Raw genomic sequence first — 57,671 nt, 5'->3', positions numbered from 1 at the left:
CTTACTTTTACTGCTTTTAAATTAGATGTATTAGAGGATATAACAATGACAACGAATGAAGAAGACAACACCCCCCGAATCTTGATTGTTGAGGATGACGAGCGTCTGGCCATGTTGACCCAAGATTATTTGGTCAAAAACGGTTTAGAAGTGGCAATTGAAACTGATGGTAATCGCGCCATTCGTCGTATTGTCAACGAACAACCAGATTTGGTCGTGCTTGATGTCATGCTTCCTGGTAGTGATGGCTTAACCGTATGCCGTGAGGTACGTCCACACTATCAGAACCCAATTTTGATGCTGACCGCGCGCACAGAAGATATGGATCAGGTATTGGGTCTTGAAATGGGCGCTGACGACTATGTTGCCAAACCTGCGCAGCCACGTGTATTGCTCGCGCGTATTCGTGCGTTATTACGTCGCTCAGAAAACGCGCCATCAGAAGATGTGCCACAGCGTTTAGAGTTTGGTGAATTGGTCATCGATAACGGTGGTCGTTCAGTGAATCTAGGTGATGAGCTGGTTGATTTCACCAGTGCAGAATATGACCTATTATGGTTATTGGCTTCTAATGCCGGTCGTATCTTGTCACGTGAAGATATCTTTGAGCGCCTACGCGGTATCGAATATGACGGTCAAGATCGCTCAATTGACGTGCGTATCTCGCGTATCCGTCCAAAAATCGGTGACGATCCAGAAAATCCTAAACGTATCAAAACCGTCCGTAGTAAAGGGTATTTGTTCGTTAAAGAAGGCAATTAATACGTTATCTTTGATATAAGTATTTAGACTGCATCACCTTTTAATAAAAAACCAGCATCATGCTGGTTTTTTATGGTCTAAATTTTAATTTTTAAACTTAAATGCTGTGTTATGTGCTTTAATTGAGCGATAATTATCGATGCTAGATATCTAGTATCAGGTAAAAAATGCCATAATCATTTATTATCTATTAATAATTTTTCTAAATTAGGTTGGTCACGGCACGTATGTCATTAGTTTCTTCTCTTAAACATAGTATTTTTGTTCGTATCTATGCCGGACTATTGATAGTCTGCTTGTGTGTGGCATTGTTCGCCCAATTATTGATGGACACCATCAATAAAGAGCGCGTGCAGTCTTACCGTGAAAACATGGCGACGGGTGCCTTTCATATTGTCAGTGAAGGGATTGCGCATCAAGAGAGTGACTCTCAGCGCGAATATTGGTTGTCTGATGCGAGTAGCTTATTTGGCGCAGAATTTAGTATTTTGCCGATTAATGAGGTCGATTTTAATGCCAGTGAGCTGCGGCGCTTTGAGAAAGGCAATACTGTCGTTCGCTATGTCAGCCAGCCTGTTTATGCCGATGTCTATTATCGTTTGCCAGACAATCGAAATGTTTTAACGGCGCGCATATCGCAAGTGACTGAACAACAAGTACGTGCCATCGCTGTATTTTTGCTCGATGACTTATCGTACCATGCCACCTTGTCTGATAAGCGGGCGCGCTTGGCTGAGCTAGAGAAAAAGTTTGCTTTTCCCTTAGAATTTAAAGCGGTCACTACGCTCAATTTAGATCCTGATCAGATGGCACGTTTGCGCCGTGATGAGGTGGTCATTTTATTACAAGATACCAATACCAGTAAAAGTAACTCCTCAATCAAAGTCGTTGTACCGTCTGAAATCAATGATATGGCGATTTTAATTGGTCCGGTGCCTTTATTTAATTGGTTCCCGCTCAATCTGATTGTTAGTATGATTTTGATTAGTATGTTTTTAATCAGCTTGGGCGTATATGCGCTTATTTTCCCGCTCGAGCGCAAATTGCAATTGATTCAAGTTGGTGTCAACGAAGTCAGTAAAGGCAATCTTGATATTAAAGTACAGGTTATCGGTCAAGATGAAATTGCGCGCTTATCCGCGACCTTTAATGCGATGACGGCGCATATTAAGCGCTTAATTGAATCGCAGCGTGAGCTGACGCGTGCGGTATCGCATGAACTGCGTACACCCGTTGCCCGTATTCGTTTTGCCGTCGATATGCTGGCAGATACCGATGATGAAGATTCACGCTTTATGCAGCGTGATTTTATTGATGAGGATATCGAAGCGCTTAACGGCTTGATTGATGAGATTTTAACTTACGCCAAGCTTGAAGAGGGCTCACCGAAACTAGATTTAGAGCCGGTCAATTTGCGAGAGTTGCTCGAGCAAATTGAGCGTGAAACCAATGCTTTAGGTAAGCCTATCAAAATAGTGACCAACCTGCCCAATGCTAAAGTAACGGCGGTTGCCGATAGACGTTATCTACATCGGGTAATTCAGAATCTAGCCGGTAACGCGCTACGTTATGCAGAGACGACCATTATCATTAGTGCTGGGGTCAAAAAAGGCAATGCTTTTGTCAGTGTGGAAGATGACGGTCACGGTATTCCAGAAGAAGACCGTGAAAAAGTCTTTATTCCGTTTTCACGCCTGGACGATAGCCGTACACGAGCGTCTGGTGGCTATGGTTTAGGTCTGTCTATTGTGTCGCGTATCGCCTTTTGGTTTAATGGCAATATGAAAGTCGGCGAGAGCCGTGAGCTTGGCGGCGCCCGCTTTGTCATGACTTGGCCTATCAAACCATTGACCCAAGTGCTTGCCGCCGATGAGCTTACCCAAGAAAAAAGCAACCGCGATTTCGATGCTTAATTAAGTCTATTTGAAGGGCAATAATTACTAGGCATTAAAAGTGCTTAAACTTGTTTTGGTAGTGTGACTGGTAGAAGCTGATACATCATTGGCTAAAACAGCCGTGATTAATGATTGATTAACAACTGATGGTTTATGACAGCTTTTAAAGCAGATTAAAAATAGAGGAGGGCAAAGGATGCCGTATTTATTTGGTGGTTTAGTGGTATTGAACGCAGCAGCACTCGGTTATTATTTATTCCTGCAACAGCCAACCAGCACTGAGACGCTAAAGGCTGCGCAGAATGAAATAACCCAGCCTTTAGCCTTTACCAATAGTGCGGAGTATATTCCGCCTATCATTGGTACTAGAGAGTAGTACGGCTCGTTTGGCTAACAACTAATAATTCACAATGAATAGCTATTAACCAAATATTGGCTGTGATGTCATTATTGTTTATCTACAGATCATTTATCTACAGATTATTTATATTATCATCAGGGACAGATGATTTGTCGTTTTCAACATCTAATGGCGGCTCACCTGCCACTTTAGAGATGAGTGGGATACGCACACAAACTTGTAGCCCGCCGTCTGGATGATTAATCGCCTCAACCGTTCCATGATGCAAGCGCGCAATACGGTCGACAATCGCCAGACCAAGCCCGCTACCTTGCGTGGTACGCGCTGATTCCCCGCGCTCAAACGGTTGCATGACACGCTCTAACTGGTCTTCTGCGACCCCATCGCCACAGTCGCGCACACATATCACCAATTGCTCTTTTGCTTCTTTATTGACCTCGTTTTCAGTCACCACATCGCTGTCCTCTATCTCAGCCGTCTCTATAAAGGTCGGTACGACGGTCGCTGATAAATAAATCGGTGCTTTGCCGTAACGCTTGGCATTATTGACCAGATTGATAACCAAGCGTTTAATTGACATCGGCCGTATAGGAACCACTTTGTGACATTCAGACTGGTAAATGAATTCCAGCGGCGCAAATTGCACCATAATCTCATTAAAGATGGTATCTAAATTGGTCAAACGTACCGGCTCATCGGAACCGTCTTTCATAAAGGAGATAAACTGCTCTAAAATCGCATCCATATCCTCAATATCGTAAATCAAACCTTCACGGAAAAAATCATCAGGCAGCATCTCAGCGGTCAAGCGCATACGCGTTAGCGGTGTGCGCAAATCGTGCGAGATACCGGCCAGCATAATCGTCCGCTCTTTTTGCGCTTGATTTAGAGTGGTAAATAAACGGTTAAATGCCATATTAACTTGGCGTATTTCAGTCGGTCCGTTATGGGTCGGTAACGTAGTGGCATGACCCAAGCGAATATAGTTGGTTGCTGCGCGCTGTAAATACCGTAGCGGACGATTTAATTGCCGTGCCAATAAAATAATGGTCAACAAGGTCAAAATAGGTAGGCCTACTAAGAATAACCATAGTAGCGCAGGGCTATATTGTGAGTAATATACCACTGGTTCGCGAATCCAAAAGCTGGTATCACGGCTGTCTTGTACCCACAGCTGCGGCGTTGGTTTAAACTTAAAATATACCTCAACTGGACGCCCCAACTGCGCGCCAATTTCGCGTTGCAGCACATCGGTGAACACGCCAACAAAGGCTTTATCTTCTATCGTTGGAAAGTCGCTAGGATTATTGACCACCACCACGTGCGAGTGCTGATAAATCCATTGCCGCACGGCAGGGTTATGTTTCCAGTCTTGGTTAACGCTGTTCATTAAGCGTAATTCGCTGGTCAGATAACGAGCATGGTTTTTAAGCTCGGGTAAATAGAGACTACGCCAAAAAAACGAAATCGATACCCCAACACTGATAATGACAATAAACGCCACCATTAAGGTGGTCAGCCAAGTGTTAGAGTAGGAGCGGGCAAGCCGACCTTTGCGCCGTGGTTGCGTGCGCCGTGGTTGCGATTTTGGTGTGGTCATAAGAGTCCAAGTTGTGCGGTTTGATAGTAGGGTTTGGTCTTAGCGTTCGCTTGTAGGATAGCATAATCAAATAATGCGGTTGTTGGCTTTACCGATAGAATTAGTAGCCAATTTAATAGGGTCAAGCCCAATAAATAGACCACGAATTATGAATTATGTTTTACATGCATTGCTATTTAAGCTATTGTTAATAAATAATTAAATAAGCACAGTTTATGTTTTCAATAAAACAAGACTGTGATATAATTATGCCCTTTTTGGTATACCTGCGAAAGAGAGAATTCACATGGTTGTTATTCGTTTAGCACGGGGCGGTGCCAAGAAACGCCCATTTTATCAAGTAGTTGTTGCTGATCAACGCCGCGCGCGTGACGGTCGCTACATTGAAAACATCGGCTTTTTTAACCCACTCGCTAAAGAGTCTGAAGAAGCAGTACGCCTAAACATGGAAGCGTACAATGCGTGGATCGCTAAAGGTGCACAACCTTCAGATCGCGTTGCTTCATTAGCAAAAGCTTATAACAAGTCTGTAGCTCAAACTGAAGCAACTGCTTAAGTTTTGGCTACTAAGTACTGATAGCGTGATGTTTGCGTTTATTAGTCGACTTTAGAAAACATAGCGTAACTGGTCTGACCAGGGTGCGCCATTAACTGTTTATTACTTTTGATTGCGTTTATCGCTTTTGATTGAACTGTATTCAGCATTGCTGTTTTAATCATCGTTAGGTTAGCCGTTATGTCATCTGTTCCAAACGCTAGTGCACTTATGAAAATCGGTCAGCTAAAAAAGCCTTATGGCATTAAAGGCTGGCTGTGGGTATTTAGCGATACGGATGATCGTACGGCAATATTTGACATGCAGCCTTGGTGGATGAAAACTGCTACTGGCATGAAGCCTTTGACCGTAAAGGCTTGGCGTGAGCAAGGGACAGGTATTGTCGCTCAATTTGAGCAAATCCCTGACCGTAACCTTGCTGAGACCATGAATGGGGTAACCCTTTGGGTCGAACAAAACGTTTTGCCAGAAACAGCGGAAGACGAATATTATTGGTCGGATTTGGTCAGCTTGCGCGTGATAAACGAGCAAGATGAGTATCTAGGCAATATCACTGAAATGTTTGAAACCGGTGCCCATGACATCATGCGCGTAACGGCAAATTCAGACAGTTTAGATAAAGAAGAGCGTCTGATACCTTGGCATAAGCAAACAGTGATTGAAGTCAATATGACCGAGAAAACGGTGCTTGTGGCATGGCCAAGTGATTATTAATAATAAGTGATTATTAATCAGTAATGGTTAATAAGGTCTTATTAAAACAAGCTTTGGTGAGATAAGTTTCGGCTTTATCATTAAAGATTGTTGATAGTCACACCGATTTATTTAGCCACTGTTATCCATTGTGCAAGTAGACATCAGATGTATTTTGCCGTGATTAGTATTTTCCCTGAAATGTTTGCCACGATTCGTGAGTTTGGAATCACGGGTCGGGCAGTCATTCAGGAGCAAGTCACGATTGAATGCATCAACCCGCGTGATTATACCACTGATAATTATCGCCGTATTGATGAGCGCCCGTATGGCGGCGGTCCTGGCATGGTGATGATGGCTGAGCCATTATCCCAAGCCATTGAGGATGCCCGCCTACGAGCCAGTCAACATGGCTGCCGTGTCGATAGTGAGCATTGTCCGGTGATATATATGTCACCACAAGGCAAAACGCTCAGCGAGAGTAGTGTGGTCAGTATGACTGAGTATGACGGCATGATTTTATTATGCGGTCGTTACGAAGGTATTGATGAGCGCTTACTGTCGCAGTATGTCGACATGGAGATATCGCTCGGTGATTATGTCTTAACGGGTGGTGAGCTACCAGCCATGGTGTTGATGGATAGTGTGATACGTCGTCTGCCTGATATCATGGGTGATGATAAGTCAGCTGAGCAAGACTCGTTCGTCGATGGCTTGCTTGATTGTCCACATTATACTAAGCCGCATGAGTTTGCTGGTATGGCGGTTCCTGAAGTATTGCTTTCAGGACATCATGCCAATATCGCTAAGTGGCGCTTTAGCCAACAGGTCAGTCGCACGCAAGCGCGGCGTCCCGATTTGTGGCAAGCGTTTACCCCAACGGTAGAGCAAGCAAAGTGGCTCAAAGCATTGGCTAAAGCAGATAAAAAGCCACGTTAATAGCGGTTAAAAACATAAACAGTTAAGCAATAAAATTTTGAGCAGTAATAAAACGAGTCATAGCATAATGGCCGTTTGTCATAACCCATTTACGTTGTAGCTATTATTAATCCAAGATATTAATAACAGCTATGATTAATTATTACAAACAGGTGATATGCGTCAAGCCTCTATTATCTAATGTGAGGAGATAACTCTCATGAGCAACAAGCATCCATTGGTTCAGGTCATCGAAAATGCTCAATTGATTGAGCGCCCAAGCTTTGCACCCGGCGATACCGTTGTGGTTCAAGTAAAAGTACGTGAAGGTGAGCGTGAGCGTTTACAGGCTTTTGAAGGCGTTGTAATTGCTAAGCGTAATCGCGGTCTAAACTCAGCATTTACCGTTCGTAAAATTTCAAGCGGTGTTGGTGTTGAGCGTGCATTCCAATTGCATTCACCAATCATTGATAGCATTGAAGTGAAACGCCGTGGCGCAGTTCGCCGTGCGAAACTATACTACTTACGTGAGCGCTCTGGTAAATCAGCACGTATCCGCGAAAAGTTGGTTGCTCGTGCTCCTAAAGCGGCTCAGAAAAAAACTGACGCTTAGACTGTACCGAGTATCTGATTTTAAGCATCGCGCTTAAAATTACTTATATGATTCAGCCGTCTATTGTACGGCTGCATTGTGAAGTAAAAGTAGATACAAGCCCTTATTCATAGGTTTATTTATAAATAAGCGGGCCATACCAAAAAAGACAAAACCCCAATCTGTGCGCATGCCAGATTGGGGTTTTTGTATGTGGGGCTTTATTTTAATTGAACGCCTTAAACTTAACGTTAGCTCTCGAGGTTGTCTATACGGTTGGTTTGGTCTTTAGATTTGCTGTACTTACGCAGTCGAATATAAAGGGTCTTAGTCACAGTCGCGATGACTTTTTGTTGTTCATCGACGATATCGACTTTATATTCACGAAATACCGGCTCACCTTCTTTCGCCAATTCTTGAATAGTAATAATCTCGGCGCTAGGGATTTTCATGCGCGCGGTGACTTTGCTATTACCTGGGGCGATAAATTCAATGTTCGAGCTTTTATCCCAAACCACGTAGCTGCTACCGAGTTGGTGCATCAGCATCAGCATATAAAATGGATCAACCATCGAATATAGACTGCCACCAAACTGGGTGCCAACGATATTCTTATTTAAGCTATTTAGCCCCATGTTGACCACGCATAAACCTTGGTCTAGGTTGATATGCTCAATCTTGATACCGGCACCGATGTAGGGCGCATAAGTGTTGATACGCAATTTAAGCAAATAAGGGGTGAGTAATGGCATGATGTTTTTTTTGGCATTACGTTTCAGCGTTTCAAGATTTTTAGGCAGTAAACTCATCAATATTTCCTATTGGCTTTTCCGGTTTTGCTAATCTTATCGTATGGATTTTTTTATCGTATGGAGTATTTTTATTGTATGCAGTCAACCTTGACGGCCGTGCTTGTTGCTTTTCAATGCGAGCTACTAAGCAATGAGCGATAAAAAGATATTTATCATAGTGAAAAACACCTAAGCTCACCAGCTTTAAAGCGTAACAAGCGCAAAATGACCATGATACCGCTTATCGTTTCCTTGGATTCATTACATTTTTATAAGTGTTACCTGCTAAGCCATAATAAATACTTTCCATAACGATACGTATGGTATCTTTTCATCTATAAAACCTCGCATTATCCTTGCCGATGCCTTACAATAGCCGCAATTTTGTTTTGGGCAGCATCATATTTACCCGCTCTTAGGGTAGTAGCGCCGCTCAAACCTCAGTCGACATAAGGAAATGTGATGAGTGGTACACAGCTTCCCGCCTCAGGGTCCAACCCGCAGCAACCAACCCCTTCTGATAGTGATTTGCAAGACAGCTATGTAGACTTACATAAGCCCAATTCTAGTTTTAAAAATCGTAACGCCTATCTCAACCATGAATTGCAAATTATGCAGCCGAAACGCTGGCGGCCCAATCTGCCATTCCGTGATTATCGTTTTGAATATGAAGATACGATTCCGGCGATGGCCGCGACCATTGGTAAAGTCGTGATGGTGGGCGCCATTGCGGCAACCTTTGCAGGTCCTCTCGGTTTGAGCGATGCTTTTGTCCTAGAAAACGTCCGTTATGAGCTGCTCATCGTGGCGTTTTTTGTCATTTTATTCTCAGGCTTTTTGCTACCGACCGCCAACCTTGCTGGTACGCATGGTCCACTGATTCCGCTGATTCCTATCGTTGTTGCTGCGGGTGGACACCCGATGGCCTTTGGTTTGCTTATCGGTGCTTTTGGCTTGTTACTGGCCATCAGTAAAGGGGGCAGTCTGCTGGCAAACTTGACCAGTAAAGGCGTGTGCGGTGGCTTGCTCCTGTATCTGGGCTTTATTGGTACCATCTCGCAAGTCAAAAACCTATTTGCGTGGGCAGAAGGTATCGGCATGGCGCATATTGCCTTTGTGGTCATTTTACTGACGATTATATTGTATGCGGTGTTAGAAAACTTCCAAAAGCGCTGGCTTGCAGTGCCGCTAAGCTGTCTGTTAGGTGGCGGGGTTGCCTTTGCGATGGGCGCGCCCTTTGTTTTTGAAACGGCACCGGGTTTACCGCACATGAACCCTATGTATTGGTGGGGTGAAGATACCGGTTGGATGCTCGGATTGCCAACCATTGAAAGCTTCGTTGTGGTGTTACCCTTTGCGGTGTTGGCCGTCGCCATGTGGTCGCCAGACTTTTTAGGTCATCAAGTCTTTCAAAAAATTAGCTATCCAAAACGTACTGAGCGTGTGCTTATGGATATCGATGATACCATGACCAGTGCTTCTATTCGTCAGGTCGCAGGCTCTTTACTAGGCGGTGCAAACTTTGCATCGTCATGGGGCACGTATATTGTACCGGCAGCCATTGCCAAACGTCCTATTCCAGCCGGTGCAATTTTAACGGCGCTGTTTTGTATTATTGCCGGTATTTGGGGTTATCCAATGGATTTGGCCATTTGGGAACCGGTGATGTGTGTGGCGCTGATTGTTGGTGTCTTTATCCCATTGCTTGAAGCTGGGATGGAGATGACACGCGAGGGTAAAACCACTCAGTCTGCTGCTATTGTTGTCTTTGCATCAGCCTTGGTCAATCCAGCTTTTGGTTGGTCAATTACCCTAGTACTGGATAATTTAGGCTTAATTGGCTCGAAAGAGCGTAGTGCCAATCTGACTAAAATGAGCCGCTGGATTATTCCTGTAGTCACGTTTGTGATATTAACAGGGGTTATGGCAATCGTCGGTATGTTGCCAGGTATCCCAGCATTATTACCAAATTTCCGTCACTAGTCGCACTGTAGGGTTATTTTTCTGCAAAAAGTCAGCCTTGGTGCTGGCTTTTTTTATGGTTGTTGCTAAGCTGATAAAGGTTCTTGTAAAACGCTCACTATCGCCCCATAAATAGCTATATATCAGTATCTTGAGAGCAGTAAATTCTATGGTTAATGTCTCAGCATCGAGTCCCGTCGACGATAAAAAAGCCCGTCTTAAGCATTTGATTCAGCGCCTGCCAAATTTGCCAGGGGTATATAAAATGCTCGGTAAAAATGGCGATATTCTTTATGTCGGCAAAGCCAAGTCGCTTAAAAGTCGCGTCAATAGCTACTTTGCTAAGACTATTGACCATCCAAAGACGCGAGCGTTAGTCGCGCGGATTCATAATATCGAAACCATTATTACCCGTAGTGAAACCGAAGCGCTGCTGCTCGAGCAAAATCTGATTAAAGAACATCGTCCGCCTTATAACGTGCTACTACGTGATGATAAATCTTACCTTTATGTGTTTATCTCAGCGGATAAACCTTATCCCAGATTGGCTTATGGGCGCGGTAAGGGCAATCACCAAAAAGGACGGTTTTTTGGTCCTTTCCCTTCTGCGCATGCGGCAAAAGAGACGCTGGTGCTCATGCAAAAAATGTTTCAGATGCGCCAATGTACCAATACCTTTTTTAAACAGCGTAAGCGCCCATGCCTTGAGTATCAAATTAAGCGTTGCCGTGCGCCCTGTGTTGGTTTGGTGTCACCAGAAGAGTATAGCGAGGACGTCAATAATACCATTCGTTTCCTAAAAGGTGATTCTAGCGATATCCATAGTACGCTGATTGAAAAAATGGAAGGCGCGGCTGAAGTGTTAGATTTTGAAAAGGCGGTCTTTTATCGTGATCAGCTGTCTATGCTGCGTGAAGTACAAGCAAAGCAAGCCGTTTATACCGTACAAGGCGAGGCCGACGTAATAGCTATTGCCAGTCAAGCAGGCATGACCTGTGTCAACGTATTGACGGTGCGTGGCGGGCGCGTGCTCGGTGGTAAGAACTATTTCCCTGATGTTGATAGCAGTGAGCCGCTTGCTGATAATTTATCAGCGTTTATTACTTCATTCTATTTTCAGGTGACCGATGACTTGCCAGCAGAGATTATACTCAGTCATGAGCTACCCGATCAGACGGCAGTTAGTGAAGCACTGGCAACGCATTTTGGCAGCAAGGTTGTTATTAAAACCAATGTCCGTGAGCACCGCGCTGAGTGGTTAGATTTGGCAAAACTTAATACCAACAATGCGCTAAAGACCAAGCTTGGCGATTATTTAGAATTGCATGCCCGCTTTGGCGCGCTTAAAGAGGTGCTAGCAGAGGTTACTGATCGAACCATCGACCGTATCGAGTGTTTTGATATCTCGCATACCATGGGCGAGGCGACCATCGGTAGCTGTGTGGTCTTTGACCAAGGTGGCTCGCGCCGCCGTGATTATCGCCAATATGCGATTCATGATATTGTCGGCGGTGATGACTATGCGGCGATGAAGCAAGTGCTAACGCGTCGTTATAAGAAGCAGCCATTGCCTGATTTATTGCTGATTGATGGTGGTAAAGGTCAGCTCAGTATGGCAAAAGAGGTGCTGGTAGAGTTGGGCATTTTAGGCGATACCTTACTTATCGGTGTGGCAAAGGGCGAGGGGCGTAAGGCTGGGCTTGAGGTATTGCATTTCCTTGACCATGAGCCGCTTGATTTGCCGATGGATAGTAAGGCGCTGCATTTATTGATGCATATTCGCGATGAAGCGCATCGTTTTGCCATTACTGCGCACCGTAAAAAGCGTGATAAGCGCCGTTCGTCATCAGTGCTAGAGGTTATACCGGGGCTGGGTGAAAAGCGTCGTCGTGACTTGCTTAATCACTTTGGTGGTATGCAGCAATTGCTTGGCGCGTCACAGCAAGAGCTGGCTGGCGTGCAGGGAATTGGTCCGATATTGGCGAAAACTGTTTATAAAGTGCTGCATGAATAGTTTAGGCGATATGGGCTAAATTTAAGTTTCTGCTAATAAAATCCAATAACAAAAAGAGGCTGTCTTAGAATTATCTAGGACAGCCTCTTTTTCTTAATCTTTTAAATACATGAACTGCTATTATTTAGTAACTTCTCTTTTATAAGTCACAAACTTAAAATCTAGCCCACTTTTCTCATCGTTCATTTGCTCAGATTCTGCTGCGACTACAAACTCATTTGGCAGCTCAGGATAAAAGGCATCGCCATCCGTAATGTCAGTATCGACATGCGTCAGCTCGACACGGTCGGTATACATCATCGCTTCTTTAAACACGCGCTCGCCGCCGATTACCCAAATGGTATCAAGGTGCGCACCATGAGCCAAACTTGCCGCTTGGGTGAGTGCATCGTCTAAATTATGCATCACATAAGCTTTTTCACTACCGACCAAGCCACTTTGCTCAGCATAATCTAATTGGCTGGTGATGATAAAGCTGATACGTTTTGGCAGTGGTCTGCTGCCCATTGACTCAAAAGTCTTACGACCCATGATGACGATACCTTGTATTGCGCCATCGCTTTGCTTGGTCGTCATGCTTTTAAAATGCAGCAAGTCAGCTGAGATATGCCAGGGCAGCTCATTTCCTTTGCCGATACAGCGATTGCTACTGATAGCCGCAATCTGGGCAACTTCGGTATTGGCATAACTCATAACCTATCCTTTTTATTGTTTTTTAACATTCAAGCGATAAAAACTTAGACGGCAACTTTGGCTTTAATGGCAGGATGCGACTCATAACCATCGACGCTGATATCATCATAGTTAAAGGCAAAAATATCGGTCACATCAGGATTCAGGGTCAAAGTTGGCAAGCTATAAAGCTCACGTGTCAGTTGCAGCTCAACTTGCTCGCGATGGTTTTGGTAAATATGACAATCGCCACCCGTCCAAACAAATTCACCAACTTCTAAACCACACACTTGCGCCACCATATGGGTAAGCAAGGCGTAGCTGGCGATATTAAATGGCACACCTAGGAATAAATCCGCTGAGCGTTGATAGAGCTGGCATGACAGTTTATTGTCCGCGACAAAAAACTGAAATAAAGTATGACAAGGCGGCAACGCAACTTGCTCCGCTTCAGCGGGGTTCCAACCAGAAACGATTAAGCGGCGCGAGTTGGGGTTGTTCTTTATTTGCTCAATAACTTGGGTGATTTGATCGACGCCATCGTTCTCATAGCTGCCATCTTCACGCTTGGTCGCGCCATAATTGCGCCATTGATGACCATAAATAGGGCCGAGGTCGCCCGCTGGACGGTTAAAGCGCGCGGTTTGTTCAGCAGTCGCCCATTCGTTCCAGATGCGCACGTTATTTTCTTGTAAATAATCGACGTGGGTGCTGCCACTTAAAAACCAAAATAGCTCATAAACAATAGATTTAAAGTGGACTTTTTTGGTGGTTAATAAGGGAAATCCATCGGCTAAGTCAAAACGTAGCTGCGCACCAAAGTGACTCAGCGTACCGGTGCCAGTACGATCGCCTTTTTCAGTGCCATGAGTAAGGACGTGTTGTAGCAAGTCTAAATAGGCTTGCTCATTTTTACTGTTATGGTAATGACTGCTCATAAAATTGCTCTTTTACGCTGTGAAAACGTCTCTTTAATTTATTTCTCAAGAATATGGTTCTTAAAAACAAAGTTCTTAAAAACATAGACTTTAAAATATAGTTCTTAAAATCATGCTTAATATAGCTTTTAATAGGGTAGTTGTTGCTAAATAGGGCTTAATAAGCTGACTGTTTACCCCAATCATAAATACCGCGTTTATAAGCGTAAATCAGCATGATTAAGCCTGCGATAATCATCGGTGCGCTTAAGAGCTGCCCTTTGGTCATCCAGCCTAATAAGATAAAGCCTTGGTCAGCGTCTGGCTGACGGAAGAACTCGATGATAAAGCGGCTGATACCGTAGCCCAATAAGAAGACCGCGGATGCTGCCATCCGTGGACGCGGCTTTGATGAATACCACCATAAAAAGATAAATAGTAGCAGACCCTCAGCAAAGGCTTCGTATAGCTGCGATGGATGACGCGGTAGTAAATACTGTCCATTTACCTCAAGCATCAATTCTTGTAGCTCAGGATTGCTCTGTAATTGCTCCATATCAAAGGCAGCGGCTTGCGGGAAATAAGTCAGCCAGTTGTAACCACCGTCTGAGACGCGCCCCCATAGCTCACCATTGATATAGTTACCGATGCGACCGAATAATAAGCCCGTCGGCACGCAAGGCACGATAAAATCGAACACTTGAAAGGCAGTCTTTTTATACTTACGAGCAAAGAACCACATGCCTAGCATGACGCCGATAAAACCACCGTGGAAAGACATACCGCCTTCCCAAACTCGTAACAGATACGCAGGGTTTTGCAAAAGCTCGCCGAATTGATAAAACAGCACATAGCCGATACGACCGCCTAAAATGACGCCAAGCGCCCCATAAAAGACCAAATCAGAGACCATATCGGTGGTCCAATTGTCGCGTTTGGTGCTGCGATACCACGCCAGACCATAAGCGGCAGCAAAGGCCAACAGATACATTAAGCCATACCAGTGCACTTCTACTGGTCCCAAAGATAGCGCTACGGGATCATACTGAGGGTGAATCATCATAAGAGCATCATATTATTGATAATGGAATGTAGCTCATAATAGCAAAATTCATCCGTTGCGAATACTGTGATAAGTGAATGGTTAATTGAATGGATAGCAAAGCGTTGCAAAAACCGATAAGATGAAAAAAAGCGCTTCAATTTCTAAGGAACCCTTATGCAGCCATATTTATCGAAACTATCCTTGCTAGGCGTAGTAGCATCAGGCCTAGCGCTGTGGGTTCCTATGAATGCACAAGCAGCGATGAGCAATATTGATAACATTACCATTTATCAAGGCTTAGCCAGCGTGACGCGTTCCTTGCCCATTAATGGTAGCGGCGAGCAGACGCTGGTTTTTTCTTGCTTATCGCCGACTATTGACCCAGAAAGTATCAGCGTTCAAGCACTAGGTAATGTCAATGTTGGCGAAGTCAGTATCGAAACCTTGAGCGCTGAGCAAGCGGCACAATGTCAATATGGCCAATATCAAGGCGACACTAAAATACAGAGCCAAAAAAACAATCTCACCGATATCAGCGCTGAATTAGAAGCGGCACGTTTAACCAAAGCCTATTTGCAAAACCTTACTAAAGTGACGCAAATCAATACGGCTGGTACTCTTGCGAATAATGCCCGCGATTTAGAAGCGCAAGCGGCAAGTATTAATAAAAGGATAGTCGAGCTACAGCAGCGAGAAGCGCAAGCGAAAGATGCGCTCAATCAGCTGCTGGCGGGCAGTACCACCTCGAAACAGAATAGTGTGACCCAAATCAGTGTACGCACTGCCAGTCGCACGCCAAGCACCGTTAAACTGCACTATCAAGTGCGCGGTGCCAGTTGGGAGCCGACTTATCAAGCGCGCTTAAATACCGACAGTAAGCAGCTGAATATTACCGCCTCCGCCATTATCGCCCAACAAACCGGCGAGAACTGGAACAATGTGCCGGTTATCCTAAGCACCGTTAATCCCAATCAAACGACGACCAGTCAGTTGCCAAGAGTTGAGCGCTTGTCGTTATATGAGGAAGAGCAGGCTAAGTTAAGCCGTTATGCACAACCAATGATGGAAGCGGCGCCAGTGGTCGTGTCTGCAAGAGACAATTACGGTGGAGCAGGGGCTGCAGAGATGCCACCGCTACCGAGCTTTAGCGTCAGCAGTCAAAATAAAAATGGCATCACCGAATATAGACTGCCGCAGCGGGTCAGTATTCCCAGTGACGGCAGGCGCGTACGCACGGTCATTGATGAGCAATCTGGCACCAGTAAGCTTTGGCTACGTAGCACGCCAAGTGCCGAGACCGCCGCTTATTGGTATGCATCCGCGCCGTTTTTGACACCTGCTTGGGCGGACGGCTCATTGCAGTTATACCGCGATGATAACTATGTTGGACAGTCGCGCTATAATTATCAAAACCTAAAAGAGCAGGGTATCGGTTTTGGTATTGACCCAAGTTTACTGGTGAAGCAGCTGACCGATGAAAATAAGCAAGGCGATAAGGGTGTATTTAACCGTCAGCAAACCAAAACCATCACCCAAGCTTATCAGTTTACCAATCAGCACAATCGTAGCGTGCGCTTGCAAGTGTTAAGCGCTGAGCCGGTTAGTAGTGATGACAGCATTAAAGTCACTGCGGCGCACACGCCAGCTATTAGCCAAAAAGACTGGAATGATAATAAAGGCATGGTCGCTTGGGAGTTTGATTTGCCAAGTAAACAAGCGCAAGTCGTGCAATCGACGTATCAAATCAGCTACCCTGCCGATAAAAAATTAAGCACCAATTAATGTTAAACCAGAACCATATAATTGACTCAATTTAAAAAGAATACAGTGCTGCTGGGATAAATTTTGTGAAGCCTCTGGAGTGCGAAGCGCACAGCAAGCGAGAAAATTTTATCCCAGCAGAACGCTATTTTGAACGACCCTCTTTTATGTTGAAACACCACCTAATAATCTTATAAAAGGAAAACTATGTGTATCGTCGCCATTGCTTGGCAGTTATTTGATGAGCTACCTTTGGTCTTATTGTCCAATCGTGATGAGTTTTTGCAGCGTCCGACAGAGCCGCTCCATCAGTGGGCGGATAAGCCTATTTATGCAGGGCGTGATAAGCAAAGTGGCGGCACATGGCTTGGTATACATCAAGAGCAATATGGCAATTTTTACGAGCAAAATGGTCGCTGGGCGGCGGTATTAAACTTTCGAGATGGTGTGCAGGCAAGTAATGACGAACGCTCGCGCGGTGAGTTGGTCACCGATTTCTTGACCAGTACTGTAAGCCCGATGAATTTTGCTCGGCAAATTAGCTTACAGGATTATGCGGGTTTTAATCTTATTATTGGTGATGCGGCGCAAGCGGTGATTGTCAATAACCGTGGTCATGCGCCAACCGCTTTACACTCGGGGCTGCATGTATTCTCAAACGGTCAGCCTGAGGAAGAGTGGTTTAAGACTGAGAAGTTACGTGGCCGTTTAAGACAGGAAGTACTGCCTTTGATTGCTGAAAATAGCGCTCCTGAGTATTGGCAAGAAGCGGCGTTTGCAGTGATGTCTGATAAAACGCCAGCGCCAGAAAATAAATTACCCGAAACGGGTGTTGCTAAGCAGATTGAGCGAGCACTATCTTCTATTTATATTGAGCCCATTGCTTTGTTTAGCATGGATGCTACCGTCCCGACATACGGTACTCGCACCCAAAGTATTCTGACTTTAAATCAATCTCCTAGTCCTATCGATGCTGAACCTATCTTACGTGCTCAAATACAGAGTCGAGAATATGAGTAATTTATCTATGGTCATTTTACTATGACTGATGGCTAGGCTTTTCTAGTTATTATTTAAGCCTTATTGCAGAGGTAATTGTAAATCCCCAATATATTTAGGGATTTACCTGTTAATAGTGACTCTGATGACATAAACTGGATATATAGGTCATTTAAGCGCCATTAATAATGCCTACTACCCTCTAATCAGAGGTCAGTTTAACAAGGAGTACGATATGACTATGATGAAATCATTAATATTCGTTGAGCCAGGTAAAATTGAAATTGTTGATAAGAAAATTCCTGATGTCGGCCCGAACGATGCTTTATTAAAAATTACCACTACGACGATTTGTGGTACCGATATTCATATTTTTAAAGGTGAGTATGCTGTTGCAAAAGGATTGACAATTGGGCATGAACCGGTAGGGATTATTGAAAAGCTAGGTAGTGCAGTGATGGGTTATAAAGAAGGGCAACGAGTCATCGCTGGCGCGATTTGTCCAACATTTACCTCTTATGCTAGCCAAGATGGCTTCCCCTCACAAGATGGTGGCTATCTTGATGCCGATGGCAAATGCTCTTGTCATGGTTATAAAGCGACCGGCGGTTGGCGCTTTGGTAATCACATTGATGGTACGCAAGCAGAGTATGTGCTAGTGCCTGATGCACAGGCCAATCTATGTCCAGTGCCAGATGGATTGACGGATGAGCAAGTGCTGATGTGTCCTGACATTATGTCAACAGGCTTCAAGGGGGCAGAAAACGCTAATATTCAGATCGGTGATGTTGTCGCTATCTTTGCACAGGGGCCTATTGGCTTATGTGCTACTGCTGGGGCAAGGCTCAAAGGTGCGTCACTGATTATCGCTGTTGATGGTAACAATCAGCGTCTAGCGATGGCGAAGAAATTAGGAGCGGACATTACGCTTAATTTCACAGAAGTTGATGTGGTTGATGAAATCATGAAAATCACTGCTGGGCGTGGTGTCGATAGTAGTATCGAAGCATTAGGTTTGCAAGCTACCTTTAATCAATGCATCAAGATACTAAAACCGGGTGGAACTTTTTCAAGTCTTGGCGTTTATTCTGAGGATTTAGTCATTCCAATAGCGAATTTCGCTGCTGGTCTTGGCGACCATACGATTCGTACGGCACTTTGTCCAGGTGGTAAGGAACGCATGCGTCGTTTGCTGAATGTCATTGAGTCAGGTCGTGTGGATTTATCAGAGATGGTGACACATACTTATGCGCTAGACGATATTGTAGAAGCATATGATTTATTTATGCATCAGCGTGATGGGGTCTTAAAAGTTGCTATCAAACCATAATTTTAGCAATTATAAATACGAAAAAGCCTGTATCACTCGATACAGGCTTTTTCGTATTTACTACTAAAACAATAAATCTAACTATTTATTCCACCAACAAATGGTTGTTTTGTTCTGGAATAATCAGTTCTTGTTTAAGCGGTAGTTCGCGCACCAATTCTTGCAAGGCGCGACGATATACCCCACGTTTAAAATGAATCACTTGTCCGAGTGGATACCAGTAGCTGACCCATTGCCAATGGTCAAATTCTGGTTTACCCTCATCAAAGCGGATATGTTGAGTATTCGGCTCATCTAAGCGCAGCAAAAACCATTTTTGTTTTTGCCCAATACACAAAGGATACTGCCCATGACGCACATAGCGTTTCGGCAGGCGGTAGCGCAACCAATCTTGCGTGACCGCCAGTAAATCCACATGACGCGGATGTAAGCCGACCTCCTCCCAGAGCTCGCGATACATCGCATCCATCGGCGTCTCCCCGCGGTCGATGCCGCCTTGAGGGAACTGCCAAGCGTTGTGACCAATACGTTTTGCCCACAGAACTTGCCCTTGTGTATTTGCCAAGATGATGCCGACATTGGCGCGAAAGCCGTCTGCATCTATCATGACTAAACCCTTTTAAATTGTTTAAAAATAGCTTATTTCAACAAGGTACAGTGACAGCAATCATAATTATTATAGGGTGACTGTTATCGATACCATGGCAAAATAAGATTCATTACCGTTATTAAACCAAGAAACAACCCAAATGTGTAACAGTATTTTGCTATAAAATGTTTCACAAGATTAATGCTTTAAAATCAGTGGGTTATAATTAGACTTTTGTAAGTTCTTTATGATGGATTTTATAAGAGTAATAAGTTTGAATAATATTATCGTGATAAATACTTAACAATCAGATTCAGGGTGAAATGGTGATTTCTAAAAGACATGCGCTGAAACGGTTTATAAAAGGTAAACAAGGATATGGCTTTATAAATCTCGTTTTGGCTTATGCTACACTAGCAAAAGACATTATTTTTCTAAAAGACATTATTTTTCCAAAAGACATAGTTCTTCAAAAAATAAGAAACTGTTACTATTCAAATTAAAAATCATGTGAATTAAGAAGCATGCGCATTCAAAATCGTAGCAATTAAAACAAGGAATATTTAAAATGTCAGAGTCAAAAGCAAGTGTCACGTGGCAAGAAAACAAAGCCTTTATGGGTGTATCCCCATCAGGACATAACGTCCAAATCGATGCCGATAAAGAAAAAGGCGCCAGCCCAATGGAGCTGATTTTATTAGGGCTTGGTGGCTGTGCAAGCTATGACGTGGTTGCAATTTTACAAAAGTCGCGCCAAGAAGTGACAGACGTACGCTGTGAGCTGACCGCGCAGCGTGCCGAAACCGTGCCAGCCGTTTATACTGACATTCATATGCATTTTGTGGTGACAGGACAAGATGTCAAAGAAAGCCAAGTAGAAAAGGCAATCAAACTGTCTGCAGAAAAATACTGCTCAGCCAGTCGGATGCTAGTACAGGGCGGCGTCAATGTGACTCACGATTTTGAAGTCATTGCAGCATAGGGAAGATTATACTAATGAGTCTATTCTTTGGGTTGATTCCCGATAGCGCAGCGTCAGGTATTTGGGCAATGGTGGTGGCAAGTTTGCTGCCCCTAATGATGGCGCTGACGGCAAAAGCAATTGGCGGCTTTAATTTGGCTGACAATGCCCATCCGCGTGATTTTTTACAAGGGACGACGGGAGCAGCGGCGCGGGCTAATGCCGCCCAGCAAAACAGCTATGAGACCTTGCCTATATTTTTGGCGGCAGTGTTGGTTGCGATGCTGTTTTTTGTACCGCAATTAATTATTAATACCATCGCTTGGCTTTATGTGCTGATTCGTATTGGTTTTTGCGTGGCCTATATTACCAATTTAGCTACCTTTCGCTCTATTCTTTGGACGCTATCGATGGCCTGCTCATTGATGTTATTTTATTTAGCGATTCGAGTCAGTATGTAAGTCGATTAGCCTGAGCGCGCTGTTGTAAAACGCGCTCTTTTAGCCATAGAGTATGTTATCAATAAGGCAGTGATTCCTTAAGCAACGCTTGCTTGTAGCGCCTTGATAATCACTGCTTTATTTTTTTCTCGTTTGATATCATCCCATACTATTTTAGCCTCGCTATAGCCTTTGGTCAGCATCGCTAACCACTGTTTATAACGACCGACTAAAACCACATCGCTTTTCGCGACGCCCTCTAAAAACTTAATCTGATGGGTAATTAAATCTTGCCATGCTAAAGCTGTCAGCGTTTCTGTATCGTTATTATCGGCATCAATTTCGGCAATCAAGTCGGGACGGGTAACGGCTCCGCGACCAAGCATCAGATGAGTAGTACCTGACTGCGCCATACAATTTTGTGCATGCTCACTATTCCAAATCTCGCCATTGGCAATCACTGGAATATCTAAGGTATTAAAATTCTGAATCTTATCCCAATAAGCCGGCGGCTTATAGCCTTGGGTCTTGGTACGTGCGTGAATGGTTAGCCAATCGGCGCCGCTCGCAGCAATGGCAGCTTTGATATCATCCATGCGACTGGTATCGGTATAACCCAAGCGAATTTTTGCGGATACGGGAAGATGAGCAGGAACCGCTTGGCGTACGGCGCTGATAATCTCATACATCACTTCGGGCTCATCAAGTAGTACTGAACCACCGCGATGGCTATTGACCGTTTTAGCCGGACAACCAAAGTTGATATCAATCGCCGGCGCACCAAGCTCACAAGCGTAAGCGGCATTTTCTGCCATCAGTTGCGCTTCGCTACCGAGTAGCTGAATATGAATCGGCGTACCGGATGCGGTTTTGGCATCATGATGGAGTTCTGGCACGTATTTATAAAAAACGTGCGCTGGCAATACATGCTGAGTGACGCGAATAAATTCACTGACCGACCAATCATAAGGGCGACCCAAGTCTGTCGCAATTTGGGTTAGGATTTGGCGCATTAATGGATCGGTTAAGCCTTCCATAGGCGCAAGCAAACGAACGGGATTGGCAAACAAGCGCTGAATAGTGTGTTGGCGCTCTTGTAGTGCTTGAGATAAAGATGGAGTGTTATTCATGGTTGGTAAGCTATTATTGTAAATTGAGGTCGGCAAAGACTATAAATTGAGGTCGGCAAAGACTATGAGGTGTGAGATAAAAGAGAAAACTAAGTATTACCAAAAACCACCTTTTTACCCGTCTGTAATCCTGATATTAAGTCTTTAATATTATGAATATCTAAATTGCTCTGTGCCCGCGTGCAAGCAACGTAGAGCAAACGCAGCTCTTCTGGGCTGATTTTGACTGCATTGGTTGTCACATCATAATAAAAGTCATCATCAAGTTGTACTTTACCCCACTCAAGCCCTTTGGCTTTATGCGCGGTTGAGATGACATAATCGGCATTTTCAATACTGGATAAACTATTGACCGCTTGGCTGAGCACATTAGTCCCATGATCATCGACCAATTTGACCAAGGTTTTAAGGTCGCTGCCTTCATTGGTTTCAGAATATTCTTGGACGTCACCCCAATTATAAAAATACGCCAGCTCAGGGACGCCATACGCCGATTTGCCGTTTTTTAAATTTTCGGCTGCCTGACAGAATTTAAGCATACGATCGGTATCTGCTTGCAGAGCAACTCTATGACCAAGCTTTAAGCCTGTTAGTAATTGCGACATAGCAGCAGCATTGGTGCGGCAAAGAATGGCATCTTTTTTACTATGAACCATGCCTTTTTCGGTAGAAGACTGCTTATTAGGATTGCCTTTTAATGGCACATCTTCTTGTAAGGCTTTGAGCAAGGTATTGGCAATCTCAGCAATCGGTTCGCCAAAACGAAACGACTGGGTTAATAAAGTCTGCGGCAATGGCAGTTTTTTCATCGCATTGACCGCGCCGCGCCACTCATAAATCTGCTGATGGGCGTCACCCACATAAATCACTTGCCGTGGCTGCTGGGTCAAAATCCCCATCATCAAGGGATCGGCATCTTGCGCTTCGTCAAATAAGATAAAATCCGCAGGAATACTGGGCTTCGATAATGCCCACAATTTAAGATAAATATCATGCCCTATGCCAGCAGGATGGCGCGCATCAATCGACTGTAGCCAACGCTGCTCAACGGCAGGGTAGAGCATTTCACGCAGTTGCTCGGCATCAGAATCATCGAGCCAGCTTGGAAACTCAATATGCCTTGGCGCAGGATAACTGGCGTGGGTACTACAAAAATTGCTCACCGCATCACTGACAAACCGCGACAAGCGCGCTGGCGTGAGGGTAATATATTTATTCATCCCATCCATTTGCCGACGGACTTGTACCGGTTGCAGACCCAAATCATCACCCAGACGTTTGGGTGAAAATCTTGGCAACGACAATTTGGCGGTGATATCACGTGGTACATGACGATAAGCCAGTGAGTGAAAGGTCCGACAATCGACGTGACCGGGGAATTTTTGCCGTGCATCGTTGGCAATTGCTTTGTTAAAGGCTAAATATAAGCCGCGGCCACGCAAACGCTCACCGATTAATTTGAGCGTCGTCGTTTTCCCTGCGCCCGCATAAGCGACCACTTTAAATGACTTGTGATCCATCGCCATATTTAGCGCGTTCAGCTGCTCATCGGTGGGATCGCTCATATAAGCTGGCATAGATGCGGACATAGTAAAGCTACCTAAAAACTAGAATGGGGGCAAAAATAACGGGGGTAAAAAAAGCCACTGCATAGACAATGGCCGACTGGTCATGATGTTGATTGCAAAAAAATTGCAAGCGCACAGGACAATAATAAAAAAGTTAGTAGAAAATAAAGGTGGAAATAAGCAGGTTATATTAACAGATTAGCGCGTTGGCTGTTTTGCAATAAGTGTCTGATAAGTAGAGCTATTCTTTCTTCAATTCTATATCGTCTGCTGCATCAAGGCTGCGCTCTTCTTTGATTAAGATTTTTGCTAAAAATAATCCCAGCTCAAACAATAACCACATCGGAATCGCGAGCATCAACATCGACACGCCATCAGGCGGTGTAACGACCGCCGCAACGGCAAAACAGCCGACGATAATATAACGGCGTTTATCTTCTAAGCTCTGAATGGAGACGACACCGGCCAATATCAATAGTAAGGTGACCACCGGAATCTCAAACGTCAGCCCAAATACCATGAATAATTTGAGCGCAAAACTTAAATAACTGTCGATATCTGTCATCGGCAAGACGTTCTGCGGCGCAAACATGATAAAAAACTTAAGTACGCCTTTGAGTACGATAAAATAAGAGAAAGCCACGCCCGTATAAAATAAAAATATCGAGGACATCAGTACAGGAATGGCGACTTTTTTCTCTTTTTTATATAAACCGGGTGCGACAAACGACCAGATTTGATACAAAATATACGGCATGGCAAAAAATGCCGCGACAAATATGGTCAAGCGTATCGGTGCCATAAAGTTAGAGGTAATATCGGTCGCAATCATCGTCGAGTTGGCGGGCAACTGAGCAACCAATGGGTCAGATAAAAAATCATACAGCTCGCGTGAAAATCCGACCAAGGCTAAAAATATCACCAATACGGCGACGCATATCTTAATCAGATGCCGACGTAACTCAATCAAATGCTCGGTAATCGGCATATCGCCAAGTGAGCTTAAGATATCGCCAGAGTCCTCATTGCTGTTATCGACGTTCTCACTATCGGTATTACTATCAAGGGTTTCTGTTGCAGCCTTAATATCTGCATCCATTATTTTTTCTTGGCGGCTTTTTTTACGTTTAAATAAGCCCACTAATCATTCTCCTGCTTATTAACAGAAGCCTGTTTGGGTAAAGGACTGTCCAAATGGTTGACAGGGCTGTTTAATAAAATATCGGCTTTATAATTGGGTAAATAGGGCGCTTGCGGCAGACGCCTTGCTTTATCATAAGCGCCCAGACGGAACCACATATTTTCCCACGGTTTGGTGCTGATATTTTGAATGTTGCTTTGAGTTGTTTGTGTAGTGATATGTTGAGTGTCGCTGTCATCATTACCTTGATTCTCTGAAAGTTCAGGCTCTTTTGACTTTTTATCTGACCCATCACTGTCATAGGCATAGTCAAACTCTTTTGGCAACGCGGACGAGTTATCGCCTTTTTCACCATCGTTTTTATTGTTTATGTTATCCACTTTATCGGTTGTAGGCTGATGTGCTGCTTTTAGATGCTTATTCTGCGAGGATGAAAACTCTTGCATACTGCCGCGCATCTCTGCCATTTCACGGCGCATTTCTGCTTCCGTTTGGCGAATTTTGGCCAGCTCTTTTTGCATTTGCTGGCGCGTCTCAGCTAAGTCAAGTTCCGCTTCGATTTCAGACTGCAAGGTAGAAACCGTGCGGCGAATTTTGGCATACCATTGCCCAGCGGTACGAGCCGCTTGGGGCAGCTTTTCTGGCCCCAAGACGATTAAGGCAATGACGCCAAAAAGCAATAATTCAGAAAACCCAATATCAAACATAATGTTCCGATGTCACTGTCTAAATGCTATACATTATGCTTGTCATCAACCTTAGTGGTTGTTGGGCGCTCTTCAGGGTGTGCTTTGCCATCATGGTCGAGCACCACTTGCTTTTTGGCATGTTCAGTATTTTCGTCTTTGACGGCTTCTTTAAAACCTTTGACCGCGCCGCCCAAATCTTTACCGGCATTTCTTAGTTTGGAGGTGCCAAATACGACAACCACCACCACCAATAAAATCAGCCAATGCGTAATGGAAAAACTGCCCATAATGCTATCCTTATGTCTTGGTTTTCAGTCTTTATAGGAATACGTTGAGTGTATAGAATATTGTGGTCGTGCACAAAAGCTATCGACAGCTTATGCGAAGTAACACGTCACACTATTATAACCTGCCGTTATGACAAAAAGGTGAAAGCAACAATAATCAAACAGGGTAATGGCTAAGCTTAAAGAGCGCTAGCGCGCCGCTTTTTCATCAATACCTGAGAGACCAAAGCGTCGACCTAATTCATTTAATACCGCCTCTGACTCGATATCGAACCAAGCCAAACCTACTAAGGTATGGAACCAGACATCAGCGACTTCATAGATTAGCTCATGACGCGCTTCGTCATATTGGGTTTTATCAGTGCTTTCATCGCAATTGGCAAAGTCTTTAGCAGCGATGATGCTCTCGGTACTTTCTTCACCGACTTTTTCTAATATTTTATTGAGACCTTTGGCGTATAAGCTTGCTACATATGAGCTGTCAGCATCCGCTTGTTTGCGCTCGGCCAATACTTTATCAAGCTGCTGCAAAATAGAATGAGTGGTAGCAAGGTTGTTATTTTGATGGGTGTTCGAATGCACTAAATCTTGAGACGGCGCTTCATTAATTTCAGGCGTGGCTTTTGCAGCGGCGTTTGTCTGATAAATCTCTGCAGGATCTTTCAATACTTTATCGACTGTTTGCCATTCAGGTGTTTGCCCTGACAAATCCAAACGCTGATAAAAACAAGACTCGCGGCCGGTATGACAAGCGATACCACCGGCTTGAGTGACGCTAAGGACAATCACATCGGCGTCGCAATCTAGACGAATATCATGCACGCGCTGGGTATGCCCAGAAGATTCGCCCTTATGCCATAACTTGCCACGTGAACGCGAAAAGTACACCGCCGTCTGCGTTTGCGCGGTTAATTGTAGGGATTCGGCGTTCATCCACGCCATCATCAAAATACGCCCTGACACATAATCTTGTGCAATTGCAGGAATCAAGCCATCAGCATTAAAATTTACGGCAGCAAGCCAAGCAGGTAAAGTCATCGTCTATCGTCTTATAAGTAGAAAGTAATTAGTAATACAAACTAATTAATAATAAAAAATAGGTTTTAATAAAAAGCACTCATCAATAAAAAGAAGCTTATGAAGTCATTTAGCCTATCTACCGTTTATGAGAGCGCTTTATCAGTGTTCACACTCTACTTAAACACAGCTTAGGCTGACATTCAATATGTTAAAGCAGTAAATAAAGCACAATTATACCTGAGCGGAATTTTGATAAAATAATAATTGTAAATTAGACTCAGCTAACCTTAGTTTTATTAAGTTTATATAGCTTAGTATCTATTTCGAAGCTTGGATTTTAAGTGGCTAAAGACCAAGGTTTAGCCGCTTAAAATAAGCCCCATAGTATTTGTGATTAGAAAGAACAACATACGCTAAACCGAGCTGAAACTTTCCTTGGCAAAACTGCGCATGATCTGTTAAAATGGCGCCTCCCACCTCGAGGCAAATAGAGGTTTAGTGCCTGTTTTTACAGCCGCTATTCGTTATTGACTATTTGACGACCAGGTTCTATCAAAGACAAAGAGGCAAATCATCATGAAAGTTAAGATGAAAACCAGAAGCGGTGCAGCTAAACGCTTCAAAAAAACAGCGAACGGCTTTAAGCGTAAGCAAGCATTCAAAAGCCATATCTTGACCAAGAAATCAGCTAAGCGTATTCGCCAGTTGCGCGGTCTTAAGATGGTGGACAAGTCTGACGAAGCAGCAGTTCGTCGTATGTGCCCATACATCTAATAAGGCTATCGTCATTTATCTTTAATTAAGCGCTGTTTAATAAATAGCGACTGAATTAAAAACATATGACTTTGCAATCTGATAACGATGTCTATTAATTAATGACATCGTGATTCGTTTAATAATGATTAAAAATATCTTGGAGTAATTTATGGCCCGTGTAAAACGTGGTGTACAGGCAAATCGCCGTCACAAAAAAATCTTAAAGCGCGCAAAAGGCTACTACGGTGCCCGTTCACGTGTTTACCGCGTAGCGGTACAGGCAGTGACCAAAGCTGGTCAATATGCTTATCGTGATCGTCGCAACAAAAAACGTACTTTCCGTCGTCTTTGGATTGCACGTATCAATGCTGGTGCACGCTTAAACGGCTTAAGCTATAGCCGCTTTATCAATGGCATGAAAAAAGCTAACATTGCAATCGATCGTCGCGTACTTGCTGATATCGCTATGCATGATGCAGCGACTTTCACCGCCTTGGTTGAAAAAGCAAAAGCGGAATTGGCCTAAATATTAACCGTCCTTTAGGTATTCAGCTTTTTTGATTACTTGAATGGATAGGACTAATATTGATTAATAGTACGATATTAATAAAAGCTACCGCTGGTCGGTGGCTTTTTTTATATTAAATTATTTTATGGTCAGTTTATCACCGCTAAAGTTTTATCACCGCTAAGATGCCACATGCTTTTTATAAAGTTGCACCTTTCATTGTCTAAATATTCAAGCCATTCATATCACACGCCCTTATATTAAAATGAATGGGTAAATGGTTTGCAATATTTGGTCAAATCCCTACAATTACCTATCACTATAATTAATAGTCCGTTTAAATCAGGAAGAATGCGTCTTATGACTACCCCTGCTGCTACCACCGATTTGTCGGCGCTACCGACCTTATCCTCAGAACTGAGCGAGCTAACTGAAGCCCAGCTGACTGAGTTTGCCAGTGCCGCTGAAGCCTTAATCCTACAAGTCAATGATGTCCGCTTATTACAAGATTTGCGTGTGCAATTGACGGGTAAAAAGAGCCCCTTAACTGGCTGGTCAAAGCAGATGGGCAAACTGAGCAGCGATGATAAAAAAACTTACGGTGGCTGGTTACATCAAGTCCGTAGCCGTATTCAAGATGCATTGACGGCGCAGCAGCAGCAGCTAGAAGTGGCGGCATTAAATGCTAAGCTTGCAAGCGAAAGCATTGATATCACCTTGCCTGCTCGCGGTGGTCAAAAAGGTCATTTGCATCCAGTGACGATGATTACCCAGCGTATGCAGCAGTATTTCATTCAAGCGGGTTTTAATGTCGCTACTGGCCCTGAAGTTGAGAGTGATTACTATAACTTTGAAGCACTTAATATTCCCTCGCATCATCCAGCACGTGCGATGCACGATACCTTCTATTTTGATGCGCATTATTTACTGCGTACGCATACCAGTCCGGTGCAAATTCGCACCATGGAAAAAAATGAGCCGCCGATTCGTATTATTTGCCCAGGTCGCGTCTATCGTAATGACTCGGACCAAACCCATTCGCCGATGTTCCATCAGCTAGAAGGCTTAATGGTTACTGAGTCAAGTACCTTTGCTGAGCTAAAAGGCTTGATTAGTGAGTTTTTAGAAGCGTTCTTTGCCAAAGAATTGACCGTGCGTTTCCGTCCGTCATTTTTCCCGTTTACTGAGCCTTCTGCTGAAGTCGATATCCTCGATGATAATGGTAAATGGCTTGAGGTCATGGGCTGCGGTATGGTGCATCCACAGGTGCTGACTAACTGCGGTATTGATAGCGATAAATACACCGGCTTTGCTTTTGGCATGGGTATTGAGCGCTTTGCGATGTTATATTACGGTATCGACGATTTGCGCTTGTTTTTCCAAAACGACGTACGCTTCTTAAAACAGTTTGGCTAGAGCGCTCTTTGTTTATATAAAAAGTGTTCCTTGTTAATACAACAAGTTAATTTGCCAACCTTTAATTCAAAATCTTTATTATAAAATTCTGATCCGAGATATTTATGAAAATTAGCGAACAGTGGCTACGTCAATGGGTAAATCCCAACAATAGCAGTGAGCAATTGGCCGAACAACTCACCATGGCAGGGCTAGAGATTGATGATCGCTTTGCGGTTGCCCGTGCTTTTAGTGGTGTGGTTGTCGGTGAAGTCATCAGCGTTGAACAGCATCCAGATGCCGATAAACTGCGCGTTACGCAGGTTAATATTGGTGCATCTGAACCGTTACAAATCGTTTGCGGTGCGCCCAATGTAACGGTCGGTATGAAAGCGCCTGTTGCGACCGTTGGTGCCATTTTGCCTTCTGATAATGGTGCAGGTTTTGAAATTAAAAACGGTAACCTACGCGGTGTCGACTCTAACGGTATGCTTTGCGGCGCGTCTGAAATTGATTTAACCGATAGCATCGATGGTCTGCTTGAATTGCCAGCTGATGCACCGATTGGTATGGATATCCGTGAGTATTTAGGTTTAGACAATCAGATACTGGATATCTCTATCACCCCAAACCGTGGTGATTGCTTTAGCGTACGTGGTATTGCGCGCGAGATATCAGTGATTAACGATTTGCCGATGCAGCAGCCTGAGATTCCTACCAATGTAGCAGCTACTGATAACAGCGCAACGCCAGCGGTGACAGTCAGTGCGGTTGAGGCGTGCCCACGCTATCTTTTACAATCAATCAGTAATATTGATCGTAGCATCGACACCCCAAAGTGGATGCAAGATGCACTAGTCCAATCGGGATTACGCTCGCATAACTTTTTGGTTGATGTGACAAACTATGTGTTGATGGAATTGGGTCAGCCGCTACATTCGTTTGATGCCGATACCATTGTTGGTGATATCGTTGTGCGTTTGGCACAGCCTACAGAAACCATTATCTTACTGAATGAGCAAACCATTACTTTAACCGGTGATGAATTGGTGATTGCTGATGATAAAGGCGCACTTGCGCTAGCGGGTATCATGGGCGGTCAACGCAGTAGCGTTACTGATAGCACCACCAATATCGTCTTAGAAAGCGCTTTCTTTAATCCATTAGCAATCGCTGCACGTGCACGCCGTTTTGGTCTGCATACTGATGCCTCACAACGCTTTGAGCGTGGTGTCGATTTTGAATTACCAGAGTTAGCACTGGCGCGTGCTACTGATTTGATTACTAGCGTTACTGGCGGTCAAGCTGGTCAAATAGTAAGAGCAGAAAGTACTGAAAACCTGCCAGCACGCGCGCCCATTACCTTGCCACTCACTAAAGTACGTGATGTCATTGGTATTGAGATTGAGCCAGCAGTCATGGTACGTATCCTAACCCAATTAGGCTTTGCAGTAGAGCAGCAAGCGGAGAGCCTAATTTGCACGCCGCCATCGTATCGCTTTGATATGAGTATCCGCGAGGATTTAATCGAAGAGATTGCGCGTATCTATGGCTATGACAATATTCCAAGCGTCTTGCCGCATTTGCAAGTCAGTATGGATTATGACGATACCGCAGACTTAACGCATCAAATGAAGCTGGCATTGGTCGATAATGGCTATATGGAAGCGATCAGCTTTAGCTTTAGTGATGCAAAAATAGAAGCCTTGCTTGATGATAAAGCGCTAGGTGAAGTGTTGGCACTGGCCAATCCTATCTCTAGCGACTTAGCGGTAATGCGCCGTACTTTGCTGTCAAGCTTATTGCCTTGTGTGCAATATAACCTCAATCGTCAGCAGCCGCGCGTGCGTTTCTTTGAAACTGGTCTTAGTTTTGTCGGTCAAAGTATTAGCGAGTTGGTACAAACGCCAAGTATTGCATTGGTCGCAGTCGGCGATGTTTGGGACGAGCAAGCGTACCAAAACCGTGCGTTAGACTTCTATGATCTCAAGCATGATATTGAGCAGTTATTACCTGCGCAAGTGGATAGTGCGCGTATCCGCTATGAGCGTAGTGAGCTTGCTTTCTTACATCCGGGTCAAAGTGCCAAGATCTATATCGATGATCAGTATGTCGGTTGGTTGGGTCAATTGCATCCTAATACCGCCAAGCAGTTAGACTTGCCAGCTACATGGGTGGCTCAATTATCACTTGCGCCATTATTGACCCTTGTACGTGAACAGCATGCCATCACCACGCCAAGCAAATTCCCGCAAGTACGCCGTGATATTGCCATCTTAGTCGATAGCGATATTAGCTTACAGACGTTAGAGGCGACGATACGCGCGGCAGCCGGTGAGCTATTGACAGATATGTGGCTATTTGATGTGTATCAAGGTGATAAAGTGCCAGCGGGTCAACGCTCATTGGCTTTTGCGCTGATATGGCAAGACAGAACACAGACACTATCTGATGAAGCGGTAAAGACAGCGACCGATAAGGTAGTGCAAGCCCTAACCGAACAGCACGCTGCTCAGTTGCGTGACAGCTAATATCTAATCCTAAAAATATAAAATCCTCCATAGCCTCCTCATAAGCGAGGCTATGGCGCTTTGCTATTGATGAAAAAGATTAGCTGATAGAAAGTTTTAGACATAAAGTAAGTTAAGTGGTTATTAATAAAGGATTTTATTGCAGACTTTATTAAAATGACGGCAAAAAACCTTTATAATAGCTAACATTAATCCTCATACCGCTAAACCATGATATTCGACATCACGACATAGCATAGGAGTCGTACTGTGAGCACCTTAACCAAATCTGACATGATTGAGCATTTGATGAGTCATCTTAACCTGACACGCCAAGAAGGCCGCTGTTTGGTGGAGAACTTTTTCGATGAATTGTCAGAGAGTTTGATTGATGGCAAAGAGGTCAAGCTTTCAGGCTTTGGCAACTTCGAGCTGAAAGATAAAAACAGCCGTCCCGGTCGTAATCCAAAGACAGGTGAGCCTGTTGCGGTGTCTGCGCGCCGTGTGGTTACCTTTAAAACCGGTCAAAAATTTCGTCAGCAGGTTGATGAACGTTTATTTGATGAGTAAACTTTGTTAATAGGTTTTGTTAATAAGTTACTCTGTTGAGCCAATAGCGATGATGAAAGTCATGCTATTGGCTTTTTAGATTTATCAAGCAAATGATTTACAAGATAGGGTAGTCCATGTTATTTAGCGCCATAGTCTAATGCATTTTCTGCCTAACCTTTGAAGCGCTGATAAAATCCTAAATAACAGACATAAAAAAAGAGAGCCTAGGCTCTCTTTTTTTTACTACAGTATTTTTATTATGAAAAATAAAAATTACTGAGCTGGTTCTTCAACTACAACTTCGTCAGCTGCGTCTACTGCAGGAGTTTCGCTAGCTACGTCAACGCTAGTAGTAGTACCGTCTACAGGTACTTCAGCATCGATTTCGTCAGTAGCAGTAGCAGCTTGTGCGTCAGCAATGTCAGCTTCAGCAGCGTCAACAGCTTCAACAGCGTCAGCAGGAACAGCTTCGCCTTCAGCAGCAGCTTCGTCTAACTGTTCAGAAGCATCAGTCACTTCTTCTTGTGCGTCAGATAAATCTTCAGCAGCGTTTTCTTTGTTGCTGTCACAGGCAGTAAGGCCCATAGTTGCAGTCATGATACCAGCTAGAGCAAGTAATTTTAAGTTCATAAGGTTTTCTCCGGGAAAATGAAATGATCAGTAGCAGCAAAAAAGGTTGAATATCCGAGATGTCTCAGAATTCAACTAGTATTAATCGCAGCTACTCAGCTTCCACGCATTCTATATGATTTCTTTCTGCATGGAAAGAGCTTGTACAATTAAGTAGCAATAAAATTGTAAATAGGGGTTTACATGGTCTACTTAATATAACTTTTAATACAACAAGCCAAATTAATCGACGTATAATCAATGACATCAGTACGATTTAAGGGTTTTCCTATAAAAGGTTTTCTCTCATGACTAAGGTGCTAGTTTATACCCATTTATGGCCTATTGTCAGTACAATTATCATCAAATACAGTCATTGAATGATGAATATTAGCAGGGTATAAATAGCGGTAGTATTCGTAAAAGCTATCAATAAAAACCGTCTATAAAAGTAGTAAGAAAAGAAGTCTTAGCAACGAAACAATAGCAGCATAAGAAGCGTTGTTTGACCTCGTTTTTCACGGTTAATGGCTAAATGAAAAATGAAAAGCAGCTAAATAAAATAGGCAATCAAGGGACTGCGCTTAAAATTATTAAATATCCATAACTATATAACAGGACTAACGACGATACGCATAGCGATGACTATGGTATTTTTTAGGAGAGATTTTATGAAATGGCAAGGCAGACGCGGCAGCTCTAATGTGCGCACAAGCAGTGGTGGCGGTAAGATGATCGGTGGCGGTATCGGCGGGATTATCATCGCTGGTATCTTATGGTTGGTGTTTGGGGTCAACCCAATGACTGCACTACAGACCGGTCAAGTGGTTGCAGGTGGTGGCAGCAATACCTCTACTGAGCCTGCGACCAGCGATGACCGTGACACAAGGTTTGTCAAAGTAGTTTTGGCGGATACGGAAGAAGTTTGGCATCAGATATTTAATGAGGCCGGCAGTACCTATAAAGAGCCGTCCTTGATTCTATTTAATGGGCAAGTCAGCTCCGCTTGTGGCAGCGCCAGTGCGGCAACCGGACCTTTTTATTGCCCGGGTGATCAAACGGTTTATTTGGATACGTCGTTTTTTTTAGAGATGCGCCAAAACTTAGGCATTACAGGCGATGAGCAAGGCTCAGGTGATAGCGAAAACCAAGGTAAAGCCGGTGACTTTGCCCAAGCGTATGTGATATCTCATGAGGTTGGTCATCATGTACAGACCTTGCTCGGTATTACCCAACAAGTAAATGAAGCCGGTCGTCAAGTTACGCGCGCACAGGCCAATAAGCTGTCGGTATTACAAGAACTACAGGCGGATTGTTTTGCGGGCGTTTGGGCACAGCTTAATCAAGAGCGCGCGCAGTTTTTAGAAGCCGGTGATATCGATGAAGCCATCAATGCCGCCAGTCAAATTGGTGATGATCGCTTGGCGCGTGCCAGTGGTGGGGCAGTCGTACCTGATAATTTCGCTCATGGTACCAGTCAACAGCGCGTTCAGTGGTTTACCCGTGGTTTAGAGAGTGGCAATATTCAATCTTGCGATACTTTTAGTGGCGCACTATAAGTAATGGGGCATTATAAATAGTGAGGCATTATAAAAGTATTGCTTCGTTGCTTAATAAATAAACATAAAAAAGCCTGCAATTTAATTGCAGGCTTTTTATTTTGATAACTGTCTGTTGATAGCTATCTAAAATATATTATTTGGTTTGGTCATAGATATAACCACCAGCGCCACCAAGAGCAGCACCCGCTAATGCACCACGTGCGATATCTTTACTATCGCCTTTACTTCTGATTAGAGCACCAGCAGCAGCGCCTGCAGTAGCACCTCTTACGGTGTTGTTTGCGTTGCCGTATGGGCCTGTATTACAACCAGTCATGATTAATGCTGAACTAGTAATGGCTGTCATTGCAAAAGTTTTAGCAAATTTCATATTATCACCTATTAAGTCGTCAAATTTAAAATACAATATACAGTTTAAAATACAATAAGTATCTAGTGATGTTTGTACTACTTTGCATAGTAGCCCGTTTATGTCTATCGCGGCGTAGTAGAAACGCTAAGCTTTGCAGATAGCCTGTAAAGTATGTTGCTTCACTGTATCGTTGGTAGGGCTTTTGCTTGGAGTTATTGTATTTATAATGAAAGTCCGCTAACTGTTTCTAAGGATTATCTCCACAGCTCTATATTCTTTTTAAGTGGAATCGACTATATAGGGAAAAAGTCTTTAAACGAGCATTTAAAAAGCAAAAAAGACCACCCTAAGGCAGTCTTTATGTTTGCATATTCACTATCTAATCAATTTAATAAACAATAACTATTAATTAGTTTTGTGATTTACGTTTCATTTGCTCAAAGAACTCGTCGTTGGTTTTGGCTTCTTTTAGACGGTCTAGCAAGAATTCAGTCGCTTGGACGCCATCCATTGGTTGAAGCAGCTTACGTAAAATCCAAACCTTACGCAATTTATCTTCATCAAGCAGGCGCTCTTCGCGGCGTGTGCCTGATTTTTTGATATTAATGGCTGGGAAGACGCGTTTTTCCGCCAAATCACGCTCAAGGGTAATCTCTTGGTTACCGGTTCCTTTGAACTCTTCAAAGATAACGCTGTCCATTTTACTACCCGTATCAATAAGTGCACTGGCAATAATGGTCAAGCTGCCGCCTTCTTCAACGTTACGCGCCGCACCAAAGAAGCGTTTTGGACGCTCAAGAGCATTGGCGTCTAGACCACCGGTCAATACTTTACCTGATGATGGAATCACGGTGTTATAGGCGCGGGCAAGACGGGTAATAGAATCCAGTAAAATGACCACGTCTTGTTTATGCTCAACCAAACGCTTGGCTTTTTCGATGACCATTTCAGCCACTTGGACGTGACGCTGTGGCGGCTCATCAAAGGTAGAAGCAACCACTTCACCGCGTACCGTACGTACCATTTCGGTGACTTCTTCTGGACGCTCATCAATCAAGAGTACGATTAAATAACATTCGGGGTTATTACGGGTAATTGACTGCGCAATGGTTTGTAGCAGCATGGTTTTACCGGCTTTTGGCGGTGCAACGATAATCGAGCGCTGACCTTTACCAATTGGAGCAATCAGGTCAATGATACGGCCGGTCAAATCTTCGGTCGTGCCATTACCAAGCTCGAGCTTTAATTGCTCAGTTGGGAATAGTGGCGTCAAGTTCTCAAAAATCAGCTTATGACGCGAGCGATCTGGCGTATCAAAGTTAATCTCACCGACCTTTAATAGCGCAAAATAACGCTCAGAGTCTTTTGGCGGACGAATGGTGCCCGCGATACTGTCGCCTGTTTTGAGGCTAAAGCGACGGATTTGACTTGGGCTGACATAAATATCGTCAGGACCTGCTAAATAAGAGCCTTCAGATGAGCGCAAAAAGCCAAAGCCATCAGGAAGAACCTCAAGCACGCCGTCACCATAAATGGCTTCACCGTTACGGGCATGGGTTTTTAAAATCGCAAAGATAATGTCTTGTTTACGGCTACGCGCCATATTATCAAGACCCATTTCTTTAGCGATGGCCAATAGCTCAGCGATTGTTTTTTTCTTTAATTCAGTAAGATTCATAGATAGGTCATTAGCAGTTGATCAGATGAGAGATGCCATTATCAGCACAAATCAAGACATTGATTAAAACAACGGATATAGGGCGATAGAAGGTATATGCACAGCATTGGGGTTTATGTAGGTTGGATTTTACGTGCCAGCTTATGGACGCGTTGCCAGAAAGTCAGGCACGCTCATAAGAGGTAAAGATAAAGAAGTCTACATAAGAGTCTGCGTCAAAAACTCAATATCAGTAATTGTGTTTAGTCATTGCGTTCAGTAGTGGTGTTTTATAATGACGATTGTGTTTTTGTTGATAAACACGAGGAGAATAGCGACAAGACACTTAGGAAAATGGTTAGTTTTCTCTTGTCAGCAGACTATACGGGCTTCAAGCTGGCATTGTCAATAATTTTTGCCAAAAAATTCGCATAATCTCGTTTTTTGCTCAGAAAAGCAGCAAAAAAGCCATTATCTGCTGTAGACAATAGCTTTTTCGGTGTCGGCTTTTATATAAAAACCTTTTAGTAAACAATTACTAAAAACGATTATAGATGCTTATCTAGTACGGCTGCTAATGCGGCTTTTGGCTGTAGACCCATCACTGAATCGACTTTTTCGCCGTCTTTAAAGACAAACAGGGTAGGAATGTTACGAATACCGAAACGGCTCGCCGCTTGTGGGTTACTATCGACGTCGACTTTAACGATTTTAACTTTACCTTGGTACTCAGTCGCTAAATCTTCTAAAATAGGTGCAATAGCTTTACAAGGACCACACCAAGTTGCCCAAAAGTCTACTAAAACTGGCACGTCTGATTGTAGAACATCTTGGTCAAAGTTTGCATCGGTGGTGTTAACAATAAGGTCTGACATAATTTTTCTCTCTTGTTTTATTATTTCTATTATCAGCCGTCTATATAAATATGAGGGTCATATTAAACAGATGAATGGCTAAAGAATGGTTAAGAAGGGGTGAAATTCTGCCATTATATTAACATGTTTGCTCAAAGTTGACAGACGCAGGCCGGTTAAATTGTTTAACAATTACTATTAGCACAATAAATCGAAACATAACGACACAGGTTATGTTTTATCTGTCACTTGCCACCGCTATCGTCATTTTTAACGCAAATCCAGTCGTCGCTTTGAATACTGGTCGAATACTGATTTATTATTATTTTTAACTGCGCACTCACCACCCATTTTGCTCAAAGTTAACTTTATCCAAAATTAAGGATAGCTTTATTAACAATGGCTTTGACATCGAAGCTTATGAATATCAAAATCCTAGCAATATATATAACCCATTACTATAAGTAGCTAAATTTTATGCCTTTCACTGATGAAAAGATAGAAGCCCTGAATGCTGAAGAAAATGCGTATCCACCGGAGTTTTTTCGAGAATTTGCGCAAGCCGTTACCGTTTATGAAGATGATGATATTTGGGTCGTTGATAAGCCTGCCGGACTGTTAAGCGTCGATGGTAAAACGCTCAAGGTGAGTTTATTAGCACGACTTGAGCGCGCCAATCCAGCGGTTAAGTTGATTCATCGCTTAGATATGGATACCTCAGGGCTGCTGATCTTTGCCAAAAATGCCGCCGCGCAAACCCATATTAGTAAGCAGTTTATTGAGCGGCTGCCACAAAAAAGTTATCAAGCGCGTGTCTTTGGTCAATGGCAACATGTCGGTGCCAAAGGCGAGATATCAGTGCCAGTACGTTATGAGCCTGCAACCAAGCCGCGTCATATCGTCGATCCCAATTGGCCAAAGCATGCATTAACGCTGTATGAGGTGCTGGCGCATGAAGAGTGCAACGGGCAAACCGTCACGCGCGTGCTATTAAAGCCTGTTACCGGTCGCAGTCATCAGCTGCGTGTACATATGGTGCACGTTGGACATGTGATGGTTGGCGACCCAATTTATGCTGAAGGTGACGCCTTGACGATTGCGCCACGGCTCAATTTACATGCCCAGCAGCTACGCCTAAAACATCCCACACTTGGCGCTTGGATGGATTGGGAAAGTCCAAGCCCTTTTTAAATAGGTCTCTTTGAAATAGATTGATTTTAAATACACCATGTAAATTAAAACCCATCATGCAAAAACAAGGATTGTATTATGCTTGATATGACTGCCGGCAAACAGGCAATTAAAAAGTGCTTTAAATCTAAATCATCGCCAGCAGCCTTGAATACGCCCGTCGATTGTGAGGTGCTTATCATCGGCGCTGGGATTGCCGGTATCGGCATGGCCAGTCGATTGCAGCAGCAAAAGCACAAAGGGCTGTTTGGGCATAAAAGCCGAAGTCGCTTAAAACAGCTAGTAAAAAGAAAGCCGCAAAAAACTACCCAGCGCTTTGTGGTATTAGAAAAACGCGCGGATTTGGGCGGTACGTGGGATTTGTTTACTTATCCTGGTATTCGTTCAGACTCTGACGCCTTGACTTTTGGCTATAGCTTTCGTCCGTGGTTGGACCATCGAGTATTGGCAAAAGGCGGTGATATTAAAAACTATATTGCTGATACGGCGCGCGAGTTTGGTATCACTGAACATATCCGCTATCAGCATGAGGTGCAGCAGCTGTCTTGGTCAAGCCATAGTCAGCAGTGGACGGCAACGGTAAAAAATCTTGCAAGCGGTGAGGTATTTGCCTTAACGGCAAAGTTTGTCGTCGGTGCTACAGGCTATTATGATTATGAGCAAGGTTACAGGCCTCATTTTGATAAAGAAGAGGACTTTCAGGGTGCTATTGTCCATCCGCAGCATTGGCAAAATGTGAATTATGACGATAAAAAAGTGGTCATTATTGGCAGCGGTGCGACAGCGATGACGCTACTGCCCGCTATGGTCGATGAAGAAAGCGAGCAGTGCGCGCAGCACGTTACCATGCTACAACGGTCGCCGACCTATGTGGCAAGTGTACCGGGTGATGATTATGCGCTTGATTGGCTGGCAGGTAAGTTTTCACCATTATCAAAAACGCAAGCTTATAAGCTACTGCGCACGCGCAATGTGTTGATGCAACAAGGGACTTATCGAGCGGCTGTGTTTGCGCCCAAGGTCATGAAAGCATTATTAAAACGTGGCGTTAAAACCGAATTAAAAGGCAGCGGGGTTGATATTGCGCATTTTATGCCCGCTTATAATCCTTGGGATGAGCGGCTTTGTGCTGTGCCAGACAGTGATTTATTTATGGCGTTACATGGCAAACGAGCTGCCGTAGTGACCGATCAAATCAGCCACTTTACCAAAACTGGCATCATGCTTGACTCGGGCAAACACCTTGAGGCTGATATCATCGTTACCGCAACGGGGCTAAAGCTGCAAATGCTTGGCGGCGCTAAAGTCTATGTCGATGGGCAAGCAATCGATATCGGCTCGCGCATGACTTATAAGGCGGTCATGATTGAAGGCGTGCCAAATATGGTGGCGCTATTTGGCTATACCAATGCGTCGTGGACACTAAAAATCGACTTGGCTTGTCAATATGTGCTGCGGCTGCTCAACCATATGCATAAGCATCGTTATCAAGTGGCAGTGCCGCAAGCAAAAACTGCGCATAGCGAGGCACATGCTCAGCCAGATACGGTCATGGGTGCGCTATCGGCAGGCTATGTCCAGCGCGCGCAACACGAGCTACCAAAACAAGGCGATATTTATCCTTGGCGAGTCACCAATAATTATCTGAGTGACCGCGTGATGCTCAAATACCGTAACATAAAAGACGATTGGTTGCTTTTTAATCGCTAAATGAATCCTTAGATTAGCTATTAATCAAGCACTAAATTTATTGACCGTTATTAATAAAGTCAGTCACCTGCTTGCTTAAAATTTGCCACAAGGTTTCTTGCGCGCTTTTACTGCCCCACGCATTATGTGGACTAAATATCACCCGCGGATGGTTAGCAAGGGTCAATAAAGGGTCATCTTTGACAATCGGCTCTTGCTCAAAGACATCGGTGGCATAACCGATAATTTGCTCGTTGTTAATCGCATTAGTTAGCGCTTGGCTATCGACAATACCACCACGGGCGACATTCACAATCAGCGGCTGTTTAGCCATTTTTGCTAAAGTATCTGCATTAATAAGATGCTTGGTTTGCTCGTTTAATGGGCAATGTAAGCTCAGTACATCAGACTGCGCCAGTACGTCTTCAAACGCCGTATAATCCTCATTACGCGGCGTACGCCCTTGATGCTCTGCCCACAATACCGTCATCCCAAAAGCGCGGGCGATGTCGGTGACGCGTTTACCAATAGTGCCAACACCAATAATCCCCAGTGTCTTATCTTCCAAATCTATCAGTGGAATATCGAGCAAGCAGAAATTACCATTGTTTGCCCACGTGCCGTCAGCAACTTTTTCATGATAATGGATGCCAGCACGCATGGCAGTTAGCATCAGCATAAAGGTATGCTCGGGCACGCTTTTGACCGCGTAACCCGCGACGTTATATAGCGCAATATCGTGCTTAGCGCAGGCATCTTGATCGACATTATTCATGCCAGTAGCAGTTAGCTGGATAAGCTTAAGCTTGGGCAAATTGGCGATGCTGTCAGCGCTGATTTGGACTTTATTGGTAAAAATAATGTCGGCATTTTGACAGCGCTCAATAATCAGCTCTTCAGGCGTATCGTCGTAAGTAATATAGTCGGTAACGCCAACGGGTGCTGGCAAGTCGACATTATCAGAAAAAGTACCTTTGTCTAAAAAAACCGCTTGCATGATGATTCCTTATTTCATTGTTATTTTAAATAGATGACATTTTAAATAGAGTACGTTTTAAATGGTCTTGCATTTTAAATAGGCTGACAGAGTTATCCGCTTAATGTAGCACGTTGCAGGGTTTAGTCAAAAAGCGTGTCAAAAACCCCGTCAAAAAGCGTACAGTAAAAAACCTCTACTTCAACTGGAAATGCTTGTATTTTCTCTTTGTTCACGCTAAATACTTTGTCGCAAAAACGGCTTGAAAACCTTAATAAATTGTATTCCGCATCACTATGCCCCAGTCCAGCCGCATTCTTTTTCTGCAAATATAAATGTAAAAGAGAAATCACTTTAAACCCTTGTAATCTAAAGATTGGCGCTAACCATAGTGAAGACAAGTCATTAAGGACGATAAATTTGATGTTAAAACGCTTAAGGGTTTTAGCCAGACTTAATGAGCTAGAGAGTCGCTTAGCTTTTGAAGCAACTGAATCCATCGCTATTGTGGGACAAGAGAACGTATCAGGTTCTGAGGTTGCGATTACGGTAGCGACATCCTGCTCATTCATATAGCGGCATAAATTCTCTATATAAATCTGACCGCCACCCCAGATTTTTTCACTAGGCGAGTATATGCATACATCTAAATCATTTTTCATAGGTAAAAGCTCGAATACGGCAGAAAATTTTTCTTGAATATGAAAATGGGGACATAGCTATCTATAATATTGTATAAAAGCCAAATAGTGTATTAAGAAACAACGTTACTTAGCTTCACTTTATAAATATTCTCTCAACTGCTCTATTGATTACATGCTTAACTGAATATTTCAAAACTGCCATATAATTTACTGTTGGGTGCTTCTTTTTTAACTTATCAAAGTTATAAAAATCCTTTGCACGCGCATACTGGTATAATCTGTTCACAATCATTTTTTTGAAATATACCTGTTCGTCAGTACTCTCAACTTGAGTGAGATCCACGTTATATACGTAAGTAGTCTCTAGGTCTTTGCTTAACGTGGTTCTGTTTTCTGCTTCTACCCGATATATGGCGGTGACAACATCACTCTTGACCAATCCATACTGTCGCACCATTCTGTTCCAAAGCTCTGTATCTTCACCACTTTTCATCTGTGTGTTAAAAAGACCTGAACATTTAAAACAGTCTTTATTTATGACAACTGTATCTGCACAAAGTAGTATTTCCTTAACTGATTCTTTGAAGTAGCTCTCAACCTTAAATATAGTGCTATTACGGTTGTGCTTAAACAACTTCCTATCATCTGAGTATATAAACGATGTGGTAAAAAACTTTTCAGCTGGAAAAGCCGTGATCATATTCGCGACTTCTTCCAAATGATTTTCAAGCCATAAATCATCACTATCCAAAAAAGCAATCCATTCAAACTTAGCTTCTGTGATGCCACGATTACGCGCAGCAGAAACCCCTAGATTGGTTTGAGTGATTAGACGTATTCTAGCATCATTGATTTTTTCAACCGCATTGGCGCTATTATCCGTCGAACCATCGTTAACCACTAAGACTTCAAAGTCTTGAAAGCGTTGATTAAGAACTGAGTGTATTGTATTTCCAACACTGAGCTCTTTATTATATAAAGGTATGACTATAGAAAACATATTGTTAAAATCCTCAAATATGAGGTTTAAATTGATAGCTATTTGACATTTCAATCGAAGGTCAATGTTGGTTATCGTAATTCTTGATAGTAAACCTATCATATAGTAAACAACTAATATTTTTACTTATCTATACATAAACAGTTTTCTACACTCTGTCTTTTCTCTCTATATACTTATAGGCTGTCAATATTTGATACCTAATATGGCATTTTAGAGTGTTTTGTAATTTATTCATGTAGCCAATTTTTTTTGATGGATTTCTTAATGTCGCCTCTTCTCTACCTTGTTGCAAATTACTTGCAGACAAGTCTGTTGGATGCTCAACAAAATCAGCCAAGTATATTCGATTAATATACTTATTCTCTGATAGGTAGCCCCAATCATCAGCAAGTATAAAGCTTTCTTGCGATAGTCTTAATAATTTCTTCGCCATAGCTGAACTGATAAGATAACAACAAGTTCTTTGAACTAGATACTGGCTCCTAATAGTCTTATGAAATGCTGCCCCCTATATAATTAATATTTCTATTACTCTTAATAATATATTTAATCCCCAAACCGTATTGGCCACCCATTAAATACAGGTCTTTTGAATTCATATTAGTACTTTGAAAAGTTTTAATAAAGACCTTAAATCTTTCATCTAGTATTACGTCATCTTCCAAGATACAAACCCAGATTTGGTTGTCCTCTAAAATTTGATGATAAGCTTTAACATGACTTAAAGTACATCCAATTTCACCCGCTGTGGCAGGAAAACCTCTACTAGCGACTGCACCGACACTTCTCTCTCTGATCAAATTTATCTGGCTTTCCGGCAGGGAAATACCATCAATTGCGTTTATAAAACTAAAGTTAAGATTAAAACCTTGTAAGGTCTCCTTGATAACTTTACGTTTCTCTGTATCTCTTTCTAATGAAATAATATATATATGTAACATTTTTCAATCCAATTAATTCTGTAGGTATTAGATAGCTATATAAGCTATTAATACGATATATATATTTTTATTGAACAGTGCAATACTTTTTTATTGTAATAGCAATACATAGAAATATCGTCTAATATTGCGGCGTTATCTCTGCTTACTGATAATCTGTAAATTTCGGGGGCGGTAGAGTTCTTGAAATAACTGTTCTATGCTTAAATGACAAAGGCTGTAGTATATCACCTAAAATATAACTCCAAGGCACAGGGTAGTTTGAAATAACACCATCATATTTATGTCCTCCACGTTCTTTTGGATATTTTGCAGGATTAAACTTTAATGCTGGTAGCAACTCATCTAGACGGGTATTTAATTTATTCCACCACTCTTGAGTCAAGTCAGACTTTGGCTTGAATATAAAAGCACCATTACCGATCAAACTTTTGTAATTTAATTGATAAAACCTATACATAGCTTTAGCTTTAGCTTTATTAAAGACAGATTGATTTAATAGCAGTGCTGAGTGATGGATATTTGCTACTCCCCATCTATTAACCTCCTGATACCCTATACATAGCAGTTCATTCCTGCTATCTAATAACTCGAAGCTTGGTATCCAAGAAGCATTTATTTGCTTGATATCACAGTAACCACCGCCATAATTATGCATAAAATAGCAACGTAAATAATCAGCTTTATGAGCCAGATTTAAATACTCATAAGCAGGATGAATATCATTAGAATCAATATATTGATGTAAGTTTTCATTATTCACGAAGACAACATCTGATTGACTGTTAGTCTTCATGGCTTCTATTGACTTTAGTCTAACTTCTGGAATGGCATTATCTCCAGTCCAAAATATATATATATTATTCATTTTATTTTCTCATTATGATATTTCTGATGACTTACTACGCTGCTTTTTACTCAACTTTAAAAAATTCGTGACGAGGAGCGGGAGGGTAAATGCCAATGGGATGTCTTCGTAATAGCAGTATTCAGGATAATAAACCTGGTTTTCGATTAAAAAATTTCGCCTAAAAGCTTTGCATGTTTGAGACATAAACCTACTAAAAAGTATATGAGGAACTTCTTGTCTATCTCTATAGCTGCCTGCCACCACGCCCATTCTATTGATAGGAATACTGTCTGAGCTTATAACATTGAAATCGATAAAATCATACTGATGATCGCAGTTCTGCTTTATGAATGCCAATGCCTCAGTCGTTATGTCATCATCAGAGTCGACGAACCAAACATATTCACCTTTTGCGAGCTTCAACCCCGTGTTCCTAGCACCACCAGGACCCTTATTTTTTTGTTTTATTGCGATTATATTAGCCTGTGGCAAGCTATCTCTAAAATCTGTAAGTAAACGATCAGTGTCGTCAGTTGAGCCGTCATCAACTAAAATAACCTCGAGATCGGGATCGCTCGACGTTATTGCTGTTACACGTTTAAGAAGTCTCTTGCATTTATGTGCTGAATTGAAAAACGGGATAATCAAACTTAAGTACATATCAGAGCTCCCGTCAGTAACGCTAAGCGTATTTAGCCATTTCTTTGAACTTGACATTACGTACCACAAGTTCCTGATAGGTCCCATGATCAATTATTTTACCGTGCTCCATAAAGTAGATAAGATCACACTTCTCTACCGTTTTTAGACGGTGCGCAATCATAATAATGGTCTTTTGACCACTGAACTCATGGATAGCGTCCATGACTATCTTTTCAGTAATACCATCTAATGCACTGGTTGCTTCGTCGAATACCAACACCTCTGCTTCATGATAGAGTGCGCGCGCAATACCAATACGTTGCCGCTGACCACCTGAGAGCTGTACACCGCGCTCGCCTACTTTAGTATTGACACCGTCTGGCAGTTGCTCAACCAATTCTGTCAAATTAGCTAAATTTAACGCTTTATTGACTTGTTTTAGGCTGATGTCTTTCGCCGGAATACCAAAGGCAATATTTTCAGCGATGCTTCCTTCACTCAGAAAAATACTTTGTGGGACAAATCCCAATAGATCTTGCCAGGCTCGTTTATTATCTGCAGTGATGCGAATGTCATCGACATATATATTGCCCTGTTGCGGGGTCAGCAAACCAAGCAATAAATCTATCAAAGTTGATTTGCCAGAGCCAGATGAACCAACCAAACCAATAACGCTATTGACAGGAATACTCATACTGACACCGTCCACGGCTGCTCTATCTTTATTAGGATAACTAAACTCTATATCATTTAGCGCAATACTCTTATTAAGACTTATCGCTGTAGGCATCGAAGCTTTAGTAATCGCCTTTTGATTTTCAAATGAGCGCTGTAAGTCATCTTTGACTGCTTCAAACGCAGCAGTATTACCTTTAATCTGAGATAGACTAGAATATATTTGTTGTAGAGCTGGCAACAACTTAAATGCCGCTAGAGCATAAACGGCTAAGATTGGTAAGACTTCCCCTAAATTACCAGAATGTACCTTAATTAATACCAATACTAATGAAATCAGCGCACCAAAGGCTATAAGCTCTATAAAGTATCGTGGTACTTGGCTAATAGCTATATTGGTTCCTTGAGCACGAGCAAAGACTTTACCGCTATCATGAAATCGAGTGATAAAATCATGGCTACGGTTTAGCAGTAAGACGTCTTTAATACCGCCAAACCCTTCGTTCATGAGTCTAAAACGTCGGGTCGACACTTCAGACAGCTGTTGACCATTACTTTCTAATTTTTGTCGCACCAATCTATATAGTACGAAGTATGCTAACGAAAATATGAATAATCCCAATATCGCGATAACCGGATCATAAATCACGATACTAATAGATATAAATAGTGCTAAGACTAGCTTTGAATTCATTTGCATTAACGGTTGTATGATGTCATTACTGATGCGTGCCGCTTCAGTGGATACTTGCTTAGTAAGCTGTGCACTACTACCGCTGGCATGGAACTGCCAGCTTTGCTGCATATAGTAGCTATAGAGACGATCCGCAATCTCAGTACCGATGCGCGCGCCAAAAATTGATAGTCTCCAAGTTGTAAACATAGAGATGACAGTAGAAAATGTCAACATGACTAGAACGATCACACCACTATAGAATAAAAAGTCCATAGGATTATTCAGACCAGACATCTGATACAACTGCGCAAAAATGCCATTGGTCTCTAGTATGCTAATATCACCAACTAAAGCCATAAAAGGGGCTATAGAAGCAATCCCTAATAGCTCAGTAAACGCCATAATAACAACCAGCACTTGCAATAGATAAAACTGTTTTAACTGTTTATCGGTCAGCAGAACAAAGAGCTGTTTGATTACTTTTAACATAACTTATTCAACTATATTAAGTTCAATATAAAAAGATACAGCGGGACTGGGATCAATTTTTTGCAGCCTCTGTCAGCTTAGGCACAGCACGCCAGAAACATTTATACCAGTCCTGCATCATAACGTAACGTCTCTATTTTATTTACTATCAACCATGCAAGCTATTTTGTAAAAAAGTAACATACCAAGGCATCGCTTTTTTTATGCCTTGAACAACATCAAACTGCGGATCATAACCCAATGCACTTTGGATCTTACTGATATCAGCCTGACTGTGGCGCACATCGCCTTCTCTAAAGTCACGATAAATAGGCGCTTGGCTATAATCTACGCCATTAATGCTTAAGTTATCTTTTAGTGCTGCAAATAAAGTGTTGAGCGTGGTACGACCACCGACAGCGACATTATAGACTTGGTTTTTGGCATCATCATCGGCAGTTGCTGCCAAGATATTGGCTTGTACCGCGTTTTCAATAAAATTAAAATCTCGGCTGGTGTCACCATCGCCATTGATATAAACATCATCGCCTTGGATCATGGCTGCTGTCCATTTAGGTATCACCGCCGCATAAGCACCGTCTGGAGTCTGGCGCTTACCAAAGATATTAAAGTAACGCAGACCAATAGTATGAAAACCATAAGTACGAGCAAAAACTTCGGCATATAGCTCATTGACGTATTTGGTCACAGCATAGGGTGATAAAGGCTTACCAATGGCTTCTTCAACCTTTGGTAATGCAGGATGATCACCATAAGTCGAGCTACTAGCGGCATAGGTAAAGCTTGCCACCTTCGCATCGCGAGCGGCGACCAGCATGTTTAAAAAACCTGAGATGTTGGTTTCGTTAGTATTAATAGGATCTGCGATAGAGCGTGGTACTGAACCTAGTCCCGCTTGATGGAGAATATAATCAACATCTGCGCAAGCGCTTTGGCAGTCTGCTAAATTGCGTATATCACCTTCCATGAAGTTGAAACGTTGCCATTGCTCAGCAGTTACCACCGATTGAACTTCATCTAAATTGTGTTGAAATCCCGTGGCAAAATTATCTAAACCCACGACTTTTTGATTCAGTAATAACAGATTCTCCAGTAGATTCGAACCTATAAATCCTGCAACCCCTGTGATGAGCCAGACCTTTGGCTCATTAACTAATGCTTCTGTAACTTGTTGATAGGCGGTTACTTTCATAGTAAATGTCTCCCAAATCCCTTTGATTGCTCTGGACGCTTAAAGGCGTATGTCGGTATCTTCTTTAGTAAACAAATACTTTAGATCATAGAGAACATGATTGTCTTTACCTAACGCTCTTATTTTCTCTATGCCCATCTTGATAAACTGCTCATGAGCGACCGCTAAAATAATACCGTCATATTGATTTAATACAGGTTGAGCGATAGGAGTAATACTGTATTCCCGATTAGCTTCGTTAGCATTTATCCAAGGGTCATGAACGTCAATCTCGACGTTGTACTTTTGTAGCTCATGTACAATATCGATCACTTTAGTATTGCGCACATCTGGGCAGTTTTCTTTAAAACTGAGTCCTAAAACCAAAACTTTAGCACCTTCAATTTGTATGCGCTTTTTGATCATGGTTTTGACCAACTGTGTGACAACATACTCACCCATACTGTCATTCAAACGCCGACCTGCCAATATAATCTCAGGATTATGGCCGATAGCTTGCGCCTTATGAGTCAGATAATAAGGATCAACCCCAATACAGTGACCACCGACAAGTCCGGGACGAAACGGTAAAAAGTTCCATTTGGTTCCCGCTGCCTTGAGCACCGCTTCGGTATCTATTCCCATTTTATTAAAGATTACCGCTAGCTCATTGATCAGGGCAATATTGACATCTCTTTGGGTATTCTCGATGACCTTGGCTGCTTCTGCGACCCTAATACTTGGTGCTTTATGCGTACCCGCGGTAATGATTAAGTTATAAACTTCATCAATAAAATCAGCAACTTCAGGTGTCGATCCAGCCGTTACTTTTAAAATATTAGTTACGCGGTGCTCTTTGTCACCCGGATTGATACGCTCAGGACTATAGCCTGCATAAAAGTCTTGGTTAAGGATTAACCCAGATACTTCTTCTAGTAATGGCACACAAACTTCTTCGGTCGCGCCAGGATAGACTGTAGACTCATAGACCACAATGTCATCTTTCTTTAGTAATGAACCTATTGCCTTTGAGGCCGTGATTAGTGGCGTCAAGTCAGGTTGCTTTGAGCTATCGATAGGTGTCGGCACAGTTACAATAAAGAAATTACAGTCTTTGAGCGTTTGGATATCTGAGCTATAGCGTAAATGTATCGCTACAGCTAGCTCTTCATCACTAACCTCCAAGGTATGGTCTGTGCCTGCCATTAATGCAGCAATGCGGCTAGCATTAATGTCAAAACCTACCACTGAATGCTGCTTGCCGAACTCAACTGCTAGAGGAAGTCCGACATACCCCAAACCAATCACTGCTATTTTTAGCTTATTTATATTTATCATAGAGTTCTACCACCTGACCGTTTCTGAAGAACCTGATTAACCAGCTTGATTGAAAATGCAACAGTAGCAACACCATATTAGCGACTGTCGGCATAGGCATAGCGATGATTATAGCTATATTTACTCATCAGACCTTGCCTGACATCGTTGAGAATAATGCCATCTACTTGGATATCAGATTCATGCATTTGCTTAACGGCATAGATTAACTGTTTTTCCATTGAATCATCGTATCTGGTTACCATGAGTACTTTGTCTGCATGCTGAGCTAACACCATTGCATCTGAAGCGGCCAATAATGGTGGTGAGTCGATGATAATATAGTCGTACTGAGACTTTAATTCCATTAACAAAGCATCAAACTTTTCGCTGATTAGTAGCGATTCAGGATCACTTGGATGCTTTCCGCGTGGCATAAAGTCAATATGCTCTATACCACTAGGATAAATAAAGTTCTCTATACTAAAATCAGAAACATCATTCACTATTTGAGCAGCGGCGCTCTTGTTACGTTGGTTAAGTTGCAAACTGCTATCGTCTAGCAACAGATAATCTGCTAAGCCATCATATTGACTCATGCCAAAAATCTTGTGCAGCTCACCCATACGCATATCGGCATCTATGATCAAAACTTTTTTGTTCAGCTGAGCAAAGACTTCTGCCAAGTTAGCAGAGATAAACGACTTGCCAACGTCCGGGCTTTCCCCAGTTAACAAAAGTACTTTTGCCTTTTGGCTATCTGAAATCACCGTTGGCATACTTAATATAAGTCTGGTTCGAAGGCTTTTGATCGCTTCATAACTCAAGCTACTATTATCAACATGAGCCAGCATACGAGGGGCTGCTTTTTTGTTAGTACTTAATCGTGATAATACCGCAGAGCGTGGAATTGTGGCGATGACTGGCACTCCTGTCTTAGACTCAATACGTTCAGGGTCTTTAACGACATTCCTAAGCATCTGCATAATGAATACTAATAGAGCACCTAGCAGAGCACCTGCTAGGGTGGCTAACGTCATTATTAATTGTTTTTTAGGGGTGATGACTCTATTGGTATTGATAGGCAAGTCAATGATACGGGCGGCGCTGACCTCACCTGCTTTGACAATTTTTAGCTGCTCGTAGTTTTTAAGGATCGTGAGATAAATCTCTCTATCGATATTTACATCCTCAGAGAGTGTCAAAAACTCTCTCTGTACTTCTGGTAGCGCACTAATGGTATCGTCGATTTGCTGCTTTCTAGCATTCAATACGCTAAGTTGTTCGTTTATCTGAATGACCAACGGATGATCATTGGTATAGTAAGTAGTTAGATCTGCTCTTTTTAGCTTAAGCTCACTAATTTGTGTATCAAGTCCAGCATTTTCACTAAGCAATATTGACGCTTCTTGTGCTACATCAATAGTGCCAGAATTCTCACGAAATTTATTAAATATCGCTTCTGATTCTTTGAGTTTTTGTTTTAAGGCTGGGATTTGTTTTTTCATAAACTCAATAGTCTTGATAGTTTGTTCCGAGCTACGTGCTTGGTTCTGTGCACTATAAGACAGTACAATATGTTCTAATATCAGGCTGACTTGCTTTTGGTTTAGACCTGACAAAGACAGTTCGATAATACCGGTCTTAGTGCCTTCTTCCACTACTGATAAGGCACTATTGATAGAGTCCGTGGTGATTTGCAGTGATTGCTTGGTAATATCGATAGGATGTTTACCAGTAGGTAGCTCGTTAACTATAATTTCAATGAGACCGCTCTTACCTGTGAAACGATGAGCTTTGTTCAACTGTCCCTTAAATTGCTCACTGCCACTACTCAAAACAAAGCCTGTGTTAGTTTTTAATAAAGTAAAGGCTTTATCTAAATAGTCTTCTGACACATTAAACTGACTCACTTGTACTCGACCATCACTAGTCTCGAGTACAACGCCATCAGCAGTATTCATTTGCACGTTCGTTTGGTTGTTTTTTATTCTATCTATCTTACTAACTGCCGGATCATTCAACCTAATATCTAAATGAAGCAAATCCACCACTGGCTCTAAGACCATGCGGGATCTTATTAGCTTAATCTGCGCTTGCATTGAACTATCATCAGGTGGCAATAGCTCTGCTATATTCGACCCTAGACCTGATAAGTTTTGGGAAGTTTCATCAATTTGAATCAGTCCATCTGATTTAAAGGTGGGTTTTTCGTAGCGAACATATAACACCCCTATTATTAAACCCAAAATTGCAAACAGAGCAATGATTTTCCAGCCGCGTAGTAATACTAAAAGCAGACCCAGTAGATCATTATCTTTGTCAGTATTGTGTCTAGATAAATCTTTTGAATGGTTATCCATAACATTGTTATCCATAACTATGTCTTCATCAATTAGTGTTAGTCAGTCAGCTTATTTTTTTGTCCATTATTCAAGGCTTGTGACGATATTATCAAACGCCATAACTGTTATCGTTTAAAAGTCTGAGATTGATCTGATTGCAGAAGTTGATGGTAAAAGAGCACTGATCACACGGTTCCAACGAGTTAGACCCGTAGGATCAACGTAAAGAATGTCATTGGCTTGCATCTCAAAGCGATTTGCCAATGCTAAGCCGGTAATAGTCTGCATATCGGCATAATAGATATTGGTATAGTTATACTTTGAGTTATCACGGACAATATATACTTTGGCAGCATTGGCTGTGTTCGCATTTAAACCACTTGATTCACCCAGTACATGCGCTAAGCTAAGTCCCTGCTCAGGGATAGCGACTGGTTCGATTCGACCAAACTCTCCCAAGACATAAACTTTATTACGGCTTTGACTATTGACATGAATGGAATCGCCATCTTGTACATAAATTTGGTTGGCAGATAGCCCCATCTGCCTTAATGACTGCAACCCTAAGTTATAATTTTTACCTCGGCGATTTAATACAATATTATTTGAATCGCCTGTCATAGTAGTACCGCCTGCCATGGACAAAGCGCCGTATAAGGTGACCGGTGCATCGGTAATAGGAAATTCGCCAGACTTAGTAACTTCTCCGTCGATAAAGAATTTGCTACCAAGATAGTTGATGACTCTGACTTGCGGGTCTGAGTATTTGAGATAGCGTTGCAACCTAGCTTGTAATACTGCAGTGAACTGCGGCACACTCATGCCACTCGCCTTCAGGCGGCCTATCAATGGAAACTGAATAAAGCCTTGCTGATCAACAGTAATACTTGATGTTGATGCACTGATATTTGGATAGTCAGTGAGCACTATACTCATTACGTCTCCCGCTTCAATACGATAACCTATTGGTCTTGAAGCTTTGACCAAGTTATATAGCTCATTGTCGAGTACTGGGGCTTGCTTAGCTGGTAAGGTCGTTACGTCTAATGGTTGAACATTGAAGGTAATGCCATTTTCTGCGACAAAGGCACCACTGGGCGGTAAGTTGCCCGCTTGTAGTCCAGAATTAATACTGCTACAACCAGATGTGACAGTGAGGAGCACTAAGCACGCTATCGTCGATAATTGAGATGAATATCCGCCCATAGTAAATTCCTTGTAAACTGTGGCTATCAGTAACAGCTATTAGCGATACCGTAATTTTCATAATGTAGGGCTATGACAAACTCATTATATAACTACATTACAAGTAAAAAACGTCTTAGTGATAATACGAGTCATAACATAGTGAACATTTATCAACAGATTAACGATATATACACTTAATAGAATTTAAATATTCACGTACACTTATATATTTATATACTATCCAACAACATTTAGCAACAAAACTTATTTATTACTTACATTGGCTAAGAGGGTTATATAAAAAATAGCGTAGAGCCATTATCTGATGGTAGTTATACGATCAGCTATCAGATAAATAGCTAGGTAGCTCGTTAGATAGCGCGTTATATAAAACTGGCGTAGTGGTTAGCTTTGTAGCAGTGTTAGAGCTGATGAAAGGGCAATTGGTAGGATTGGTTAGCAGTAATACTCAATCATTTTTCTAGACAATATGTTCTTATCCTCCGAAAAATTTCTTTTATATGATAGAAAACTATTTTATATTTATTCTCAAAATAGAAAATAAGCCCTAGGAAATAATGAAATTTTGGTGTAATGGACAAAATTCATACTAAAAAGTAGAAGGTAGTCGCTAATGGACATAATTCATGCTATTTGAGAGACTTTGACCCTAAAAAGTCTTTAATAAACCGCAACTTACGCTGCTCACTTAGACCGTGATGACTATGCAATTGTCGCTTTAACTCACTGAATAAACCTTCAAGAGAATTGGTGGTATTTGGTATGTCTAAGTGCTCATATTCTTGATAAGTGAATAGCCAATCGCTATTGGTTCTGAGACTACGATAAGCACTTCTAAGACGCTTATGCGTGTACCAACTTCTACCCGTATCTTCATTGGTACTACGCTCACTCAGATAGTCTTCATGAGTTAACAACCAATAATCTAAGTGCTCTATGAAGTCAGCTTTATTAAGCTGTGTTAAGTTTAAAGTGAGCCGTCTAAGCTCAATACTTGCGATGTTCTTAGGTCGACGAGTGAGATAGCGAGTTACTATTTGCACCTGATGAAACTGGCACATCTGGCAAGGGGTACAAGTAAATAACGTTCTAAGCCCTCGTCTGCTATCACAGGTGATGCTTTGTATATCAACGCCTAACGATGCTAGATGATCAATTCCTTGTTTGTAGGCACTGTTGGTTTCATGACTGACTATCGCGTAGTAAAGAACGGCTTTAGTGGTATTGTCCATAAAAACCATTAAACCAAACTTACGACCGAAGTAAGTGGTGTCCATGATGATGTTAGCAGTATTCGGTCGCTTAACTTGATAGTCAATACTGACGGTGTCTAAGCGTCTTTGAATGGTTTTAAGACTACAGTGGTACTTATCAGCCAGTTGTTTGTAGGTCTGTTTTCCTTGGGTATATTCAGTCCAAAGGGTCTGGTTATTGAGTCTTTTGCCACCTAAAAACTGCCGTCTGCAAGCTAGACATTGATACTGTTGTTTGCCTAGCTTGCGTCCATTCTTTTTGATGTGTTTATCACGACAAAAAGGGTAGTTTTTTGATTCATGGCGTTGATTCCTTGCAAATATAGACAGTATATGGCGTTAGACCCTACACCAGCATGAATAATGTCCATTACACCGAAATTTTTGACAAAAAAATAGGAGTGGTTACATTAGTAACGACTCCTATTTAAATACATTCAACTTGAACTTAATAAGTCTGTAGCTCAATACCTACACCTACGCCGACATCAGTCGACTGGATATCTGAATCTACGGCCCAAATTCGGCTAGAAATAAGCGCTTTGGGGTTGTATTGATGCTCCCAAGCCACATCGATACCAGTCAGCTTATCAGTCGTTGGGAATGCTTGATTAATGGCTTCATCGGCTTGATTCACCTTAGCATGCTGTAATTTTGCGTTAATAAAATTACGGTTATCAAGCCATAAGCGGCCACCAAGTGCGATACTCTCCGCATCACCGCCTAGCGCATAGCCTAATGGGAAGCCTTGCTGATAATAGCCGTCGGTATAAATACTATGGTCATAAGAGATACCTCTTACCTCACCGCTTGTGCGGGTATCTGTATACTCCGCATACAGCTGATAAGGTTTGCCGTAAGCAGCAGACGCATAATCAACACCGGCTAAATACATGTTTTTAGCCGGTAAGCCGCCTGCTTCATCTTCACCAATATATTGCGCATAAACGCCAGCAGGCACATTGACTAATGGCGCTAAACTTAAGCGCCCATCAAAACCGCCCAACTGATTGGCCGGATCCCCTCTTTCGTTACCACCATTATCTCTAGTTCCTAAGAGCGCATCAGTAAAGGAGCCAAAACTCTGTGGACGACCTTCACCGCCCCACATAAAGGTACGTGAAGCACCGACTTCTAACCATTCCCAAGGACTAGCTGTCAGCCTTGCACCAAATAGCTTAGCATCAGGAATCGCTTCATAATCCTCTAGCTGACCGGCAAATAGCTGATACTGCCAAGGTCCGACCCACGATAAATATGGGGATGTCGGCGCAGTTTGCTGATCACGCTGCATAGTAAAACCTGCAACCGGCAAACTTGCATCGCCTCGAATAAGGCTACCATCATGCCCAGGTCCCCACCACGTCGGAATTTTACCCGCTATCAACCACTGATTAGCAGCAGTACCAGCAAGGTACGAGCCCTCAAAGCTAACATCTGAGCTGTCATCGATAAGTTTGTCGTTTTTTAAATTAGCTTGTAGATTAAATTCCCACTCCGCTTCGCTAAGCGACACGCCAACGCTTGCTTGTTGACCCGCAAGTTGATCATCAGCAAATTTTTGTGGTATCTGATCTCTATCGGTTTGTATATGCAGTGCTGCCGAGCCTTTTACTACTGAGTTACGGTTCTGATTCAATCGCGTTTGTACCGACTGCAGGATCTGCTGCTGCGCTGGCGTCTGGGCATTAGCCGTATTTAAAGCGCGTTTAACCTCATTAGCTGTCAGCGGCCAAGTACTGGTGCTAATCTGCGCGACCCCTTGAGTATTCAGCCAATCAAGATCTGCCTTAAGCTTTAGATCGTTCATATACAAGTTTTGTGCAGATGCCAACATCGACATTGATGATAAGACACCAAAACCCAATAAAATACTTAGCTTCTTGTACATGATCAAATACTCTTCGGTTATAAAGGGTTTATTATAAATGCCAATGGTTTATAAATACTATGGATCAAACATCAATTTGCATTAATGTAACTAAATTTAACTTAACTCAATAACTGATATCTTATTGGTTATGTATATTCGCAAATACGCTATCAATCGCTTGTACTGTTTGCTTAATCTCGTCTTCTGTCAACGTTGGATGCACGAGAAACATCAAGCTGGTTTCGCCGAGCTGCTTGGCGACTGACAATCTGCTTTCAGGACGTAAACCTGTATTATCAAATGCTTTTTCCAGATATACCTCAGAAGCGGATCCTGAAAAACAAGGCACCCCTAAGTCATTGATCTCTTGAATAATACGATCTCGTGACCAGCCTTCAGGAAGATTGTCTGACTGCACATAGACGTAGAGCTTATAATAGGCATGGGTCGAATCTGCAAACTGCGCTGATTCTTCTAACCTAGGTACAGAAAGATAGCCTTTTGCTTCCCATTGTGCACAGGTATCTAAAATAGCTTGAGCATTAGCCGTACGTTTGGCGGTCCAATCAGGCATTCTTGTTAATTGAATGCGACCAAGCACGGCTTGCATTTCAGTCATGCGCCAATTGGTACCGAAGCTTTCATGCAGCCAGCGATAGCCCTGTGGATGCTCGGTCTCATAGACTGCTGCATAGCTTTTACCATGGTCTTTATAAGCCCACATTTTGCGCCATAATTGCTCGTCATTGGTGGTGACCATACCGCCCTCACCGCCTGTTGTCATTACTTTATCTTGGCAAAAGCTCCAAGCACCGATATGCCCGATACTACCAACGCTACGACCTTTATAACGCGTACCGTGCGCCTGAGCACAGTCCTCTATCACATATAAATTATGCTGTTCTGCCAGTGCCATGATGCCATCCATATCACAAGGCCACCCTGCCAAATGCACACAGACAATGCCTTTGGTTTTAGCCGTCAGTACTGCAGTAATTGACTCAGGCGTGATATTACCGGTTGCCTCATCGACATCAGCAAAAACAGGCGTCGCTCCAGCATTGACTACCGATGAGATACTCGCAATAAAGGTACGCGGCGTGACGATTACTTCATCGCCTGCGCCGATATCTAACGCTTGTAAGGCAACGTCTAATGCCAACGTACCATTACCCATTGCAATGGCATATTTGCTATCAGCCCATTTAGCAAATTCAGTCTCAAACTGACGACACTCTTGCCCTGTCCAGTAATTTACCTTGTTGGATAATAATACTTG

Annotated in this window: 53 protein-coding genes; 22 read left to right on the top strand and 31 right to left on the bottom strand. The window is 42.7% G+C overall.

The window, feature by feature from the left end:
• Nucleotides 1-45: 45 nt before the first annotated feature.
• The 3 genes from JMX94_RS04690 (at nucleotide 46) to JMX94_RS04680 (ending at nucleotide 3,033) form a co-directional block, all read left to right on the top strand.
• Nucleotides 46-762, top strand: a complete 717-nt coding sequence (locus tag JMX94_RS04690) for a response regulator (protein WP_021812806.1) — start codon at nucleotides 46-48, stop codon at nucleotides 760-762.
• Between the two features lie 227 nt (nucleotides 763-989).
• On the top strand, nucleotides 990-2,675 hold the full coding sequence (locus JMX94_RS04685; protein WP_201563673.1) for an ATP-binding protein: 1,686 nt from the start codon (nucleotides 990-992) through the stop codon (nucleotides 2,673-2,675).
• Between the two features lie 178 nt (nucleotides 2,676-2,853).
• Nucleotides 2,854-3,033 (top strand): hypothetical protein, encoded by a 180-nt coding sequence (locus JMX94_RS04680; protein WP_183621012.1) that lies wholly within the window; start codon nucleotides 2,854-2,856, stop codon nucleotides 3,031-3,033.
• A 97-nt stretch (nucleotides 3,034-3,130) separates the two neighbouring features.
• Here JMX94_RS04680 and JMX94_RS04675 read toward each other — a convergent pair whose 3' ends face one another.
• Entirely contained in the window at nucleotides 3,131-4,525 is a 1,395-nt protein-coding gene (locus JMX94_RS04675) for an ATP-binding protein (protein ID WP_374220398.1), read from the bottom strand.
• A 379-nt stretch (nucleotides 4,526-4,904) separates the two neighbouring features.
• On the opposite strand from JMX94_RS04675, the gene rpsP reads away from it, so the two are divergent.
• From rpsP to rplS, 4 genes are all read left to right on the top strand, one after another.
• Nucleotides 4,905-5,174 carry a 30S ribosomal protein S16 gene (rpsP, locus tag JMX94_RS04670; protein ID WP_010197931.1) on the top strand — a complete coding sequence of 90 codons (270 nt, stop codon included), beginning with the start codon at nucleotides 4,905-4,907 and terminating at the stop codon, nucleotides 5,172-5,174.
• A gap of 180 nt (nucleotides 5,175-5,354) precedes the next feature.
• A complete protein-coding gene (gene rimM, locus JMX94_RS04665; RefSeq protein ID WP_201563669.1) occupies nucleotides 5,355-5,888 on the top strand; it encodes a ribosome maturation factor RimM in 534 nt (177 codons plus the stop codon).
• A gap of 147 nt (nucleotides 5,889-6,035) precedes the next feature.
• Nucleotides 6,036-6,806 (top strand): tRNA (guanosine(37)-N1)-methyltransferase TrmD, encoded by a 771-nt coding sequence (trmD, locus tag JMX94_RS04660; protein ID WP_201563667.1) that lies wholly within the window; start codon nucleotides 6,036-6,038, stop codon nucleotides 6,804-6,806.
• A 199-nt stretch (nucleotides 6,807-7,005) separates the two neighbouring features.
• Nucleotides 7,006-7,398: a 50S ribosomal protein L19 gene (gene rplS, locus JMX94_RS04655; RefSeq protein ID WP_191690714.1), complete on the top strand. Its 393-nt coding sequence runs from the start codon at nucleotides 7,006-7,008 to the stop codon at nucleotides 7,396-7,398.
• A gap of 230 nt (nucleotides 7,399-7,628) precedes the next feature.
• Here rplS and JMX94_RS04650 read toward each other — a convergent pair whose 3' ends face one another.
• Nucleotides 7,629-8,186 carry a DUF4442 domain-containing protein gene (locus JMX94_RS04650; protein ID WP_201563665.1) on the bottom strand — a complete coding sequence of 186 codons (558 nt, stop codon included), beginning with the start codon at nucleotides 8,184-8,186 and terminating at the stop codon, nucleotides 7,629-7,631.
• A gap of 444 nt (nucleotides 8,187-8,630) precedes the next feature.
• On the opposite strand from JMX94_RS04650, the gene JMX94_RS04645 reads away from it, so the two are divergent.
• The gene (locus tag JMX94_RS04645) at nucleotides 8,631-10,151 is read left to right on the top strand and encodes a DUF3360 family protein (RefSeq protein WP_201563663.1); all 1,521 of its coding nucleotides are present in this window, start codon (nucleotides 8,631-8,633) and stop codon (nucleotides 10,149-10,151) included.
• Nucleotides 10,152-10,299: 148 nt separating this feature from the next.
• Nucleotides 10,300-12,144 (top strand): excinuclease ABC subunit UvrC, encoded by a 1,845-nt coding sequence (gene uvrC / locus JMX94_RS04640; protein WP_201563661.1) that lies wholly within the window; start codon nucleotides 10,300-10,302, stop codon nucleotides 12,142-12,144.
• A gap of 120 nt (nucleotides 12,145-12,264) precedes the next feature.
• Here uvrC and JMX94_RS04635 read toward each other — a convergent pair whose 3' ends face one another.
• From JMX94_RS04635 to lgt, 3 genes are all read right to left on the bottom strand, one after another.
• On the bottom strand, nucleotides 12,265-12,837 hold the full coding sequence (locus JMX94_RS04635; RefSeq protein ID WP_201563659.1) for a dihydrofolate reductase: 573 nt from the start codon (nucleotides 12,835-12,837) through the stop codon (nucleotides 12,265-12,267).
• A 44-nt stretch (nucleotides 12,838-12,881) separates the two neighbouring features.
• Nucleotides 12,882-13,754, bottom strand: coding sequence for a thymidylate synthase (locus JMX94_RS04630; RefSeq protein ID WP_201563657.1), 873 nt, complete (start codon nucleotides 13,752-13,754; stop codon nucleotides 12,882-12,884).
• A gap of 157 nt (nucleotides 13,755-13,911) precedes the next feature.
• The gene (lgt, locus tag JMX94_RS04625; RefSeq protein WP_201563655.1) at nucleotides 13,912-14,796 is read right to left on the bottom strand and encodes a prolipoprotein diacylglyceryl transferase; all 885 of its coding nucleotides are present in this window, start codon (nucleotides 14,794-14,796) and stop codon (nucleotides 13,912-13,914) included.
• Nucleotides 14,797-14,952: 156 nt separating this feature from the next.
• On the opposite strand from lgt, the gene JMX94_RS04620 reads away from it, so the two are divergent.
• The 3 genes from JMX94_RS04620 (at nucleotide 14,953) to JMX94_RS04610 (ending at nucleotide 18,868) form a co-directional block, all read left to right on the top strand.
• The gene (locus JMX94_RS04620; protein WP_201563653.1) at nucleotides 14,953-16,560 is read left to right on the top strand and encodes a DUF4139 domain-containing protein; all 1,608 of its coding nucleotides are present in this window, start codon (nucleotides 14,953-14,955) and stop codon (nucleotides 16,558-16,560) included.
• Between the two features lie 186 nt (nucleotides 16,561-16,746).
• Nucleotides 16,747-17,559, top strand: a complete 813-nt coding sequence (locus tag JMX94_RS04615) for an NRDE family protein (protein ID WP_201563651.1) — start codon at nucleotides 16,747-16,749, stop codon at nucleotides 17,557-17,559.
• Nucleotides 17,560-17,773: 214 nt separating this feature from the next.
• Entirely contained in the window at nucleotides 17,774-18,868 is a 1,095-nt protein-coding gene (locus JMX94_RS04610; protein ID WP_201563649.1) for an NAD(P)-dependent alcohol dehydrogenase, read from the top strand.
• Nucleotides 18,869-18,953: 85 nt separating this feature from the next.
• Here the strand turns inward: JMX94_RS04610 and JMX94_RS04605 are convergent, their stop codons facing one another.
• Nucleotides 18,954-19,475 carry an RNA pyrophosphohydrolase gene (locus JMX94_RS04605; protein WP_068403735.1) on the bottom strand — a complete coding sequence of 174 codons (522 nt, stop codon included), beginning with the start codon at nucleotides 19,473-19,475 and terminating at the stop codon, nucleotides 18,954-18,956.
• 550 nt (nucleotides 19,476-20,025) lie between these two features.
• Between JMX94_RS04605 and JMX94_RS04600 the strand changes: the two genes are divergently transcribed.
• Both JMX94_RS04600 and JMX94_RS04595 read left to right on the top strand, forming a co-directional pair.
• Nucleotides 20,026-20,439, top strand: a complete 414-nt coding sequence (locus tag JMX94_RS04600; RefSeq protein WP_201563647.1) for an OsmC family protein — start codon at nucleotides 20,026-20,028, stop codon at nucleotides 20,437-20,439.
• A gap of 14 nt (nucleotides 20,440-20,453) precedes the next feature.
• Entirely contained in the window at nucleotides 20,454-20,879 is a 426-nt protein-coding gene (locus tag JMX94_RS04595; protein ID WP_201563645.1) for an MAPEG family protein, read from the top strand.
• A gap of 77 nt (nucleotides 20,880-20,956) precedes the next feature.
• Here JMX94_RS04595 and JMX94_RS04590 read toward each other — a convergent pair whose 3' ends face one another.
• The 6 genes from JMX94_RS04590 to hisIE all read right to left on the bottom strand — a co-directional run bounded on the left by JMX94_RS04590 (nucleotide 20,957) and on the right by hisIE (nucleotide 26,711).
• The gene (locus JMX94_RS04590) at nucleotides 20,957-21,988 is read right to left on the bottom strand and encodes a tRNA-dihydrouridine synthase (protein ID WP_201563643.1); all 1,032 of its coding nucleotides are present in this window, start codon (nucleotides 21,986-21,988) and stop codon (nucleotides 20,957-20,959) included.
• Nucleotides 21,989-22,077: 89 nt separating this feature from the next.
• A complete protein-coding gene (locus tag JMX94_RS04585; RefSeq protein WP_201563641.1) occupies nucleotides 22,078-23,577 on the bottom strand; it encodes a UvrD-helicase domain-containing protein in 1,500 nt (499 codons plus the stop codon).
• A gap of 220 nt (nucleotides 23,578-23,797) precedes the next feature.
• A complete protein-coding gene (gene tatC, locus JMX94_RS04580) occupies nucleotides 23,798-24,697 on the bottom strand; it encodes a twin-arginine translocase subunit TatC (RefSeq protein ID WP_201563639.1) in 900 nt (299 codons plus the stop codon).
• A complete protein-coding gene (tatB, locus tag JMX94_RS04575) occupies nucleotides 24,697-25,404 on the bottom strand; it encodes a Sec-independent protein translocase protein TatB (protein WP_201563637.1) in 708 nt (235 codons plus the stop codon). The genes tatC and tatB overlap by 1 nt, the downstream gene beginning before the upstream one ends.
• A 26-nt stretch (nucleotides 25,405-25,430) precedes the next feature.
• Nucleotides 25,431-25,673 carry a Sec-independent protein translocase subunit TatA gene (gene tatA, locus JMX94_RS04570; protein WP_201563635.1) on the bottom strand — a complete coding sequence of 81 codons (243 nt, stop codon included), beginning with the start codon at nucleotides 25,671-25,673 and terminating at the stop codon, nucleotides 25,431-25,433.
• 189 nt (nucleotides 25,674-25,862) lie between these two features.
• Nucleotides 25,863-26,711 (bottom strand): bifunctional phosphoribosyl-AMP cyclohydrolase/phosphoribosyl-ATP diphosphatase HisIE, encoded by an 849-nt coding sequence (hisIE, locus tag JMX94_RS04565; protein WP_201563633.1) that lies wholly within the window; start codon nucleotides 26,709-26,711, stop codon nucleotides 25,863-25,865.
• A 558-nt stretch (nucleotides 26,712-27,269) separates the two neighbouring features.
• Between hisIE and rpmI the strand changes: the two genes are divergently transcribed.
• From rpmI to JMX94_RS04540, 5 genes are all read left to right on the top strand, one after another.
• Nucleotides 27,270-27,467, top strand: coding sequence for a 50S ribosomal protein L35 (gene rpmI, locus JMX94_RS04560; RefSeq protein ID WP_011281253.1), 198 nt, complete (start codon nucleotides 27,270-27,272; stop codon nucleotides 27,465-27,467).
• A gap of 151 nt (nucleotides 27,468-27,618) precedes the next feature.
• The gene (gene rplT, locus JMX94_RS04555) at nucleotides 27,619-27,975 is read left to right on the top strand and encodes a 50S ribosomal protein L20 (RefSeq protein WP_011281252.1); all 357 of its coding nucleotides are present in this window, start codon (nucleotides 27,619-27,621) and stop codon (nucleotides 27,973-27,975) included.
• A 342-nt stretch (nucleotides 27,976-28,317) separates the two neighbouring features.
• On the top strand, nucleotides 28,318-29,373 hold the full coding sequence (pheS, locus tag JMX94_RS04550) for a phenylalanine--tRNA ligase subunit alpha (RefSeq protein ID WP_201563631.1): 1,056 nt from the start codon (nucleotides 28,318-28,320) through the stop codon (nucleotides 29,371-29,373).
• 104 nt (nucleotides 29,374-29,477) lie between these two features.
• Nucleotides 29,478-31,883, top strand: coding sequence for a phenylalanine--tRNA ligase subunit beta (gene pheT / locus JMX94_RS04545; RefSeq protein ID WP_201563629.1), 2,406 nt, complete (start codon nucleotides 29,478-29,480; stop codon nucleotides 31,881-31,883).
• A 249-nt stretch (nucleotides 31,884-32,132) separates the two neighbouring features.
• Nucleotides 32,133-32,432: an integration host factor subunit alpha gene (locus JMX94_RS04540; RefSeq protein ID WP_079692789.1), complete on the top strand. Its 300-nt coding sequence runs from the start codon at nucleotides 32,133-32,135 to the stop codon at nucleotides 32,430-32,432.
• 255 nt (nucleotides 32,433-32,687) lie between these two features.
• On the opposite strand, the gene JMX94_RS04535 is transcribed toward JMX94_RS04540, so the two are convergent.
• The gene (locus JMX94_RS04535; RefSeq protein ID WP_201563627.1) at nucleotides 32,688-33,044 is read right to left on the bottom strand and encodes a hypothetical protein; all 357 of its coding nucleotides are present in this window, start codon (nucleotides 33,042-33,044) and stop codon (nucleotides 32,688-32,690) included.
• 650 nt (nucleotides 33,045-33,694) lie between these two features.
• On the opposite strand from JMX94_RS04535, the gene JMX94_RS04530 reads away from it, so the two are divergent.
• A complete protein-coding gene (locus tag JMX94_RS04530; RefSeq protein ID WP_201563625.1) occupies nucleotides 33,695-34,582 on the top strand; it encodes a neutral zinc metallopeptidase in 888 nt (295 codons plus the stop codon).
• Between the two features lie 136 nt (nucleotides 34,583-34,718).
• Here the strand turns inward: JMX94_RS04530 and JMX94_RS04525 are convergent, their stop codons facing one another.
• The 3 genes from JMX94_RS04525 to trxA form a co-directional block, all read right to left on the bottom strand.
• Complete coding sequence (locus JMX94_RS04525; RefSeq protein ID WP_201563623.1) at nucleotides 34,719-34,955, bottom strand: hypothetical protein; 237 nt, start codon at nucleotides 34,953-34,955, stop codon at nucleotides 34,719-34,721.
• Nucleotides 34,956-35,346: 391 nt separating this feature from the next.
• Nucleotides 35,347-36,615, bottom strand: coding sequence for a transcription termination factor Rho (gene rho, locus JMX94_RS04520; protein ID WP_149490840.1), 1,269 nt, complete (start codon nucleotides 36,613-36,615; stop codon nucleotides 35,347-35,349).
• A 527-nt stretch (nucleotides 36,616-37,142) separates the two neighbouring features.
• A complete protein-coding gene (gene trxA, locus JMX94_RS04515; protein ID WP_149490841.1) occupies nucleotides 37,143-37,469 on the bottom strand; it encodes a thioredoxin in 327 nt (108 codons plus the stop codon).
• A 456-nt stretch (nucleotides 37,470-37,925) separates the two neighbouring features.
• Between trxA and JMX94_RS04510 the strand changes: the two genes are divergently transcribed.
• Entirely contained in the window at nucleotides 37,926-38,639 is a 714-nt protein-coding gene (locus JMX94_RS04510) for an RluA family pseudouridine synthase (protein WP_201563621.1), read from the top strand.
• Between the two features lie 78 nt (nucleotides 38,640-38,717).
• On the top strand, nucleotides 38,718-40,349 hold the full coding sequence (locus JMX94_RS04505) for an NAD(P)/FAD-dependent oxidoreductase (protein ID WP_201563619.1): 1,632 nt from the start codon (nucleotides 38,718-38,720) through the stop codon (nucleotides 40,347-40,349).
• A gap of 37 nt (nucleotides 40,350-40,386) precedes the next feature.
• On the opposite strand, the gene JMX94_RS04500 is transcribed toward JMX94_RS04505, so the two are convergent.
• The 15 genes from JMX94_RS04500 to JMX94_RS04430 form a co-directional block, all read right to left on the bottom strand.
• Nucleotides 40,387-41,325, bottom strand: coding sequence for a D-2-hydroxyacid dehydrogenase (locus tag JMX94_RS04500; RefSeq protein ID WP_201563617.1), 939 nt, complete (start codon nucleotides 41,323-41,325; stop codon nucleotides 40,387-40,389).
• 122 nt (nucleotides 41,326-41,447) lie between these two features.
• The gene (locus JMX94_RS04495) at nucleotides 41,448-41,966 is read right to left on the bottom strand and encodes a hypothetical protein (protein ID WP_201563615.1); all 519 of its coding nucleotides are present in this window, start codon (nucleotides 41,964-41,966) and stop codon (nucleotides 41,448-41,450) included.
• 115 nt (nucleotides 41,967-42,081) lie between these two features.
• The gene (locus tag JMX94_RS04490; protein ID WP_201563613.1) at nucleotides 42,082-42,948 is read right to left on the bottom strand and encodes a glycosyltransferase family 2 protein; all 867 of its coding nucleotides are present in this window, start codon (nucleotides 42,946-42,948) and stop codon (nucleotides 42,082-42,084) included.
• 148 nt (nucleotides 42,949-43,096) lie between these two features.
• A complete protein-coding gene (locus JMX94_RS04485) occupies nucleotides 43,097-43,384 on the bottom strand; it encodes a hypothetical protein (protein WP_201563611.1) in 288 nt (95 codons plus the stop codon).
• A gap of 58 nt (nucleotides 43,385-43,442) precedes the next feature.
• Complete coding sequence (locus tag JMX94_RS04480) at nucleotides 43,443-43,892, bottom strand: glycosyltransferase family 25 protein (RefSeq protein WP_201563609.1); 450 nt, start codon at nucleotides 43,890-43,892, stop codon at nucleotides 43,443-43,445.
• A 145-nt stretch (nucleotides 43,893-44,037) separates the two neighbouring features.
• The gene (locus tag JMX94_RS04475; protein WP_201563608.1) at nucleotides 44,038-44,760 is read right to left on the bottom strand and encodes a capsular polysaccharide synthesis protein; all 723 of its coding nucleotides are present in this window, start codon (nucleotides 44,758-44,760) and stop codon (nucleotides 44,038-44,040) included.
• Between the two features lie 12 nt (nucleotides 44,761-44,772).
• Nucleotides 44,773-45,402: a glycosyltransferase family 2 protein gene (locus JMX94_RS04470; RefSeq protein WP_201563606.1), complete on the bottom strand. Its 630-nt coding sequence runs from the start codon at nucleotides 45,400-45,402 to the stop codon at nucleotides 44,773-44,775.
• A 22-nt stretch (nucleotides 45,403-45,424) separates the two neighbouring features.
• Nucleotides 45,425-47,224 (bottom strand): ABC transporter ATP-binding protein, encoded by a 1,800-nt coding sequence (locus JMX94_RS04465; RefSeq protein WP_201563604.1) that lies wholly within the window; start codon nucleotides 47,222-47,224, stop codon nucleotides 45,425-45,427.
• A gap of 148 nt (nucleotides 47,225-47,372) precedes the next feature.
• On the bottom strand, nucleotides 47,373-48,416 hold the full coding sequence (locus JMX94_RS04460; protein WP_201563602.1) for an NAD-dependent epimerase/dehydratase family protein: 1,044 nt from the start codon (nucleotides 48,414-48,416) through the stop codon (nucleotides 47,373-47,375).
• Between the two features lie 39 nt (nucleotides 48,417-48,455).
• The gene (gene tviB, locus JMX94_RS04455) at nucleotides 48,456-49,733 is read right to left on the bottom strand and encodes a Vi polysaccharide biosynthesis UDP-N-acetylglucosamine C-6 dehydrogenase TviB (protein ID WP_201563600.1); all 1,278 of its coding nucleotides are present in this window, start codon (nucleotides 49,731-49,733) and stop codon (nucleotides 48,456-48,458) included.
• Nucleotides 49,734-49,810: 77 nt separating this feature from the next.
• Nucleotides 49,811-52,090 (bottom strand): GNVR domain-containing protein, encoded by a 2,280-nt coding sequence (locus JMX94_RS04450; RefSeq protein ID WP_227673516.1) that lies wholly within the window; start codon nucleotides 52,088-52,090, stop codon nucleotides 49,811-49,813.
• Between the two features lie 99 nt (nucleotides 52,091-52,189).
• On the bottom strand, nucleotides 52,190-53,263 hold the full coding sequence (locus JMX94_RS04445; RefSeq protein WP_201563598.1) for a polysaccharide biosynthesis/export family protein: 1,074 nt from the start codon (nucleotides 53,261-53,263) through the stop codon (nucleotides 52,190-52,192).
• A 632-nt stretch (nucleotides 53,264-53,895) separates the two neighbouring features.
• Nucleotides 53,896-54,543, bottom strand: coding sequence for a hypothetical protein (locus JMX94_RS04440; protein WP_201563596.1), 648 nt, complete (start codon nucleotides 54,541-54,543; stop codon nucleotides 53,896-53,898).
• 424 nt (nucleotides 54,544-54,967) lie between these two features.
• Nucleotides 54,968-56,410 carry a capsule assembly Wzi family protein gene (locus JMX94_RS04435; protein WP_201563594.1) on the bottom strand — a complete coding sequence of 481 codons (1,443 nt, stop codon included), beginning with the start codon at nucleotides 56,408-56,410 and terminating at the stop codon, nucleotides 54,968-54,970.
• 121 nt (nucleotides 56,411-56,531) lie between these two features.
• Nucleotides 56,532-57,671: DegT/DnrJ/EryC1/StrS aminotransferase family protein (locus JMX94_RS04430; protein WP_201563592.1), on the bottom strand; the 1,140-nt coding region annotated here is incomplete at its 5' end.

Source organism: Psychrobacter sp. CMS30 (genome assembly GCF_904846565.1).
In the GTDB taxonomy this organism is placed as follows: Bacteria; Pseudomonadota; Gammaproteobacteria; order Pseudomonadales; family Moraxellaceae; genus Psychrobacter; species Psychrobacter maritimus.
Note: the sequence above shows the minus strand (reverse complement) of the source record. Positions and strands in the feature narration are given on the sequence as shown.

Excerpts from the sequence above, each read along its gene's own strand:
- JMX94_RS04690 (WP_021812806.1), top strand. The coding sequence starts at position 46 with ATGACAACGAATGAAGAAGACAACACCCCCCGAATCTTGATTGTTGAG.
- JMX94_RS04685 (WP_201563673.1), top strand. The coding sequence starts at position 990 with ATGTCATTAGTTTCTTCTCTTAAACATAGTATTTTTGTTCGTATCTAT.
- JMX94_RS04680 (WP_183621012.1), top strand. The coding sequence starts at position 2,854 with ATGCCGTATTTATTTGGTGGTTTAGTGGTATTGAACGCAGCAGCACTC.
- JMX94_RS04675 (WP_374220398.1), bottom strand. The coding sequence starts at position 4,525 with ATGGTGGCGTTTATTGTCATTATCAGTGTTGGGGTATCGATTTCGTTT.
- rpsP (WP_010197931.1), top strand. The coding sequence starts at position 4,905 with ATGGTTGTTATTCGTTTAGCACGGGGCGGTGCCAAGAAACGCCCATTT.
- rimM (WP_201563669.1), top strand. The coding sequence starts at position 5,355 with ATGTCATCTGTTCCAAACGCTAGTGCACTTATGAAAATCGGTCAGCTA.
- trmD (WP_201563667.1), top strand. The coding sequence starts at position 6,036 with ATGTATTTTGCCGTGATTAGTATTTTCCCTGAAATGTTTGCCACGATT.
- rplS (WP_191690714.1), top strand. The coding sequence starts at position 7,006 with ATGAGCAACAAGCATCCATTGGTTCAGGTCATCGAAAATGCTCAATTG.
- JMX94_RS04650 (WP_201563665.1), bottom strand. The coding sequence starts at position 8,186 with ATGAGTTTACTGCCTAAAAATCTTGAAACGCTGAAACGTAATGCCAAA.
- JMX94_RS04645 (WP_201563663.1), top strand. The coding sequence starts at position 8,631 with ATGAGTGGTACACAGCTTCCCGCCTCAGGGTCCAACCCGCAGCAACCA.
- uvrC (WP_201563661.1), top strand. The coding sequence starts at position 10,300 with ATGGTTAATGTCTCAGCATCGAGTCCCGTCGACGATAAAAAAGCCCGT.
- JMX94_RS04635 (WP_201563659.1), bottom strand. The coding sequence starts at position 12,837 with ATGAGTTATGCCAATACCGAAGTTGCCCAGATTGCGGCTATCAGTAGC.
- JMX94_RS04630 (WP_201563657.1), bottom strand. The coding sequence starts at position 13,754 with ATGAGCAGTCATTACCATAACAGTAAAAATGAGCAAGCCTATTTAGAC.
- lgt (WP_201563655.1), bottom strand. The coding sequence starts at position 14,796 with ATGATGATTCACCCTCAGTATGATCCCGTAGCGCTATCTTTGGGACCA.
- JMX94_RS04620 (WP_201563653.1), top strand. The coding sequence starts at position 14,953 with ATGCAGCCATATTTATCGAAACTATCCTTGCTAGGCGTAGTAGCATCA.
- JMX94_RS04615 (WP_201563651.1), top strand. The coding sequence starts at position 16,747 with ATGTGTATCGTCGCCATTGCTTGGCAGTTATTTGATGAGCTACCTTTG.
- JMX94_RS04610 (WP_201563649.1), top strand. The coding sequence starts at position 17,774 with ATGACTATGATGAAATCATTAATATTCGTTGAGCCAGGTAAAATTGAA.
- JMX94_RS04605 (WP_068403735.1), bottom strand. The coding sequence starts at position 19,475 with ATGATAGATGCAGACGGCTTTCGCGCCAATGTCGGCATCATCTTGGCA.
- JMX94_RS04600 (WP_201563647.1), top strand. The coding sequence starts at position 20,026 with ATGTCAGAGTCAAAAGCAAGTGTCACGTGGCAAGAAAACAAAGCCTTT.
- JMX94_RS04595 (WP_201563645.1), top strand. The coding sequence starts at position 20,454 with ATGAGTCTATTCTTTGGGTTGATTCCCGATAGCGCAGCGTCAGGTATT.
- JMX94_RS04590 (WP_201563643.1), bottom strand. The coding sequence starts at position 21,988 with ATGAATAACACTCCATCTTTATCTCAAGCACTACAAGAGCGCCAACAC.
- JMX94_RS04585 (WP_201563641.1), bottom strand. The coding sequence starts at position 23,577 with ATGTCCGCATCTATGCCAGCTTATATGAGCGATCCCACCGATGAGCAG.
- tatB (WP_201563637.1), bottom strand. The coding sequence starts at position 25,404 with ATGTTTGATATTGGGTTTTCTGAATTATTGCTTTTTGGCGTCATTGCC.
- tatA (WP_201563635.1), bottom strand. The coding sequence starts at position 25,673 with ATGGGCAGTTTTTCCATTACGCATTGGCTGATTTTATTGGTGGTGGTG.
- hisIE (WP_201563633.1), bottom strand. The coding sequence starts at position 26,711 with ATGACTTTACCTGCTTGGCTTGCTGCCGTAAATTTTAATGCTGATGGC.
- rpmI (WP_011281253.1), top strand. The coding sequence starts at position 27,270 with ATGAAAGTTAAGATGAAAACCAGAAGCGGTGCAGCTAAACGCTTCAAA.
- rplT (WP_011281252.1), top strand. The coding sequence starts at position 27,619 with ATGGCCCGTGTAAAACGTGGTGTACAGGCAAATCGCCGTCACAAAAAA.
- pheS (WP_201563631.1), top strand. The coding sequence starts at position 28,318 with ATGACTACCCCTGCTGCTACCACCGATTTGTCGGCGCTACCGACCTTA.
- pheT (WP_201563629.1), top strand. The coding sequence starts at position 29,478 with ATGAAAATTAGCGAACAGTGGCTACGTCAATGGGTAAATCCCAACAAT.
- JMX94_RS04535 (WP_201563627.1), bottom strand. The coding sequence starts at position 33,044 with ATGAACTTAAAATTACTTGCTCTAGCTGGTATCATGACTGCAACTATG.
- JMX94_RS04530 (WP_201563625.1), top strand. The coding sequence starts at position 33,695 with ATGAAATGGCAAGGCAGACGCGGCAGCTCTAATGTGCGCACAAGCAGT.
- JMX94_RS04525 (WP_201563623.1), bottom strand. The coding sequence starts at position 34,955 with ATGAAATTTGCTAAAACTTTTGCAATGACAGCCATTACTAGTTCAGCA.
- rho (WP_149490840.1), bottom strand. The coding sequence starts at position 36,615 with ATGAATCTTACTGAATTAAAGAAAAAAACAATCGCTGAGCTATTGGCC.
- trxA (WP_149490841.1), bottom strand. The coding sequence starts at position 37,469 with ATGTCAGACCTTATTGTTAACACCACCGATGCAAACTTTGACCAAGAT.
- JMX94_RS04510 (WP_201563621.1), top strand. The coding sequence starts at position 37,926 with ATGCCTTTCACTGATGAAAAGATAGAAGCCCTGAATGCTGAAGAAAAT.
- JMX94_RS04505 (WP_201563619.1), top strand. The coding sequence starts at position 38,718 with ATGCTTGATATGACTGCCGGCAAACAGGCAATTAAAAAGTGCTTTAAA.
- JMX94_RS04500 (WP_201563617.1), bottom strand. The coding sequence starts at position 41,325 with ATGCAAGCGGTTTTTTTAGACAAAGGTACTTTTTCTGATAATGTCGAC.
- JMX94_RS04495 (WP_201563615.1), bottom strand. The coding sequence starts at position 41,966 with ATGAAAAATGATTTAGATGTATGCATATACTCGCCTAGTGAAAAAATC.
- JMX94_RS04490 (WP_201563613.1), bottom strand. The coding sequence starts at position 42,948 with ATGTTTTCTATAGTCATACCTTTATATAATAAAGAGCTCAGTGTTGGA.
- JMX94_RS04485 (WP_201563611.1), bottom strand. The coding sequence starts at position 43,384 with ATGGCGAAGAAATTATTAAGACTATCGCAAGAAAGCTTTATACTTGCT.
- JMX94_RS04480 (WP_201563609.1), bottom strand. The coding sequence starts at position 43,892 with ATGTTACATATATATATTATTTCATTAGAAAGAGATACAGAGAAACGT.
- JMX94_RS04475 (WP_201563608.1), bottom strand. The coding sequence starts at position 44,760 with ATGAATAATATATATATATTTTGGACTGGAGATAATGCCATTCCAGAA.
- JMX94_RS04470 (WP_201563606.1), bottom strand. The coding sequence starts at position 45,402 with ATGTACTTAAGTTTGATTATCCCGTTTTTCAATTCAGCACATAAATGC.
- JMX94_RS04465 (WP_201563604.1), bottom strand. The coding sequence starts at position 47,224 with ATGTTAAAAGTAATCAAACAGCTCTTTGTTCTGCTGACCGATAAACAG.
- JMX94_RS04460 (WP_201563602.1), bottom strand. The coding sequence starts at position 48,416 with ATGAAAGTAACCGCCTATCAACAAGTTACAGAAGCATTAGTTAATGAG.
- tviB (WP_201563600.1), bottom strand. The coding sequence starts at position 49,733 with ATGATAAATATAAATAAGCTAAAAATAGCAGTGATTGGTTTGGGGTAT.
- JMX94_RS04450 (WP_227673516.1), bottom strand. The coding sequence starts at position 52,090 with ATGGATAACAATGTTATGGATAACCATTCAAAAGATTTATCTAGACAC.
- JMX94_RS04445 (WP_201563598.1), bottom strand. The coding sequence starts at position 53,263 with ATGGGCGGATATTCATCTCAATTATCGACGATAGCGTGCTTAGTGCTC.
- JMX94_RS04440 (WP_201563596.1), bottom strand. The coding sequence starts at position 54,543 with ATGGACACCACTTACTTCGGTCGTAAGTTTGGTTTAATGGTTTTTATG.
- JMX94_RS04435 (WP_201563594.1), bottom strand. The coding sequence starts at position 56,410 with ATGTACAAGAAGCTAAGTATTTTATTGGGTTTTGGTGTCTTATCATCA.